At 54.2% G+C, this 57671-nt stretch carries 51 protein-coding genes (2 of these 51 cut by a window edge); 37 read left to right on the top strand and 14 right to left on the bottom strand.

What is annotated here, in order from left to right:
* The 10 genes from accD to hisP form a co-directional block, all read left to right on the top strand.
* On the top strand, window positions 1–448 hold the final stretch of the coding sequence (gene accD, locus AC6I8L_RS13445) for an acetyl-CoA carboxylase, carboxyltransferase subunit beta (protein ID WP_034825118.1). Its footprint begins 461 nt before the window's first position; the window shows 448 of its 909 coding nt (coding positions 462–909); its start codon lies off the left edge, out of view; its stop codon occupies window positions 446–448.
* Between the two features lie 189 nt (window positions 449–637).
* On the top strand, window positions 638–1906 hold the full coding sequence (gene folC / locus AC6I8L_RS13440) for a bifunctional tetrahydrofolate synthase/dihydrofolate synthase (protein WP_058962340.1): 1269 nt from the start codon (window positions 638–640) through the stop codon (window positions 1904–1906).
* Entirely contained in the window at window positions 1896–2651 is a 756-nt protein-coding gene (gene dedD / locus AC6I8L_RS13435) for a cell division protein DedD (RefSeq protein ID WP_058962351.1), read from the top strand. Before folC ends, dedD begins: the two co-directional genes overlap by 11 nt.
* A 251-nt stretch (window positions 2652–2902) precedes the next feature.
* Window positions 2903–3388, top strand: coding sequence for a colicin V production protein (cvpA, locus tag AC6I8L_RS13430; protein ID WP_034825265.1), 486 nt, complete (start codon window positions 2903–2905; stop codon window positions 3386–3388).
* A 36-nt stretch (window positions 3389–3424) separates the two neighbouring features.
* A complete protein-coding gene (purF, locus tag AC6I8L_RS13425; protein ID WP_058962339.1) occupies window positions 3425–4942 on the top strand; it encodes an amidophosphoribosyltransferase in 1518 nt (505 codons plus the stop codon).
* 115 nt (window positions 4943–5057) lie between these two features.
* Window positions 5058–5627, top strand: a complete 570-nt coding sequence (locus tag AC6I8L_RS13420; RefSeq protein ID WP_038645698.1) for a UbiX family flavin prenyltransferase — start codon at window positions 5058–5060, stop codon at window positions 5625–5627.
* A gap of 275 nt (window positions 5628–5902) precedes the next feature.
* Window positions 5903–6685 (top strand): lysine/arginine/ornithine ABC transporter substrate-binding protein ArgT, encoded by a 783-nt coding sequence (argT, locus tag AC6I8L_RS13415; RefSeq protein WP_034825110.1) that lies wholly within the window; start codon window positions 5903–5905, stop codon window positions 6683–6685.
* Between the two features lie 192 nt (window positions 6686–6877).
* On the top strand, window positions 6878–7564 hold the full coding sequence (locus AC6I8L_RS13410) for a histidine ABC transporter permease HisQ (RefSeq protein ID WP_038645701.1): 687 nt from the start codon (window positions 6878–6880) through the stop codon (window positions 7562–7564).
* The gene (locus AC6I8L_RS13405) at window positions 7561–8277 is read left to right on the top strand and encodes an ABC transporter permease (protein ID WP_034825106.1); all 717 of its coding nucleotides are present in this window, start codon (window positions 7561–7563) and stop codon (window positions 8275–8277) included. The genes AC6I8L_RS13410 and AC6I8L_RS13405 overlap by 4 nt, the downstream gene beginning before the upstream one ends.
* An 8-nt stretch (window positions 8278–8285) precedes the next feature.
* Window positions 8286–9059 (top strand): histidine ABC transporter ATP-binding protein HisP, encoded by a 774-nt coding sequence (gene hisP, locus AC6I8L_RS13400; protein ID WP_038645703.1) that lies wholly within the window; start codon window positions 8286–8288, stop codon window positions 9057–9059.
* Window positions 9060–9200: 141 nt separating this feature from the next.
* Here the strand turns inward: hisP and AC6I8L_RS13395 are convergent, their stop codons facing one another.
* The gene (locus tag AC6I8L_RS13395) at window positions 9201–10148 is read right to left on the bottom strand and encodes a sugar-binding transcriptional regulator (protein ID WP_058961288.1); all 948 of its coding nucleotides are present in this window, start codon (window positions 10146–10148) and stop codon (window positions 9201–9203) included.
* 194 nt (window positions 10149–10342) lie between these two features.
* Here AC6I8L_RS13395 and dalD point away from each other — a divergent pair, with 194 nt between their 5' ends.
* From dalD to AC6I8L_RS13380, 3 genes are read left to right on the top strand one after another with little or no spacing between them, the layout of a single operon-like run.
* Window positions 10343–11731 carry a D-arabinitol 4-dehydrogenase gene (gene dalD / locus AC6I8L_RS13390; RefSeq protein ID WP_058961289.1) on the top strand — a complete coding sequence of 463 codons (1389 nt, stop codon included), beginning with the start codon at window positions 10343–10345 and terminating at the stop codon, window positions 11729–11731.
* A gap of 2 nt (window positions 11732–11733) precedes the next feature.
* Window positions 11734–13203, top strand: coding sequence for a xylulokinase (gene xylB / locus AC6I8L_RS13385; protein ID WP_058961290.1), 1470 nt, complete (start codon window positions 11734–11736; stop codon window positions 13201–13203).
* Between the two features lie 27 nt (window positions 13204–13230).
* Window positions 13231–14511, top strand: coding sequence for an MFS transporter (locus AC6I8L_RS13380; RefSeq protein WP_058961291.1), 1281 nt, complete (start codon window positions 13231–13233; stop codon window positions 14509–14511).
* A 35-nt stretch (window positions 14512–14546) separates the two neighbouring features.
* Here AC6I8L_RS13380 and AC6I8L_RS13375 read toward each other — a convergent pair whose 3' ends face one another.
* Window positions 14547–15440 carry a TIGR01777 family oxidoreductase gene (locus tag AC6I8L_RS13375; RefSeq protein WP_058961292.1) on the bottom strand — a complete coding sequence of 298 codons (894 nt, stop codon included), beginning with the start codon at window positions 15438–15440 and terminating at the stop codon, window positions 14547–14549.
* Between the two features lie 202 nt (window positions 15441–15642).
* Here AC6I8L_RS13375 and yfcF point away from each other — a divergent pair, with 202 nt between their 5' ends.
* Together yfcF and yfcD are read left to right on the top strand one after the other, a co-directional pair.
* The gene (gene yfcF / locus AC6I8L_RS13370; protein ID WP_038645717.1) at window positions 15643–16284 is read left to right on the top strand and encodes a glutathione transferase; all 642 of its coding nucleotides are present in this window, start codon (window positions 15643–15645) and stop codon (window positions 16282–16284) included.
* 111 nt (window positions 16285–16395) lie between these two features.
* Window positions 16396–16941 (top strand): NUDIX hydrolase YfcD, encoded by a 546-nt coding sequence (gene yfcD / locus AC6I8L_RS13365; protein WP_034825091.1) that lies wholly within the window; start codon window positions 16396–16398, stop codon window positions 16939–16941.
* A gap of 46 nt (window positions 16942–16987) precedes the next feature.
* Here yfcD and AC6I8L_RS13360 read toward each other — a convergent pair whose 3' ends face one another.
* The 3 genes from AC6I8L_RS13360 to ackA all read right to left on the bottom strand — a co-directional run bounded on the left by AC6I8L_RS13360 (window position 16988) and on the right by ackA (window position 22189).
* Window positions 16988–18247, bottom strand: a complete 1260-nt coding sequence (locus AC6I8L_RS13360; protein WP_058961293.1) for a 4-aminobutyrate--2-oxoglutarate transaminase — start codon at window positions 18245–18247, stop codon at window positions 16988–16990.
* Window positions 18248–18768: 521 nt separating this feature from the next.
* Window positions 18769–20913: a phosphate acetyltransferase gene (pta, locus tag AC6I8L_RS13355; protein WP_182058733.1), complete on the bottom strand. Its 2145-nt coding sequence runs from the start codon at window positions 20911–20913 to the stop codon at window positions 18769–18771.
* Window positions 20914–20986: 73 nt separating this feature from the next.
* Window positions 20987–22189 carry an acetate kinase gene (gene ackA / locus AC6I8L_RS13350; protein ID WP_034825086.1) on the bottom strand — a complete coding sequence of 401 codons (1203 nt, stop codon included), beginning with the start codon at window positions 22187–22189 and terminating at the stop codon, window positions 20987–20989.
* 340 nt (window positions 22190–22529) lie between these two features.
* On the opposite strand from ackA, the gene yfbV reads away from it, so the two are divergent.
* From yfbV to AC6I8L_RS13335, 3 genes are all read left to right on the top strand, one after another.
* Complete coding sequence (yfbV, locus tag AC6I8L_RS13345) at window positions 22530–22982, top strand: terminus macrodomain insulation protein YfbV (RefSeq protein WP_034825085.1); 453 nt, start codon at window positions 22530–22532, stop codon at window positions 22980–22982.
* Window positions 22983–23133: 151 nt separating this feature from the next.
* Entirely contained in the window at window positions 23134–23628 is a 495-nt protein-coding gene (locus AC6I8L_RS13340) for a YfbU family protein (protein WP_058961294.1), read from the top strand.
* A 14-nt stretch (window positions 23629–23642) separates the two neighbouring features.
* A complete protein-coding gene (locus AC6I8L_RS13335; protein WP_058961295.1) occupies window positions 23643–24302 on the top strand; it encodes a sugar phosphatase in 660 nt (219 codons plus the stop codon).
* A gap of 26 nt (window positions 24303–24328) precedes the next feature.
* Here AC6I8L_RS13335 and yfbR read toward each other — a convergent pair whose 3' ends face one another.
* The 3 genes from yfbR to AC6I8L_RS13320 form a co-directional block, all read right to left on the bottom strand.
* Window positions 24329–24928, bottom strand: coding sequence for a 5'-deoxynucleotidase (gene yfbR, locus AC6I8L_RS13330; RefSeq protein ID WP_479399087.1), 600 nt, complete (start codon window positions 24926–24928; stop codon window positions 24329–24331).
* A gap of 190 nt (window positions 24929–25118) precedes the next feature.
* Window positions 25119–26336: a pyridoxal phosphate-dependent aminotransferase gene (locus AC6I8L_RS13325; protein WP_034825078.1), complete on the bottom strand. Its 1218-nt coding sequence runs from the start codon at window positions 26334–26336 to the stop codon at window positions 25119–25121.
* Window positions 26337–26363: 27 nt separating this feature from the next.
* Window positions 26364–26597: a hypothetical protein gene (locus AC6I8L_RS13320; RefSeq protein WP_153012312.1), complete on the bottom strand. Its 234-nt coding sequence runs from the start codon at window positions 26595–26597 to the stop codon at window positions 26364–26366.
* A 704-nt stretch (window positions 26598–27301) separates the two neighbouring features.
* On the opposite strand from AC6I8L_RS13320, the gene lrhA reads away from it, so the two are divergent.
* From lrhA to AC6I8L_RS13245, 15 genes are all read left to right on the top strand, one after another.
* The gene (gene lrhA, locus AC6I8L_RS13315; RefSeq protein WP_058961296.1) at window positions 27302–28225 is read left to right on the top strand and encodes a transcriptional regulator LrhA; all 924 of its coding nucleotides are present in this window, start codon (window positions 27302–27304) and stop codon (window positions 28223–28225) included.
* A gap of 660 nt (window positions 28226–28885) precedes the next feature.
* Window positions 28886–29329 carry an NADH-quinone oxidoreductase subunit A gene (locus AC6I8L_RS13310; RefSeq protein WP_034825074.1) on the top strand — a complete coding sequence of 148 codons (444 nt, stop codon included), beginning with the start codon at window positions 28886–28888 and terminating at the stop codon, window positions 29327–29329.
* A 15-nt stretch (window positions 29330–29344) separates the two neighbouring features.
* A complete protein-coding gene (locus AC6I8L_RS13305; RefSeq protein WP_007889318.1) occupies window positions 29345–30025 on the top strand; it encodes a NuoB/complex I 20 kDa subunit family protein in 681 nt (226 codons plus the stop codon).
* A gap of 115 nt (window positions 30026–30140) precedes the next feature.
* The gene (nuoC, locus tag AC6I8L_RS13300) at window positions 30141–31940 is read left to right on the top strand and encodes an NADH-quinone oxidoreductase subunit C/D (RefSeq protein WP_058961297.1); all 1800 of its coding nucleotides are present in this window, start codon (window positions 30141–30143) and stop codon (window positions 31938–31940) included.
* A 2-nt stretch (window positions 31941–31942) separates the two neighbouring features.
* The gene (gene nuoE, locus AC6I8L_RS13295; RefSeq protein ID WP_058961298.1) at window positions 31943–32458 is read left to right on the top strand and encodes an NADH-quinone oxidoreductase subunit NuoE; all 516 of its coding nucleotides are present in this window, start codon (window positions 31943–31945) and stop codon (window positions 32456–32458) included.
* 2 nt (window positions 32459–32460) lie between these two features.
* Window positions 32461–33801, top strand: a complete 1341-nt coding sequence (gene nuoF / locus AC6I8L_RS13290) for an NADH-quinone oxidoreductase subunit NuoF (RefSeq protein ID WP_176505727.1) — start codon at window positions 32461–32463, stop codon at window positions 33799–33801.
* 104 nt (window positions 33802–33905) lie between these two features.
* Window positions 33906–36629: an NADH-quinone oxidoreductase subunit NuoG gene (nuoG, locus tag AC6I8L_RS13285; RefSeq protein WP_034825065.1), complete on the top strand. Its 2724-nt coding sequence runs from the start codon at window positions 33906–33908 to the stop codon at window positions 36627–36629.
* Window positions 36626–37603, top strand: a complete 978-nt coding sequence (gene nuoH, locus AC6I8L_RS13280) for an NADH-quinone oxidoreductase subunit NuoH (RefSeq protein ID WP_045813644.1) — start codon at window positions 36626–36628, stop codon at window positions 37601–37603. Before nuoG ends, nuoH begins: the two co-directional genes overlap by 4 nt.
* A gap of 11 nt (window positions 37604–37614) precedes the next feature.
* Window positions 37615–38157, top strand: a complete 543-nt coding sequence (nuoI, locus tag AC6I8L_RS13275) for an NADH-quinone oxidoreductase subunit NuoI (protein ID WP_034825061.1) — start codon at window positions 37615–37617, stop codon at window positions 38155–38157.
* Window positions 38158–38167: 10 nt separating this feature from the next.
* Window positions 38168–38719 (top strand): NADH-quinone oxidoreductase subunit J, encoded by a 552-nt coding sequence (nuoJ, locus tag AC6I8L_RS13270; RefSeq protein ID WP_034825059.1) that lies wholly within the window; start codon window positions 38168–38170, stop codon window positions 38717–38719.
* Window positions 38716–39018, top strand: a complete 303-nt coding sequence (gene nuoK, locus AC6I8L_RS13265) for an NADH-quinone oxidoreductase subunit NuoK (protein ID WP_034825057.1) — start codon at window positions 38716–38718, stop codon at window positions 39016–39018. Before nuoJ ends, nuoK begins: the two co-directional genes overlap by 4 nt.
* Complete coding sequence (gene nuoL / locus AC6I8L_RS13260) at window positions 39015–40850, top strand: NADH-quinone oxidoreductase subunit L (RefSeq protein ID WP_058961299.1); 1836 nt, start codon at window positions 39015–39017, stop codon at window positions 40848–40850. Before nuoK ends, nuoL begins: the two co-directional genes overlap by 4 nt.
* Before the next feature lie 220 nt (window positions 40851–41070).
* Entirely contained in the window at window positions 41071–42591 is a 1521-nt protein-coding gene (nuoM, locus tag AC6I8L_RS13255; RefSeq protein WP_058961300.1) for an NADH-quinone oxidoreductase subunit M, read from the top strand.
* 6 nt (window positions 42592–42597) lie between these two features.
* Window positions 42598–44061: an NADH-quinone oxidoreductase subunit NuoN gene (gene nuoN / locus AC6I8L_RS13250; protein ID WP_034825051.1), complete on the top strand. Its 1464-nt coding sequence runs from the start codon at window positions 42598–42600 to the stop codon at window positions 44059–44061.
* Between the two features lie 165 nt (window positions 44062–44226).
* Window positions 44227–44679 carry a GNAT family N-acetyltransferase gene (locus AC6I8L_RS13245; RefSeq protein WP_058961301.1) on the top strand — a complete coding sequence of 151 codons (453 nt, stop codon included), beginning with the start codon at window positions 44227–44229 and terminating at the stop codon, window positions 44677–44679.
* Window positions 44680–44827: 148 nt separating this feature from the next.
* Here AC6I8L_RS13245 and AC6I8L_RS13240 read toward each other — a convergent pair whose 3' ends face one another.
* Window positions 44828–46486, bottom strand: a complete 1659-nt coding sequence (locus AC6I8L_RS13240; RefSeq protein ID WP_045813641.1) for a glucan biosynthesis protein D — start codon at window positions 46484–46486, stop codon at window positions 44828–44830.
* 291 nt (window positions 46487–46777) lie between these two features.
* Between AC6I8L_RS13240 and elaB the strand changes: the two genes are divergently transcribed.
* Window positions 46778–47086, top strand: coding sequence for a stress response protein ElaB (gene elaB / locus AC6I8L_RS13235; RefSeq protein WP_034825045.1), 309 nt, complete (start codon window positions 46778–46780; stop codon window positions 47084–47086).
* A 152-nt stretch (window positions 47087–47238) separates the two neighbouring features.
* A complete protein-coding gene (locus tag AC6I8L_RS13230) occupies window positions 47239–48435 on the top strand; it encodes a nicotinamide mononucleotide deamidase-related protein YfaY (RefSeq protein ID WP_058961302.1) in 1197 nt (398 codons plus the stop codon).
* 59 nt (window positions 48436–48494) lie between these two features.
* Here the strand turns inward: AC6I8L_RS13230 and yfaE are convergent, their stop codons facing one another.
* From yfaE to lsrK, 4 genes are all read right to left on the bottom strand, one after another.
* Window positions 48495–48755, bottom strand: coding sequence for a class I ribonucleotide reductase maintenance protein YfaE (gene yfaE, locus AC6I8L_RS13225; RefSeq protein ID WP_058961303.1), 261 nt, complete (start codon window positions 48753–48755; stop codon window positions 48495–48497).
* 2 nt (window positions 48756–48757) lie between these two features.
* Window positions 48758–49888, bottom strand: coding sequence for a class Ia ribonucleoside-diphosphate reductase subunit beta (gene nrdB / locus AC6I8L_RS13220; protein ID WP_034825039.1), 1131 nt, complete (start codon window positions 49886–49888; stop codon window positions 48758–48760).
* Window positions 49889–49953: 65 nt separating this feature from the next.
* Window positions 49954–52239 carry a class 1a ribonucleoside-diphosphate reductase subunit alpha gene (nrdA, locus tag AC6I8L_RS13215; RefSeq protein WP_058961304.1) on the bottom strand — a complete coding sequence of 762 codons (2286 nt, stop codon included), beginning with the start codon at window positions 52237–52239 and terminating at the stop codon, window positions 49954–49956.
* Between the two features lie 465 nt (window positions 52240–52704).
* On the bottom strand, window positions 52705–54276 hold the full coding sequence (gene lsrK, locus AC6I8L_RS13210; protein ID WP_058961305.1) for an autoinducer-2 kinase: 1572 nt from the start codon (window positions 54274–54276) through the stop codon (window positions 52705–52707).
* A gap of 208 nt (window positions 54277–54484) precedes the next feature.
* Here lsrK and lsrG point away from each other — a divergent pair, with 208 nt between their 5' ends.
* The gene (gene lsrG / locus AC6I8L_RS13205; protein WP_058961306.1) at window positions 54485–54778 is read left to right on the top strand and encodes a (4S)-4-hydroxy-5-phosphonooxypentane-2,3-dione isomerase; all 294 of its coding nucleotides are present in this window, start codon (window positions 54485–54487) and stop codon (window positions 54776–54778) included.
* Window positions 54779–55263: 485 nt separating this feature from the next.
* On the opposite strand, the gene ubiG is transcribed toward lsrG, so the two are convergent.
* On the bottom strand, window positions 55264–55989 hold the full coding sequence (gene ubiG / locus AC6I8L_RS13200) for a bifunctional 2-polyprenyl-6-hydroxyphenol methylase/3-demethylubiquinol 3-O-methyltransferase UbiG (protein ID WP_058961307.1): 726 nt from the start codon (window positions 55987–55989) through the stop codon (window positions 55264–55266).
* A 177-nt stretch (window positions 55990–56166) separates the two neighbouring features.
* Between ubiG and gyrA the strand changes: the two genes are divergently transcribed.
* On the top strand, window positions 56167–57671 hold the 5' portion of the coding sequence (gene gyrA / locus AC6I8L_RS13195) for a DNA topoisomerase (ATP-hydrolyzing) subunit A (RefSeq protein WP_058961308.1). 1135 nt of this gene lie beyond the right edge of the window; 1505 of the gene's 2640 nt are visible here — the first part of the coding sequence; its start codon is at window positions 56167–56169; its stop codon lies beyond the right edge, outside the window.

The raw sequence follows: 57671 nt of genomic DNA, 5'->3' as shown, positions 1-57671 counted from the left end.
TAACTGCCCGCTGATCTGCTTCTCTGCCAGTGGCGGTGCCCGTATGCAGGAAGCGTTACAGTCGCTGATGCAGATGGCAAAAACCAGCGCAGCGCTGGCGAAAATGCAGGAGCGCGGCTTGCCGTACATCTCCGTGCTGACTGACCCAACCATGGGCGGTGTGTCTGCCAGCTTCGCGATGCTGGGCGATTTGAACGTCGCTGAACCGAAAGCGCTGATCGGCTTTGCCGGTCCACGCGTTATCGAACAGACCGTGCGTGAAAAACTGCCACCGGGCTTCCAGCGCAGTGAATTCCTGATCGAAAAAGGCGCGATCGACATGATCATCCGTCGTCCGGAAATGCGCTTTAAGCTGGCCAGCCTGCTGGCGAAAATGATGAACCTGCCAGCGCCGCTGCAGGATGGTGATCAGCCTTCTACGGCTGTGCCAGAGAGCAACGAGGCCTGACAGGCAACGAAAAGCGGTGGTTAAACGCTTTTCACCAATGAACCGTAAACACCCAGTCATTCGAGTTGCAGCAAGGCGGCAAACGAATGAATCCCCGGCAGCTTACCCACTAAGGGATCGGGGGTGATTGAGTGCAGCCCACGCCGCTGCGGCTTGAATGACGATGTGTAAGATGAGTAAACGGGACACATGGACACTCTGCAGCTTCCTCAAGCCACGTCGCCTTTGGCCACGTGGCTTCATTATCTTGAACACCTGCATTCTCAGGCCATCGAATTGGGTCTGGATCGTATTCAAGGCGTCGCCGCACGCCTTGATCTGCTAAAACCCGCTCCGTTTATCTTCACCGTTGCCGGTACCAATGGCAAAGGCACCACCTGCCGCACGCTGGAAACGCTGTTGATGGCCGCAGGCTATCGCGTGGGCGTGTATAGCTCGCCGCATCTGGTGCGCTACACCGAACGCGTGCGCGTGCAGGGCTCCGAGCTGGATGAAGCGCTGCACAGCGCCAGTTTCGCCAGTATTGAAGCTGGACGCGGTGACATTTCACTCACCTACTTTGAATTCGGCACCCTCTCTGCACTGAATCTGTTCCGTGAGGCCAATCTTGATGTGGTGATCCTCGAAGTGGGTCTTGGCGGACGTCTTGATGCCACCAACATCGTGGATGCGGATGTGGCGGTGATCACCAGCATCGCGCTCGATCACACCGATTGGCTGGGGCCGGATCGCGAAAGCATTGGTCGGGAAAAAGCCGGCGTGTTCCGTGGTGGCAAACCTGCAGTCGTCGGTGAAGCCGATATGCCGCACACCATCGCTGAGGTAGCGGCGGAGAAGGGCGCTCAGCTGCTGCAAATCAACCGTGACTGGCAGTGGCAGAAGCAGGAAAACAGCTGGACGTTGCAGGATGCACACGGTGAACTGTGCGACCTGCCGTTGCCGCAGGTGCCGTTGCCAAATGCGGCGACCGCCCTCACTGCGCTGCGCGCATCAGGACTCAACGTCAGCGAAGCGGTGATCCGCGAACACCTGCCTCTGGCGATTCTGCCCGGGCGCTTCCAGACGGTGAGTGAAAGCCCGCGCGTGATTCTCGATGTGGCACATAATCCGCATGCGGCGCATTATCTGTGCTCACGTCTGGTGGAGTTGCCGAAAAGCGGTAAAGTGCATGCAGTGGTCGGCATGTTGCATGACAAGGACATCGCGGGGACGCTGGCCGCGCTGGCACCGCAGGTGGATCGCTGGTTCTGTGCACCGCTTGACGGTCCGCGTGGCGCCACCGCCGATGAGCTGATCGCCCACCTTGAAGGTGGCAATGCGTATGATAACGTCGATGCAGCATGGCAGGCCGCGCGTCAGCAAGCTGCGCCTGAGGATGTGATTCTGGTGTGTGGTTCTTTCCACACCGTTGCACAGGTTATGGAATCGATGTCAGCGGAGAATGGCAGTGGCAAGTAAGTTTCAAAATCGCTTAGTCGGTACAGTCATTTTGGTGGCGATTGGCGTCATCGTGCTGCCGGGGCTGCTCGACGGCAAGAAAAAGCATTACAAAGAAGAGTTCGCGGCGATTCCGCTGGTGCCAAAGCCGGACGATCAGCAGGATAGCGAAATGGTGCCGCCGGTGACGCAACCGCTCCCGGCGCAGCCGCCGGAAGGGGCGAGCACGGCGCAAACCCCGGATAACGGTAAAGCCAGCAGCTCGGCCAGCAATGGCAATGCGCAACCGGTGCAGAACAGCGAGCCTACGCTGGTGACACCGCCGCCGGTGCATCAGCAGACGAAGCCGGTTGAGCAGCCGAAGCCAAAAGTGGTCGAGCAGCCCAAACCTAAGCCGGTTGAACAGCCGAAGCCAAAACCGGTCGAACAATCGAAGCCCAAAGTGGTAGAACAACCGAAACCGGTTGAGCAGCCAAAAGCGGTCGAAACACCGAAACAGAGTGAACCGGAAGCGGCTCCTGCGGGGCAGGCGTTTGTGGTTCAGCTGGGTGCGCTAAAGAACGCGGCCAAGGTCAGTGAGATTGTGGCGCAACTGCGTCTGTCAGGATATCGTGCCTTTACCGTGCCATCCACGCCGGTGCAGGGACAAATCACGCGCATTTATGTGGGGCCGGATGCCTCAAAAGCGAAGCTGCAGAGTTCGCTGAGTGAGTTACAAAGCATCTCCGGGCTCGGTGGCGTGGTGAAACCGTACGGCACGCGTTAATGCTGTGATAAGCCGCGCCGATAGCAGTAAAAGGCGCGGTATAGCACAAGCGGTTAAGCGAAAATGTTGTGGAAAAGTTGTTTTATATCAGTTAGTTAAATTGCTGATTTTACTCAGGGCGAGGAAAGTTTTTTTCATCGCCCTTTTTATGGATACAGAACCTGAAAACCCTACGCAAACGTTTTCTTTTTCTGTTAGAATGCGCCCCGAACTGGATGCAGGGGTGCATAAGCACTGGGTTGGAAGCGTTCATGATCTGGATTGATTACGTCATTATTGCGGTAGTTGGTTTTTCGGCTCTGGTCAGCCTGATTCGTGGGTTTGTCCGGGAAGCCTTATCTCTCGTTACCTGGGGATGCGCGTTTTTTGTCGCCAGTCATTACTACACCTACCTTGCAGTCTGGTTTACAGGTTTTGACGACGAACTGGTTCGCAACGGCATCGCGATAGCGGTGTTATTCGTTGCCACTCTGATTGTGGGTGCCATCGTGAACTATGTGATCGGCTCGCTGGTGGAAAAAACCGGCTTGTCGGGAACCGACAGGGTGTTGGGGGTCTGTTTCGGGGCGTTGCGTGGCGTGCTGATTGTTTCCGCTATGCTCTTCTTCCTCGATACATTCACCGGCTTTTCCAAAAGCCCGGACTGGCAACAGTCGCAACTCATTCCCCAGTTCAGTTACATCATCAGGTGGTTTTTCGATTACCTGAAAAGCACGTCCAGTTTTATACCCCGGTAACGCCACCGGGAGTGCGGCCAATGAGGAAATGACAACATGTGCGGTATTGTTGGTATCACCGGTTTTATGCCAGTAAACCAGTCGATCTATGACGCGTTAACGGTGCTACAGCACCGCGGGCAAGATGCCGCCGGCATTTGTACCATCGATGCGCTTAACTGCTTCCGTCTGCGTAAAGCGAATGGCCTGGTGAGCGATGTCTTCGAAGCACGCCACATGCAGCGTTTGCAGGGTAATATCGGGATTGGCCATGTTCGCTATCCAACCGCGGGCAGTTCCAGCGCTTCTGAAGCGCAGCCTTTCTACGTAAACTCCCCGTATGGCATCACGCTGGCGCACAACGGCAACCTGACCAACGCGCACGAACTGCGTAAGCATCTGTTCGAAGTGGGTCGCCGTCACGTTAACACCACCTCTGATTCTGAAATCCTGCTGAACATCTTTGCGCAGGAGCTCGACCGTTTCCAGCATGACCCGCTGGAAGCTGACAACATTTTTGCTGCGGTAGCGGCAGTGCACCAACAGGTGCGCGGCGCTTACGCAGTGGTTTCGATGATTATTGGCCATGGTTTAGTTGCGTTCCGCGATCCAAACGGGATTCGCCCATTAGTGCTGGGTAAACGCGTGATTGCTGATGGTCGCACCGAATATATGGTGGCGTCAGAAAGCGTGGCACTGGATACTTTAGGCTTCGAGTTCATCCGCGATGTGGCGCCTGGTGAAGCGGTGTACATCACCGAGCAGGGACAACTCTCCACGCGCCAGTGTGCTGAGAATCCCAAAACCAACCCTTGCCTGTTCGAATACGTCTACTTTGCGCGTCCAGACTCCTTCCTTGATAAGGTGTCGGTCTACAGCGCACGTGTGCGTATGGGCACCAAACTCGGTCAGAAAATTGCCCGCGAATGGGAAGACCTGGATATCGATGTGGTGATTCCTATCCCGGAAACCTCCACTGATGCCGCGCTGGAAATCGCCCGTATTCTCGACAAGCCATATCGTCAGGGCTTCGTGAAAAACCGCTATGTGGGCCGCACCTTTATCATGCCAGGCCAGCATATGCGTCGTAGCGCGATTCGCCGCAAACTGAACGCCAACCGTGCTGAGTTCCGCGGTAAGAACGTGCTGCTGGTTGACGACTCCATCGTGCGTGGCACCACGTCTGAGCAGATCATTGAAATGGCGCGCGAAGCCGGTGCAAAACGTGTTTACCTGGCGTCTGCCGCGCCGGAAATTCGTTTCCCGAACGTCTACGGTATCGATATGCCAAGCGCTACCGAACTGATCGCGCATGGTCGTGAAGTGGAAGAGATTCGTCAGCTGATCAAAGCCGACGCGCTGATCTTCCAGGACCTCGATGATCTGATCGAAGCAGTACGTGAAGAGAACCCGGATATCGCACAGTTTGAGTGCTCGGTATTCAACGGCGTTTACGTCACCAAAGATGTCGACCAGCAGTACCTCGAGTATTTGCAGTCACTGCGTAATGACGATGCGAAAGCGATTCAGCGTCAGAACGAAGTGGAAGGTCTGGAGCTGCATAACGAAGGCTAACCGCCTCGTGGTGCTCATCTTTAACAGGGCGGGGGAGACTCCGCCCTGTTTGTTTTTGTATTTTTGCTCAGTGAGCGGCTATCATTGCCGCAATCTGAACGGGCAGGGCTGAATAATGAAACGACTGATCATTGGTATTTCCGGCGCCAGTGGCGCGATATACGGCGTGCGATTGTTGCAAGTGCTGCAACCTTTGGCCGATGTGGAAACCCATTTGGTGATCAGTCCGGCTGCGCGTCAGACGTTATCGCTGGAAACGGATTACAGCCTGCGTGATGTGCAAGCACTGGCTGATGTGGTGCATGACGTACGTGATATCGCTGCCAGCATCTCATCAGGTTCCTTCAAGACACTTGGCATGGTGATTTTACCCTGTTCAATGAAAACCCTTTCCGGCATCGTGCACAGCTACAGTGATAGTTTGCTGACGCGCGCCGCCGATGTGGTGCTTAAGGAGCAGCGTAAACTGGTCCTGTGCGTGCGCGAAACGCCGCTGCATCTTGGGCATTTACGCATGATGACCACGGCCGCGGAATTGGGCGCACTGATCATGCCGCCGGTGCCCGCTTTTTATCACCGCCCACAAAAAATTGAAGATCTGGTCGATCAAACCGTTAATCGCGTCATTGATCAATTCGATATTGAGCTGCCGCAAGACCTGTTTACCCGTTGGCATGGCGCATAATGGTGCAATTTTGCACTAACTGTGTGCAATTTCGAGTGCCTGATCACTCTTCGTGCATCTTGTGCACCAAAAGTTAACAATGTCGCTTTTTCTTCCTCACGCCGCTGTTATATTTCCCTCACAAACTAAGTGCTTGCGCCCCTGAAGGGCGCGGTATTTAGTGCGCCTGAGCACGCTTTCGCCGTTTTGCATAACTGGCATGAAACCTGCAAATCATTCAGCGCAAACACATATCACGACCATATAACAATAAGCACTTCACTTGAGGGTTACCTATGAAAAAGCGAGTTCTGGCTCTTTCCCTGATGCTGGCCATGTCCAGCGCTGCGAGCGTGTTCGCTGCGGTACCAAAAACGCTGCGCATCGGGACAGACCCGACCTACCCGCCGTTTGAATCCAAGAATGCACAAGGCCAGTTAGTCGGCTTTGACATCGATCTGGCGAACGAAATCTGTAAGCGTATCGAGACCAAATGTACTTATGTGGAAAGTGATTTTGATGCACTGATCCCGTCGCTGAAAGCGAAGAAGATCGACGCTATCATCTCTTCTCTCTCCATCACCGAGAAACGTCAGGAAGAGATCGCCTTCTCTGAAAAACTTTACGCCGCCAATGCGCGTTTAGTGGCGAAGAAAGGTTCCAGCCTGCAACCGACCATCGAATCGCTGAAAGGTAAAAACATTGGTTTGCTGCAGGGTACCACTCAGGAAACCTACGCGAACGAAAACTGGCGTCCTAAGGGTGTCACTGTAACGCCATACGCCAACCAGGATCTGGTGTATCAGGATCTGGATGCGGGTCGTATCGATGCGGCTTTCCAGGATGAAGTGCAGGCGAGTGAAGGTTTCCTGAAACAGCCGGTTGGCAAAAACTATGCGTTTGCCGGTCCAGCGGTTAAAGATGACAAAATCTTTGGTGTCGGTACCGGTATGGGCTTACGCAAAGATGATGCCGACCTGAAAGCGGCCATCGATAAAGCGTTTGATGCCATGCGTAAAGATGGCACTTACGACAAGATTGCGAAGAAGTACTTTGATTTCAACGTATACGGCGATTAATTGTCCTGTTTTCTGACCTTGATGATTGATTTGCAGCAGGGTTGGTCATAACTATTCACTCCGGGCGCTTACTTATGTAAACTCCCGGGGTTCATACGCTTGCCGCCATCTACCCTGTGATTCAAATCCTGGTCAGGACTGTCCGTTAGTTGGGCAGCGTTTGTTATTTTCCCTCACGACAGGATCGAACCCATGCTGTATGGCTATTCTGAAGTAATCCTAAAAGGCACCCTGGTGACCCTTGAGCTGGCACTCAGCTCCGTGGTGCTTGCCTTAGTGCTTGGCTTAATGGGCGCTGGCGCCAAACTCTCTCGCAGTCGCCTGCTGGTGATGATTGCTGAAGGCTACACCACCTTAATCCGCGGTGTACCTGATCTGGTTTTGATGTTGCTGATCTTCTACGGTCTGCAAATCGCTCTCAATACGGTCACTGATGCGCTGGGCATGGCGCAGTTTGATATCGATCCGATGGTGGCCGGTATCATCACGCTTGGCTTCATCTATGGTGCCTATTTCACCGAAACCTTCCGGGGTGCTTTCCTCGCTGTGCCAAAAGGGCAGATTGAAGCGGCTACCGCTTTCGGTTTTACCGGTTCGCAAACTTTCCGTCGTATTTTGTTCCCGGCGATGATGCGTTTTGCGTTACCAGGTATTGGCAATAACTGGCAGGTGATCCTCAAAGCCACAGCGCTGGTGTCGCTGCTGGGGCTGGAAGACGTGGTGAAAGCCACGCAGCTGGCGGGTAAAAGTACCTGGCAGCCGTTCTACTTCGCGATCGTCGCGGGGGTGATTTATCTGGTGTTTACCACGCTGTCGAACGGCGTGCTGTGGTGGCTTGAACGCCGCTACACGGTGGGTGTGAAAAGGGCAGAGCTATGATCGATATTATTCAGGAGTATTGGAAACAGCTGCTCTGGACCGATGGTTACCGTTTTACCGGCGTCGCCATTACGTTGTGGTTGTTGATTCTTTCCGTGGTGATCGGTGGTTGTATGGCGGTGTTGCTGGCGATTGCGCGTGTATCGCCAAATCGTTATATCTCAACGCCCGTCTGGCTGTTCACCTATGTCTTCCGTGGTACGCCGCTGTATGTCCAGCTGCTGGTATTCTATTCCGGCATGTATACGCTGGAAGTGGTGAAAGGATCGGAGCTGCTGAATGCCTTCTTCCGTAGCGGCCTCAACTGTACGCTGCTGGCCTTTACGCTGAACACCTGCGCTTACACCACCGAAATTTTTGCCGGGGCCATTCGCGCGGTTCCCCATGGCGAAATTGAAGCGGCACGCGCTTACGGTTTCTCCCCGTTTAAAATGTATCGCTGCATCATACTACCGTCGGCGCTGCGTACCGCGCTGCCAGCCTACAGTAATGAAGTGATCCTAATGCTGCACTCCACCGCGCTGGCATTTACTGCCACGGTGCCAGATCTGTTGAAAATCGCGCGTGATATTAACTCGGCGACCTACCAGCCGTTTACCGCGTTTGGCATCGCTGCGGTGCTGTATCTGATTATCTCTTACGTGCTGATTAGCCTGTTCCGCAAGGCGGAACGCCGCTTCCTGGCGCACGTGAAACCTTCTTCATCGCATTGAGTATCACTATGGCTGACAACAAATTAAGCGTTACCGAACTGCACAAGCGTTACGGTGAACATGAAGTTTTGAAAGGCGTATCACTGCAGGCGAACGCCGGCGATGTGATCAGCATTATTGGCTCGTCCGGTTCCGGGAAAAGTACCTTCTTACGCTGCATTAACTTCCTCGAAAAGCCGAGCGAAGGCACCATTTCGGTCAACAACGAGCAAATCAATCTGGTGCGTGATACCGATGGGCAGCTGAAAGTGTCCAACAAAGAGCAGCTGCGTTCACTGCGCACCCGTCTGACCATGGTGTTCCAGCACTTTAACTTGTGGAGCCATATGACGGTGCTGGATAACGTCACCGAAGCGCCAATCCAGGTGCTGGGGCTGAGCAAAGCCGAAGCGCGTGAGCGTGCGATTAAATATCTGGATAAAGTCGGCATTGATGAGCGTGCGCGTGCTAAATATCCGGTGCATCTTTCGGGCGGTCAGCAGCAGCGTGTGTCCATTGCCCGCGCCCTGGCGATGGAGCCGGAAGTGCTGTTATTTGATGAACCGACTTCTGCACTCGATCCCGAGTTAGTCGGCGAAGTGCTACGCATCATGCAGAAACTGGCTGAAGAGGGTAAAACCATGGTGGTGGTGACGCATGAGATGGAGTTTGCTCGTCATGTTTCCAATCACGTGATTTTCCTGCATCAGGGCAAGATTGAAGAGCAGGGCTCGCCAGATGAGCTTTTCGGCAACCCGAAAAGCCCACGTTTGCAGCAGTTCCTGTCGGGATCGCTGAAGTAAATTTTGCACGATGGTTGAGGCGATGGAAGCGGGGGCAGAGGAGTAACGCATCCCGCGCCAGGGATGGCGCGGGCTGAGGCCCAGGGATGGTTTATGCCGTCTTTACGATCTGCCCCCGCTTCCTGAGCAGGCGCTGAAAACTCACTCTCGCAGTAACCTCAGCGCCGTATCTTCATCGGTTACCAGTCCCGACACCCAGCCGCCCTGCAAGGCAGCCCGAATCGCCGGATACTTCCGCTCGCTGCCTGAAAAACCAATAATCTTGCGCTGTGTCTGGCTCTCCAGCAATACGCTGGTCAGTAGCTCATCGGTTTCGCCCCACACGCGCTCACCTTGCTGATTGAAAAAGTGACCGAGCATTTCGCCTACCACGCCGCGTGCATTCAGTGCCTCAACCTGTGCATCGGTGATAAATCCTTCGGCATTTAACGGACAACCCGGCATCACTTCCCCAATACCAACAAAGGCCACGTCCGCCTGCAATGCGCGATCGGTGACGCGCTGATAAACCTGATGCTGCACCCACATCGCTTTATCCTGTGGTGTGTCGGCATACAGCGGCGCAGGAATGAAGAAATACTTGCCCTGCATCTTCTCCGCCATCTTCAACGGCACGTCATAGCGTGTGCCCGAATCATCTCGCGCGATGGCGCCAATCATCGAAACGCACTGATGCTGCGGGCGATCCACCCATGGCAATGCATCGATCATTGAGCGGAGAGTCTTGCCCGAACCAATGCCAAACACCTGCGGGGCTTCCTCATTGATGAACTGTGACATCACCGCCGCGCCTTCCACCGCCAGCATCTGTTGAATGGCGTCATCATTCAGATTGGCCGACGGCACCACGCGGCACAGATCCAAAGCAAACTTCTCCTGCACCTCACGTGCCAGTTGCAGACAGCGCGTCACAGGATGATCAATCTTCACGCTCACCATGCCCATTTCACGTGCGCTGGAGACCAGGCGCTGCGCTACCTGACGTGATAATCCCAATGCCTGCGCAATCTCCTGCTGCGTTACGCCTGCGACGTAATACATCCACGCGGCACGCGCGGCCAGCTCCTGTTTTTTCTCTTCTCTGCTCATCACGCTGTTCCGTCTAAATCGATGCGTCATCTTATCGCGTGTTTTACGAAAAGCACTAACTGAGCAAAAGCCCTAAAAAAGAGCAAAAGTATTATTTGTGATAAAGCTCGCAGAATAATCCTCGCCTCGAGCACTATGCTAAACGTCATCGGGCAAATGCCCTGTAATGTGGCAAATGTTTAATTGAGGCGATTATGACCAATCAATCAGTGTGGATGCACATCGGCGCGGGATCATTTCATCGGGCACATCAGGCGTGGTATCTGCATAAACTGCGCGAGCAGGGAGACGAAAACTGGGGCATCGCACTCGGCAATATTCGCAATGACGCGGTGCCGCTGCTCAATCAGTTAGCGGCACAGAACGGCGAATATGTGCTGGAAACCGTGACGCCTGAAGGTGAGCGCGACTATGAAACTATCACCTCAGTGCGCAAAATTTTGCCTTGGGATAGCGAAATCAGCGCGCTAGTCGAGCAGGGAGCCAATGCCGACACTCGCGTGATTGGCTTTACCGTAACCGAGGCGGGTTACTACTTAACGCCGGAATTCACCCTGGATCTTAACCAGGCAGACGTGAAGGCCGACCTGAGCGGCGATATCCGCACTATCTATGGCGCACTCAGCCGTATCCTGACGAAGCGTGTTGTGCAGGGCGGCGCGCCAGTCACACTGCTGAACTGTGACAACCTGCGCCACAACGGCGAGCGTTTCCGTGAGGGTTTCCTCGCCTTCCTTGCGGCCAAAGGCGATACCGCGCTGGCAGATTGGGTGCGCACGCAGACCACTTCACCGAATACCATGGTGGATCGCATCACGCCACGTCCTACACCAGATGTGGCGGAGCGCGTGCAAGCCGCAACCGGCAAACAGGATAGCGCAGCGGTGATGGCGGAATCCTTTATTCAGTGGGTGATTGAGGATGACTTTATTGCCGGACGCCCGGCGCTGGAAAAGGTCGGTGTTGAGCTGGTGGAATCGGTGCTGCCGTGGGAAGAGGCGAAAATCCGCATCCTCAACGCGACGCATGCTGCGATTGCCTGGGCGGGCACGCTGATTGGCTTGAACTATATCGATGACAGCACCCGTCATCCGGCGATTTATCAACTGGCGCACGACTACGTCACTCAGGATGTTATTCCCTCCCTGTCGCCCAGCCCGCTTGATTTAGCCGAATACCGCGACGTAGTGCTGGCCCGCTTCAGCAACCCTTACATCAAAGACACCAATCAGCGCGTAGGCGCTGACGGCTTGTCTAAAATTCCCGGCATGGTGACGCCAACCCTGCAACAGTGCTACCAGCGCGGTGCGCAGCCCAGTGCAACGGCGGTGATTCCGGCGCTGTTCTTCCTGTTTATGCAGCGCTGGGCCAATGACGATCTGCCGTATTCCTATCAGGATGGTGCGCTACAGGCCGATGCGCTGCGTAACCAGTTCGCCAGTGCCGATCCGCTGAAGGCCTTCCTGAGTGATAACGCGCTGTTTGCGGAACTGGCCAACGATAAGGCGTTTCATGCCCTGGTGACGCGTCGTGTTGAGAGTTTGCAGCAGTGGCTGAAACAGCCAGAACTGGCGGCGGTGTAATCATGTATCTCGGCATCGATATTGGCACCTCAGAACTTAAAGCGCTGATCGTTAATACAGACGGCGAGATTGTGGCGTCGCAGCACGCCACGCTGGCTGTGCAGCGTCCGCATCCCCATTGGGCAGAACAGGATCCCGAACGCTGGTGGCAAGCCTGCGCCGAGGTGCTGGCGGCATTGCGTCATCAATCTCCTGATGCGTGGGCCGAGATTCGCGCCATCGGCTTGTCCGGTCAGATGCACGGTGCTGTGCTGCTGGATGCGGATGGCAAGGTACTGCGTCCGTGCATCTTGTGGAACGACACACGCAGTGCGCCGCAGTGTGAGGTGCTAAGGAAGTGCTATCCGCAGATGATGGCGATCAGCGGCAACATGATCATGCCTGGCTTCACCGCGCCGAAGCTGCGCTGGGTGGCAGAGCATGAGCCGGAGATCTTCAGCCGCATCGATAAGGTTTTGCTGCCCAAAGATTACCTGCGCTGGCGTCTTACCGGGCGCTTTGTCAGTGAACCTTCCGATGCTGCCGGCACGTTGTGGCTGGATGTGGCGCAGCGTGATTGGTCCGATGAACTGCTGGGCATCACCGGGCTGACGCGCGCCCAGATGCCCGAACTGGTGGAAGGCAGTGCAGTGAGTGGCCGTTTGCAGCCAGCACTGGCGAGCGAGTGGGGCTTATCCACTTCGGTGACGGTGGCGGGTGGTGGCGGTGACAATGCCGCTTCAGCGGTTGGCGTGGGTGCAGTGAATCCGGGCGATGCCTTTATTTCACTGGGCACGTCCGGCGTGATCTTCGTGGTGAACGATCGCTTACAGGCCGATCCGCAATCTGGGGTGCATGCCTTCTGCCATGCGCTACCGGGCCGCTGGCATCAGATGAGTGTGATGCTCAGCGCCGCCAGTTGTCTGCGCTGGCTGTGCAATCTGCTGTCGGTGAGCGAAAGCCAACTGATGGAGGAGATGGCACAACTCAGCGATGAACAACTGCGCCGCGCACCGGTTTTCCTGCCTTATCTGTCAGGTGAGCGCACACCGCATAACGATCCTGACGCCTCAGGTTCTTTCTTCAATCTACGCCACGAAACGCCGCGTGCCTTGCTGGGCTATGCGGTGATTGAAGGTGTGGCATTTGGGCTGGCGGATGGGTTAGCCGTGCTCGGTGACGCTCAGCATCACATTCAACAATGCAGCCTGACCGGCGGCGGTGCGCGTAGCACGCTGTGGGCACAGCTGATTGCCGATGTGCTGCAACTGCCCATCGTCACCCATCCGGCCAGCGCATCGGGGGCACTGGGCGCCGCGCGTTTAGCCTGGCTGGCCGATGGTGGCAATGAGCATGAGGTTTGCCTGAAACCTGCGGTACAGGCGCGCTATCAACCGGACGTGACGCGAGGTGCCGTGCTGCAACAGCGGCTGCGTCTGTTCCGCGAACTCTACATCCAACAACAACAGGTGCGCAGCTTGCTGCCTGCATAACGGCTTACCGAACAGAAGGTGATTGTGATGCAATCGAACGAATACTGGTTTGGCTTACCGAAAAAGATGTTCTGGGGCTTCCTCGCTATCGCGATTTTTATGGCGGGTGATGGCTTTGAAATGGCGTTTCTGTCACGCCATATCACGGATATGGGCTTTACGCCTGCGCAATCTGCGGTGGTGTTTACTTTCTATGGTTTAGCGGCGGCGCTGGCGGCTTGGGCGTCTGGCGTGGTGGCAGAGCTGATCACCCCGCAGCGCGCGATGATGATTGGCTTTGTGCTGTGGATCGTGATGCATGCGCTGTTTATGTCGCTGGGACTTGGCCTGCGCAACTACCCGCTGATGGTGCTGTTCTACGGCATCCGTGGATTGGCTTATCCGCTGTTTATCTACTCGTTCATGATGATGCTGGTGCAGGTCTTGCCACGTGAGAAACTGGCAGCAGCAACCGGCTGGTTCTGGGCAATGTATTCCGTCGGCATCGGCGTGGTCGGCAGCTACCTGCCAAGTCTGACCATCCCGATGTTGGGGGAAACCGGGACGCTGTGGCTGGCAATCATCTGGGTGGCCTGTGGTGGGATTCTGGCGTACTTTAGCCTGCGCAACGTGCCGGTGGATCGCTCACGTGTGAATTTGCCGATGCGTGACAAAATGACCGAGATGTCGCGGGCCGTGACCATCCTGTTCACCAATCAGCACGTGTTTTATGCCTGCCTGATTCGCATCATCAACACGCTGTCGCTGTTTGGTTTTGCCATCATCATGCCACTGCTGTTTGTCGATCGTCTCGGCTTCACTATCTCTGAATGGCTGCAGATCTGGGCGGTGTTCTTCTTTGTCACCATTTTCACCAACATCTTCTGGGGCATCACCGGTGAGAAGCTAGGCTGGATCCGTCAGGTGCGCTGGTTCGGTTGCCTCGGAATGGCGATTTCCAGCCTGATGTTTTATTACCTGCCACTGTATGCCGGTCATAACTTCTGGGTGGCACTGATTCCGGCGGTAATGCTGGGGATCTTTGTGGCGGCATTTGTACCGATGACGGCGGTATTTCCAACGCTGGAACCGCATCATAAAGGTGCCGCCGTCTCGATCTACAACCTGTCGGCGGGCCTGAGCAATTTCGTGGCTCCGGCTATCGCCTCAGTGATGCTGCCGTTCTTTGATATTGTCGGGGTGGTATGGGCTTATACCGCGTTGTATGTGTTTGCGGGGGTGCTGACCTTTATCATTCGCGTGCCGCAGCCGGGACACACGCGTGAAGCGAGGGCGGTGAAATCGCGAGTAGCGGAACAACGCAGCTAAGTGAAAAACGGCGGCTCAGGGCCGCCGTCTGTTTATCAGACCACATCCTGCAGCGCTTCCTGCAAATCATACCAGCGGAAGCCAAAACCCGACTCCTCCAGCCGTTTCGGCAAAACATGCTGCCCACCCAGCACCAGCACGGCAGATTCTCCCATCATCAACTTAATCGCGCTGGCTGGGGTGCGCATAAACGCCGGTCGATGCATTACGTGGCCGAGTGTGGCGGCGAACTGCTCATTGCGCACCGCATAAGGCGCAACCATATTGAACGGTCCGCTCAGGTCGTTATTGTCGATCAGCCAGATGATCGCGTTAACCAGATCGTCAATGTGAATCCACGGCAGATACTGCTTCCCACTGCCAATCGGACCGCCGACGCCAAGTTTGAACGGCAGCTTCATTTTTGCCAGCGCGCCGCCTTCCTCTGCCAGCACTACGCCAGTGCGTAATAAACAAACCCGGGTGCGATCGCTCTGTGCATTAAGTGCCAGCTGTTCCCAACGTGCACACAGGGCATGAGTGAACTCATCGTGACCGGGATCGTCTTCCGTTAATACCAGATCGCCGGTATCGCCATAAAAACCGGTCGCGGATCCGGAAATTAAAAAATGCGGTGGGTTGCTGCTGGCGTGTATCAGCGAAACGATTTGCTCGGTGATCTGCCAGCGACTTTCACACAGCCGCTGTTTCTGTTGTTCGGTCCAGCGTTTATCGGCGATCGGCTCGCCCGCCAGATTAATCACGCCATCAATACCGTCGAGATCGTTTTGCTGATTGATACCGGACCATAGCGAAACGCGAGGATCCAGTTTGTCCCGTGCCGCCGCGACATCTCGGGTGACGACGTTCACCTGATGTCCGAGCAACAGCAGACGCGGTATCAAATGGCGGCCTATCAAACCTGTGCCACCGGTAATAAGCAGGTGCATGCTGAGCCTCCTTGTAATTTATTTTCTGCTCAGACTGATCATAGAAGAGAAGCGCACGGATAGCGTGACAGCGCTTACGCTAATGAAGAAAAAGGGAAAGTTTGTGTTGGTCTTAAGGTCAAAGATCCGACCAGCACACCATTGCCTAAACAAATAAAAATCGGTAAATAGAAAGCACACCTGATGCTTATTGAGGCAGCCGATGAACTATCCATCCATCACCTTGTGGTCCGATGCATCCTTTTTCAGCCCTTACGCTATGTCTGTCTACGTTGCACTCACCGAGAAAGGCATTCCTTTCACCCTAAAGCGCGTGGACCTGGCGCAAAACGCCCAGCTTGATGATGACTACCGCGCGCTGTCGCTGACCTGTCGCGTACCTACGCTGCAGATTGATGATCTGGTGCTCAATGAATCTTCAGCGATTGCTGAGTACCTTGAAGAGCGTTTCCCGGCCCCTGAATTCGAGCGTCTCTATCCACGCGATCGTGAAAAGCGTGCGCACGCGCGTGAAGTGCAGGCGTGGTTGCGCAGTGATTTAATGGCGCTGCGTGCTGAGCGTCCGACGGAAGTGCTGTTTGCCGGCGAGCGCTTTGCGCCATTAACTCCGGCTGGTGAGCAGGCGGCAAGCAAGTTGATTGCGGCGGTTCAGCGCCTGCTACCGGATGGACAACAAAACCTGTTTGGTGAATGGTCGATTGCCGACACCGATTTGGCGGTGATGATTAACCGGCTGGCACTGCATGGCGACACGTTACCGGTGAAATTGCAGCATTACGCCGAGTTTCAGTGGCAACGCGCCTCAGTGCAATTGTGGCTGGCCGAATCGGGCAAATCGCGCTAAGCACGAAGAGCCTTGCGGAGGCGAAAAGAACGCTTTACCTTACCGCTCATTCTAATAAGGCATCGCAAACAGGCGCGTGCTGGGCACGCCGAAAACAGAAAAGGGTTACGGATGGTGGATCAAACGGCAGATAGCGGTATCGAGTGGGTTGATATCGTTAGTGAAGAGAACGAAGTCATTGCGCAGGCCAGCCGTGCGCAGATGCGTGCGCAGAATTTGCGTCATCGTGCGACCTACATCGTGGTGCATGATGGTATGGGCAAAATTCTGGTGCAGCGTCGTACTGAAATCAAAGACTTCATGCCGGGTATGCTCGATGCGACCGCCGGTGGCGTGGTGCAGAGTGGTGAAGACATGCTGGAATCTGCACGCCGTGAAGCGGAAGAAGAGTTGGGGATCGCCGCAGTGCCGTTTGCCGAGCATGGTAAATTCTACTTCGAAGATGAGCACTGCCGCGTCTGGGGCGGATTGTTCAGCTGCGTTTCTCATGGTCCGTTTGCCATGCAGGAAGAAGAAGTCGACGAAGTGTTCTGGATGACACCAGAAGAGATCACCGCGCGCTGCGATGAATTCACCGACGACTCGCTCAAAGCCGTATCACTGTGGCTGAGCCGCAACAGCGATGCCGCGCGTCGCAAGCAGAGCAGCGAATCCTGATTTCCGCTACGTTCGAACAAGGCGCCAAACGGCGCCTTTGTTATTTCTAGTGCTCACGTAAAATGTCTTTGAGCAGTTGCAGGGCCTTATCAAACTGCGGCTGTGGAATCGTCAGCGGGTAAAGGAATCGGATCACATTACTGTGTACGCCACAGGTCAGTAAAATCAGCCCTTGCGCCAGCGCCTGTAACTGAATCGCTTTGGTGATTTCTGCTGATGGTCGGCCTGAGTCATCCTGAAACTCTGCCGCAACCATTGAGCCGTACCCACGCACCTCAGCAAGGGATGCGCATCCAGCACTCCGCAAAGTGGCACTGAGCTGTTCGCCCAATTGATTAGCGCGTGCGCACAGCTGTTCTTCATCAATAATATCCAGCACGGCATGCGCGGCGGCTATCGCGGGCGGGCTGCCCGCATAAGTGCCACCTAAACCACCCGGTTCAGGGGCATCCATCACTTCGGCACGCCCAGATACGGCCGATAACGGAAACCCGCCCGCCAGACTTTTTGCCATGGTGATCAAATCTGGCTGCACATCGTAATACTCAGTGGCGAACAGCTTGCCGGTGCGTGCAAAACCGCTCTGAATCTCATCGGCGATTAACAAGATGCCGTGACGATCGCACAGCGCGCGCAACGCAGAGACAAACTCCGGCGGCGCAATATAAAAACCGCCTTCGCCCTGCACCGGTTCAAAGATGATCGCCGCCACCTGCTGTGGACTAATATCGCTGCGGAAAATCGCTTCCAGACTCTCCAATGCCTGATGCACGCTCACATTGTGCAGCGCATTAGGGTAGTGAGCATGAAACACCGAGCCGGCAAACGGACCAAAGCCGGTTTTGTAAGGCACGACTTTGCCCGTCAACGACATGGTCATATTGGTGCGCCCGTGGAATGCGCCAGTGAACGCAATAACGCCGGGACGGCCCGTCGCCGCGCGGGCAATCTTCACCGCGTTCTCCACTGCTTCTGCACCGCTGGAAAAGAAGGTGGTTTTCACCTCGCCGCTCATTGGCACGCGCTGGTTAAGCCGCTCAGCGAGATGAATATAATTCTCGTAAGGGATGACCTGAAACGCGGTATGGGTAAAGCAATCCAGCTGCTGCTGCACGGCTGCCATCACTTTAGGATGACGATGTCCGGTATTCAGCACCGCAATGCCTGCCGCGAAGTCAGTGTATTCACGCCCATTCTGATCCCAAACCGTGGCGTTTTCCGCCTTCACCGCATAGAAATCACACATCACACCCACACCGCGCGGCGTGGCCTTCAATCGACGACGGTGCACATCACTGTTGCTCATCATTCACCTCGCAAGTCACGGGAGCCTGTCATCAGTGTGAGCGGCAGGATGCTTTTTCGCCAGTGAACCACTGCGTGAAAGTCGCCACGTTACATTCGCTCTGAATACGAAGGTGTGCGCCACAAAAGCGATGATGAAGTTTGAAGGGCAGGGAAGAAGAGTATTAACAGAAACGTACGACATAGCCTTTCATGACAAACAGTCAGAATGCTGAGGTGTTTACCACAAAAGCGATGATCAAGTTTGAAAGGCAGGGAAGGCCAGTGCGAAGAGCGAAGCGTCCGCGCCATGGACGGCGCGGCCGATCTGCAGGGATGCGTTAATCCTTCGCGATCGGACTGGCCTTCCCTGTCGTTTACACCGGGCATTCAGCAACAACTGCACCCAGCCCACAGCGACAATCGCACCCAGCCCACAGCAACAACAGCACCCAACCTTCACCACCCACCAATCTTAAAGCAAAAAAAAGAGCACAAGGTCTAACCCTCATGCTCTCCACATTCAGCGGCAAGAAAAAGAAATTAGCCTTCCGCCTGCTGTGACTGAATCGCGGTCAGTGCGATGGTATAAACAATGTCATCCACCAACGCGCCACGTGAAAGATCGTTCACTGGCTTACGCATACCTTGCAACATCGGCCCGATGGAAATCAGATCTGCCGAACGCTGTACCGCTTTATAAGTGGTATTACCGGTGTTCAGATCCGGGAAGATAAACACGGTAGCGCGACCTGCAACCGCTGAGTTTGGCGCTTTTGATTTCGCCACATCTTCCATAATCGCGGCGTCATACTGCAATGGACCATCGATCACCAGGTCAGGACGTTTCTCCTGCGCGATACGCGTCGCCTCGCGTACCTTCTCAACATCGCTACCCGCACCAGAGTTACCGGTTGAGTAAGAAATCATCGCCACGCGTGGATCAATACCAAAGGCCTTAGCAGAGTCCGCAGATTGAATAGCGATCTCTGCCAGCTGTTCTGGATTCGGATCCGGGTTAATCGCGCAGTCACCGTACACCAGCACCTGCTCAGGCAGCAGCATAAAGAACACGGAAGACACCAGTGAACTGTTTGGCGCGGTCTTGATCAACTGCAACGGCGGACGAATGGTATTGGCGGTGGTATGAACAGCACCTGACACCAAACCGTCCACTTCACCGCGCTCCAGCATCATGGTGCCGAGCATCACGTTATCTTCCAGCTGCTCCTGCGCGACCACTTCGGTCATGCCTTTGCTCTTACGCAACTCAACCAAACGCGGCACATAATTCTCGCGCACCACTTCTGGATCGACAATCTCAATGCCCTGGCCCAGCACCACACCCTGAGCGGCAGCCACACGCTGGATCTCGTCAGGGTTACCCAACAGTACACAAGATGCAATGCCACGCTCGGCACAAATCGCCGCCGCTTTCACCGTACGCGGCTCGTCGCCTTCTGGCAGCACAATGCGTTTGCCTGCTTTACGTGCCAGCTCGGTCAGTTGATAACGGAAGGCTGGTGGAGACAGACGACGGCTACGTTCGGAAGTTGCAGTGAGTGACTCCACCCAATCGGCATCGATAAAGCTGGCCACATACTCCTGCACCTTCTCAATGCGCTGGGTATCATCTGCAGGCACTTCCAGATTAAAGCTCTGCAGGCTCAGCGAAGTCTGCCAGGTATTGGTTTTCACCATAAACACCGGCAGGCCCGTCTGGAAGGCGCGTTCACACAGACGCGCAATCGGTGCTTCAATCTGATAACCACCGGTCAGCAACACGGCACCGATCTCAATACCGTTCATGGCGGCGAGACAAGCTGCAACCAGCACGTCTGGACGATCGGCCGATGTCACCAGCAGTGAACCCGGACGGAAGTGCTCCAGCATATGCGGAATGCTACGTGCGCAGAACGTCACCGATTTCACGCGGCGGGTCTGGATCTCACCTTCGTTAATAATCTCTGCATTCAGATGGCGGCACATATCGATGGCACGCGTCGCGATCAGATCGAAACTCCAGGGTACACAGCCCAGAATCGGCAATGGGCTGTTAGCAAACAGCTGCTTAGGATCGATATTGGCAATATTTGCTTTCGTCGAATCATCGAAAATTTCAGACAGGTCAGGGCGCGTACGACCCTGCTCATCCACTGGCGCGTTCAGTTTATTAATGATCACGCCGGTGATGTTTTTGTTCTTACTGCCGCCAAAGCTGCTTTGCGTTAATTCAATGCGCTCTTTCAACTGCGCAGGCGAATCATTGCCCAGCGCCGTCACGAACACGATTTCCGCATTCAGGGTTTTTGCGATTTCATAGTTCAGTGAAGAGGCAAACTGATGCTTGCGGGTTGGCACCAGTCCTTCAACCAACACCACTTCTGCGTCTTGCGCATTAGCGTGGTAGTTAGCAATGATCTCTTCCATCAACACGTCTTGCTGGTTCGAACCCAACAGTGACTCAACGCGTGACATCTGCAGCGGTTCAGCGGCAGGGATCGCGGAGTTCTTACGAATGATGGTGGTGGTCTGATCGGGCGCATCGCCGCCCGCACGTGGCTGGGCAATCGGCTTGAACACGCTCAGGCGAACGCCTTTGCGCTCCATGGCACGAATCACGCCGAGGCTGACGCTGGTCAGGCCGACGCTGGTGCCGGTAGGGATGAGCATGATTGTACGTGACACTATAAAAACCTCTCAGGTGTTGCAGACTAGCCAAAACAACTCCGTCAGCCTGAGCTGACGGAGAGAAGTGTATTTAGGCGGTCAGACGCGCGGCGTCCTGGGCGATAACCAACTCTTCGTTGGTTGGGATCACCACGGCCGGGCGGGTGCCCTCTTTGTTGATAAAGCCAGACTTACCGAAGCGGGCCGCGAGGTTACGCTCGTGATCCACTTCAAAGCCCAGCAGACCCAGTTTCGCCAGCGCCAGCTCACGCACCATCGCCGCGTTCTCACCGATACCACCGGTGAATACCACGGCATCCAGACGACCTTCCATCAGCGCGGTGTAGCTGCCGATGTATTTCGCCAGACGATGGCAGAACACGTCCATCGCACGCTTGGCATCTTCTTTGGTCGCGTAGTTGTCTTCAACATAGCGGCAGTCACTGGTGACTTCGGTCAGACCCAGCAGACCAGACTCTTTGGTCAGCAGTTTATTGATCGCATCCACACTCATACCGAGGGTGTCATGCAGGAAGAACACGATAGCCGGGTCGATATCACCACTGCGGGTGCCCATCACCAGACCTTCCAGCGGCGTCAAACCCATAGAAGTATCGACGCACTGGCCGTTACGGATTGCAGAGACTGAACCGCCGTTGCCGAGGTGGCAAGTAATGATATTCAGTTCATTAACTGGCTTGTTCAGCATTTTGGCGGCTTCCTGAGTCACATAGTAGTGGCTGGTGCCGTGTGCGCCGTAGCGACGAACGCCGTGCTCTTTGTACAGTTTGTACGGCAGGGCATAAAGATATGACTCTTCCGGCATAGTCTGATGGAATGCCGTATCAAAAACCGCCACATTCTTATCTGACAGATGAGGGAAGTTCTTCAGTGCTTCGTCGATACCGATCAGATGCGCCGGGTTGTGCAGCGGAGCAAAAGAGGAAGCATCTTTAATGCCCTGAATCACCGATTCATCGATGATGACTGATTTTGTCAGCTGCTCGCCACCGTGGACGATACGATGGCCGATTGCAGCGATTTGTGCCGAAAGCTCTGGTTTTTGTGCCAGAATAGTTTTAACAATGAAGTTCAGCGCTTCACTGTGCGCTGCACCTGCACCCAGAGGTGCTTCTTGTTTGCTGCCTTCCAGTTTCCATTTGATACGCGCTTCTGGTAAATGGAAACACTCCGCCAGACCTGACAGATATTCGTCACCGGTGGCTGGATTGAGGATGGCAAACTTAAGGGAGGAGCTGCCGCAGTTCAGAACCAGTACTAACTTCGTTGACATGGAAGTACCTATTGATTAAAGAGTGGCTAAAAATAACGCAATCAGACTAACAGCGTAGCCCATGAATGCTGGTAGATTAATGATTAACATCATGCGGTAGTCAAAAAGAGACCGACATGCAAAAAAAATTTCGGTAATTTTACGCAGATTTTTGAAATCTGCTTAGCGAAACATGGCTCTGAACCGCTCTTTTATTGAGCTGAAGCTTCCGGTAATGTTGCTAAAACGGCGTCAGAATACCCACTGTCACCCGCAAAGACAAAATCTTTTGAAGGATGTCACGTAAAGTTGTGTAGTTATCATTTTATTTTAATCGTTGCAGAATTAGTTGAGGTCTATCATGGCGAATGACACAAGCAATCCCGGCTGGTTTGGTTTATTCCAGAACGGTCAGCGTTACATGAAGACCTGGCCAGCCGATAAGCGACTGGCACCCATGTTCCCGGAAAACCGCGTGGTGACGGCAACGCGTTTTGCCATCCGCTTTATGCCCCCGCTGGCGATATTCACCCTGACGTGGCAAATCGCCATGGGCGGACAGTTGGGACCGGCGATTGCCACTGCACTGTTTGCCTGCAGTCTGCCGATGCAGGGATTGTGGTGGCTGGGTAAGCGCTCCATCACGCCATTGCCGCCGACGTTGCTGCACTGGTTCCACGAAGTGCGCGCAAAACTGGAAGAAGCGGGACAAGCGATTGCCCCTGTTGATGGTAAACCGACTTATCAGGCGCTGGCCGATGTGCTGAAGCGCGCCTTCAAACAACTCGACCGTACCTTCCTCGACGATCTTTGATCGATCATCCCCTTTTACTGCCAGAGAATGTGTGCAGTAACCGGGTTTAAATCAAAGAAAAGTGATGCGGGCAAACACGCATCGCTTTACTTGTGTAATCATTTATCCATTGTTTAAATCTTAAGCGGCCGTGATGGCCCGGGAGCGAACCGTGGAAATGACCCATGCACAACGACTGATCCTCTCCAATCAATACAAAATGATGGCGATGCTTGAGCCGGAAAATGCGGAGCGCTATCGCCGCTACCAGACCATCATCGAACGGGGCTACGGCCTGCAACTGCGCGAACTCGACAAAGAGTTTGGCGAGCTAACGGAAGCCACCTGCCGCCAACTCATCGATATTATGGAAATGCACCATGCGCTGCATGTCTCCTGGTCGAACCTGAAAGAAGCCAATAGTATCGAAGAGCGCCGTCTGGCGTTTCTCGGCTTTGATGCGGCCACCGAGGCGCGCTATCTCGGCTATGTGCGCTTTATGGTGAACGTCGAAGGACGCTACACCCATTTTGATTCTGGAACTCACGGCTTCAATGCTCAGACGCCGATGTGGGAAAAATACCAACGTATGCTGGCGGTGTGGCACACTTGTCCGCGTCAGTATCATCTTAGCGCGAACGAAATCGCGCAGATTCTCAATGCCTGAATAAGGAGCAACGCGTGGAGTACAGGGGTTTTCTGTTTGATTTGGACGGTACGTTGGTGGATTCGTTGCCTGCGGTGATCCGCGCATGGTCATTGTGGGGCGAGCGCCAGGGTCTTGCGGCGGAAGAAGTCCTGAACTTCATACACGGTAAGCCAGCGATCAATTCACTGCGCCATTTTATGGCAGGCCAGTCTGAAGAGGCGATTCAGGCGGAGTTTATGTGGCTTGAGCGTTTAGAAGCAGAAGACACGCAGGGCGTGCAAGCGATACCGGGGGCAAAGGCATTGCTCGCCACACTCAACGAACTGCAGATTCCCTGGGCAATAGTGACCTCAGGATCTATCCCGGTGGCTCACGCGCGTCACAAAGCGGCGGGTTTACCCATGCCGGAAGTGTTCATTACCGCAGAAAACATCAAATTGGGTAAACCGAACCCGGAGCCGTATCTGCTGGGTGCTGAACGCCTGGGACTGCCTGCAGCGGAATGCGTTGTGGTTGAAGATGCGCCCGCCGGCATCATTGCCGGGCTGGAGGCGCGCAGTGCAGTGGTTGCGGTTAATGCCCCCACGGATGCCCCGCGCCTGAATGAAGTGACCTGGCAGGTGAAAACACTGGAACCGCTGGTGGTTTCACCTACAGAAAACGGCATGTTTACGCTTTCTGCCAACGTCTGACAGAACGGGCCATAGCGGCCCGTTTTTTATAATGGGGTATCCTGAGAAATTTCATCCAGCGACAGGCTAAAGCTTGGAATGAATATCTCTACAAAGAAATCCATTTCAGGGGAACGACGCTGTGACAGTGTTTTCTCCAGACGTGCCTTAGCCAGCAAAAACTCGTTATTTCCTGCTGACAGCTCTTCCAGACATTTCACGTAGGCGCACAGCGCGTCAGCCTGCTTCACCACCGCTTGTTCACTCTCGCTATGTAAATGCTCGTCAATCAACGGACGGTAGGCATCCTGCAATTCCGGCGGCAACATCTCGATCAACTTCTGCTGAGCGATCTTTTCGATCTTTTTGTACTCATGAGCAATTTGCGCGTTGTAATACTTCACCGGCGTGGGTAAATCACCGGTCAGCACTTCACTGGCATCGTGATACAGCGCCAGCATCGCAATACGCTCTGCATTGAGATTGCCGTTAAATTTTTTGTTTTTGATGATGGCCAACGCATGCGCCACCATCGCCACCTGAAGACTGTGTTCAGAGACATTTTCGGTGCGAACGTTGCGCATCAATGGCCAGCGATTGATCAGTTTAAGACGGGAGAGATGAGCAAAAAAGTGGCTACGGGTCATAGACGGTTCCTGTTCTCACGGCGGGGAAGGAGTGCCTTCCCCGAGATGAAAACAGTATATACCCTTCATACTTCGGGTTGCATGTGCGTTAGCTGCGTTCACTTACCCAAGTCGCTCACGCAGGTAAGCAACCTGAATTCATTCACTTGCTGCCTGCATGCATGCATGCATTGCGGGTCAGTGTGTCAGACTACTGACGATAGCCTTGCAGGAAACGACCAAATTTATTGATCGCCATCTCCAGATCATCAACACGTGGCAAGGTGACGATGCGCACATGATCCGGCCATGGCCAGTTAAAGGCGGTACCCTGAACCAGTAGCACTTTCTCTTGTAACAGGAAATCCAGCACCATTTTTTGATCGTCAAAGATGTTGAATTTCTTGGGATCGATGCGCGGGAACATGTACAAAGCGCCTTGCGGTTTCACGCAGCTGACGCCCGGAATGTCGTTGATCAATTCCCAGGCACGTTGGCGCTGTTCATACAAACGACCACCAGGTGCAATAAACTCGCTGATACTTTGATAGCCACCTAACGCCGTTTGAATCGCATGCTGAGCAGGCACGTTGGCGCACAAACGCATCGACGCCAGCATCTCCAGCCCTTCGATATAGCCCTTAGCGTGTTTCTTCGGACCGTTTAACACCATCCAACCCTGACGGAATCCCGCAACACGGTAGGTTTTAGACAGGCCATTAAAGGTCACGGTCAGCAGATCCGGCGCCAGTGCCGCAATCGAATGGTGCTGTGACTCGTCATACAAAATCTTGTCGTAGATTTCGTCAGCGAAAATGATCAGGTTGTGCTGACGCGCAATCTCCACCACTTCCATCAGCAGTTCTTTGCTGTACACCGCACCCGTTGGGTTGTTCGGGTTAATGATGACGATGCCACGCGTGCGCGGAGTTATCTTACTCCGGATATCGTCCAAATCCGGGAACCAGCCCGCAGACTCATCACACAGATAATGCACAGCTTTACCGCTCGACAGCGACACGGCTGCCGTCCATAAGGGATAATCTGGCGCAGGTACCAGCATCTCATCACCACTGTTCAGCAATGCTTGCATCGCCTGCACAATCAGTTCAGATACACCGTTACCAATGTAGATATCTTCGACGGTAACATCGCGCATATCACGCGCCTGGTAGTGCTGCATAATCGCTTTACGCGCCGAATACAGCCCTTTTGAATCACAATAGCCTTGCGAGCTCGGCAGGTTGCGAATCACATCAACCAGAATTTCATCAGGGGCTTCAAAACCAAACGGGGCAGGGTTGCCGATGTTGAGTTTGAGAACTTTATTACCTTCTTCTTCCAGACGCTTAGCTTCTTTCAGTACCGGGCCACGGATGTCATAACAGACATTTTCCAGCTTGCCGGATTTATCAATTTGAAAATTCATCGTTACCGCCTTAACGGGCAGAGTCCTTTAACCTGCCACCAAAATGAAACCTGCCCAATTTACTCCTCTCACTGTCACAAAAGAAGGGCGGCTTAAGGTTTTGGCGCGTTTGCCAATGATTCCTGTCTTGAGTGGCGTAAAACGCAGTTTGCGAAGGTTAATCTGGTTAATAACTCTATTGTTTGATTTTTCTGTAATATAAAATGCTGGTGGTTTGTGCTGGCACTGTAAAGCCGCTAATCCATAGAAAATGGAGGTCATTAAGAAATTTTTTATTTACATCCTGCAAAAAAAACCATTAGCGACCTGATGAAATAGTTAAAGAAATCTTGTTGGATGTCGAAGAACTAAACAGTGCCGTTGCAGCCATCGCTGGTGCCATTAAATGTCATGCATTCTTAATCAGTTTAAGGTGGCAGCATGAAGCGCTGCGAAGTGACCTGTTCTGATAACAGCAGCAGTTTAAATAGCATTTACACTGTAACTTTAACGCAGCTGCAGCAGTTTAAGAACCTGGGGGGTTAAAAAATGAGCGCTGTTGTGGCAGGATGTGGCGGAAAAGGGATTTGGTCAAAAAATGCGATGATTTGATCAAAAACATTTCCCTTTAAAGCGTAAAAATGATTAAGTATAATTTATTATTTGATGCACTTTATCGCTTCGCATCAGCATAACATGATGTTATCTCTTTTTGACCCGCAGGCCGTTTTCGCGGGAAACTAGACAACTACGCAGCTTCCAGCACCTGTGCGACATACGTCTTCGGACCCGAAGTTGTTCTGTCTTATTAGACGGCACTCCTCTGAATACAGAGTGACGTATCCGTCGGCATCCGCCTGACACGATTTTTCCATGACAGCTCCACACAGGGCTGTCATTAAGCACCATTACCTCTTATCTATTTGATAAGTAGGGTAATACACCAGGGTAGTAGTTTTAAAAAATCTTATAAGTGAAGAAAAAACATGACTAATGCAAATCGTCCGATACTGAATCTCGACCTCGATCTGCTGCGTACTTTTGTTGCTGTCGCTGACTTGAATACTTTTGCGGCGGCGGCTGCAGCAGTGTGCAGAACGCAATCCGCAGTAAGTCAGCAGATGCAACGTCTGGAACAATTGGTAGGTAAAGAGCTGTTTGCCAGACATGGACGTAATAAACTGTTGACGGAGCATGGCATTCAGTTGCTAGGCTACGCCAGAAAGATCCTTCGTTTCAATGACGAAGCGTGCACCTCTTTAATGTACAGCAACATCCAGGGCGTACTGACTATCGGCGCCTCCGATGACACTTCCGATACCATTCTGCCGTTCCTGCTTAACCGCGTAACGTCGGTCTATCCGAAGCTGGCCATTGATGTGCGCGTCAAACGCAACCCGTTCATGATGGAAATGCTGAATCAGGGTGAGGTTGATCTGGTTGTCACCACGTCCAGTCCTGGTAATTTCACCCATCAGGTCCTGCGTACTTCTCCGACGCTTTGGTACTGTGCTGCGGATTACATCTTCCAGCGCGGCGAAGCCATTCCACTGGTGCTGCTGGATGAACCAAGTCCGTACCGTGACATGGCGATCGATCACCTGAATGAAGCGGGCATCCCATGGCGCATTTCGTATGTTGCATCAACGCTGGCAGCAGTGCGTGCGGCAGTGAAAGCGGGTCTGGGTGTCACAGCACGCCCGGTTGAGATGATGAGCCCAGAGCTGCGTGTAATGGGTGCAGCTGAAGGGCTGCCGGTATTGCCCGATACTCAGTACCTGCTGTGCCGTAACCCAGACAGTGATAACGAGTTGGCGCTGGCGATCTTCAACGCGATGCAGTCCACCAACGATCCTTACAATCTGACGGCAAATGCAGATGGCACCCTGCTGCTGGATGACGAAGAGTAAGGTCAACAATAGCGGGTTATTCCTTCACGTTGGAATACCGGTTAATTGTTAAAACTTATTAAAATGAGCCTTAGACTGATAAACATCAGCTAAGGCTTTTTTTATGCATTTTAATTCACGCTTTCTAACGCGATTCACCACCAATAATTTTCCTCTCTTCCTGAAAAATGGAAATTGTTCCATTTTTGCTCAAAGTGGAACTTCTTTATCATTCCGTGCCATCTTTCCCAGGGCATTTGCCTGTACCGATCGCCGATTTTTACAGCAAAAAACACCATTATGTGTTCTGGATCAAAAAAATACCCCCTATAAGGGGGGGGAAATCCCTGTAAGACCTGTCAAAATATGATTGTTAAATGCACGATCCATGCATGTGAATACCCGCTACACTGAAATTAACCTCACAAACTGAAGCGATTTAGCTGGTATGATGGGGTTCGTTTGTTAATAATATGCTACTGGTGTTAATTAATGTTTGGATGCTTTTGTCAAAGTTGACAAAAGGTTATAGAAAGGAGTAAAAAACCCCATAAAATTGCTGCTTATTTGATAATGACAGCATAGTTTACAAGGTTTTTTATCCTTCCCTTGAATTCATGTGGTGTGTTTGCTGCAACAGTGCAGGATGCCAGCGCCACTTTTGATGAGTAAGCAAAGAGTATGTCGACAACCACAGAAGTGATCGCTCATCACTGGGCGTTTATTGTTTTTATTGTTATTGCATTTGGCCTGTGTGCCTTCATGTTGACCGGCGGTTGGTTGTTAGGTGGTCGTGCGCGGGCACGCCATAAAGACACCCCGTTTGAATCGGGTATCGAATCCGTCGGTGATACCCATATTCGCCTCTCCGCTAAATTCTATCTGGTTGCGATGTTCTTCGTTATTTTCGACGTCGAAGCCCTCTATTTATACGCCTGGTCGACTTCAATCCGTGAGAGCGGATGGGTCGGCTTTGTCGAAGCCGCAATTTTCATTTTGGTGCTATTGGCAGGCCTGGTTTATCTGGTGCGCATCGGTGCACTGGATTGGGCTCCTGCGCGTCGTCGCGTAGTGGTCAAATCAATTCCGGTCAGTCACAACCACACCAACCCTCATAAGCAGTAAAAGCGAGGCAATAAGATGGACTACACGCTGACACGCGTAGACCCGAACGGCGGCGGTGATAACGATCGCTATCCGCTGCAGAAACAGGAGATTGTTACCGATCCTCTGGAGCAGCACGTTCATCGCAGCGTCTATATGGGCAAGCTCGAGCATGCCCTGCATGACATGGTGAACTGGGGTCGTAAAAACTCTCTGTGGCCGTACAACTTCGGTCTTTCCTGTTGCTACGTGGAAATGACCACGTCATTCACTGCGGTGCATGACGTGGCGCGTTTTGGTGCGGAAGTCATGCGCGCCTCCCCACGTCAGGCTGACTTTATGGTGATCGCCGGTACGCCGTTTACCAAAATGGCGCCGGTTATTCAGCGTTTGTATGACCAGATGCTGGAACCGAAATGGGTGATCTCCATGGGTGCTTGTGCAAACTCGGGCGGCATGTACGACATCTACTCTGTGGTGCAAGGCGTGGATAAATTCCTGCCGGTTGACGTGTACATTCCGGGCTGCCCACCGCGTCCTGAAGCTTACATGCAAGCGCTGCTGCTGCTGCGTGAGTCGATTGGTAAAGAGCGCCGTCCACTGTCGTGGGTGGTGGGTGATCAGGGCGTTTATCGCGCCAATATGCAGCCAGAGCGTGAAAGAAAACGCGGCGAGCGTATTGCCGTCACTAACCTGAGAACGCCAGACGAAGTCTAAGCTTCCCGTACACGGATGGCACAACGGCCGCAGCAGAACATCACAATTTAATGTGCGCCGCCATCCTGACGCCTTCTTTTAGCGCCTGATTACAGGCCGGAATGGTGAGTAACGTATGACAGATTTAACCACGCAAGATCTCGCTCAGCCTGCATGGCAAACCCGCGACCATCTGGATGATCCAGTGGTCGGCGAGCTGCGTAACCGTTTTGGGCCGGATGCCTTTACCGTTCAGGCCACCCGCACCGGTATTCCGGTCGTCTGGGTGAAACGTGAACAGTTACTGGAAATTGTCGAATTCCTGCGTAAGCTGCCAAAGCCGTACGTCATGCTGTATGACTTGCACGGTTTCGATGAGCGTTTACGTACCCACCGCGACGGTTTACCCGCCGCGGATTTTTCCGTTTTCTATCACCTGCTTTCGATTGAACGCAACCGCGACATCATGCTCAAGGTGGCGCTGTCTGAAAACGATCTGAATGTGCCAACCATCACCAAAATCTTCGCCAATGCCAACTGGTATGAGCGCGAAACCTGGGAGATGTTTGGTATCACCTTTAATGGTCACCCGCACCTGACGCGCATCATGATGCCGCAGACCTGGGAAGGCCATCCGCTGCGTAAAGATTACCCGGCGCGAGCCACTGAGTTCGACCCGTTCGAACTGACCAAACAGAAAGAAGATCTGGAAATGGAGGCGCTGACCTTCAAGCCTGAAGACTGGGGCATGAAGCGTAGCACCACCAATGAGGACTTCATGTTCCTCAACCTGGGTCCTAACCACCCGTCCGCGCACGGTGCCTTCCGTATCATCCTTCAGTTGGATGGCGAAGAGATAGTCGACTGCGTGCCGGATGTCGGCTACCACCATCGTGGTGCTGAGAAGATGGGCGAGCGCCAATCCTGGCACAGCTATATTCCGTACACCGACCGTATCGAATATCTCGGCGGCTGCGTGAACGAGATGCCTTACGTGCTGGCGGTGGAAAAATTAGCCGGCATCACCGTGCCGGATCGCGTCAACGTGATCCGCGTGATGCTGTCAGAGCTGTTCCGTATCAACAGTCACTTGCTGTACATCTCCACCTTTATCCAGGACGTGGGTGCCATGACGCCGGTGTTCTTCGCTTTCACCGACCGTCAGAAAATTTATGACGTGGTTGAAGCGATTACCGGTTTCCGTATGCACCCAGCCTGGTTCCGCATCGGCGGTGTGGCACACGATCTGCCGAAAGGGTGGGAGCGTCTGCTGCGTGAGTTCCTCGACTGGATGCCGAAGCGTCTGAAAGAGTATGACAAAGCCGCACTGCGCAATACCGTGTTGATGGGCCGTTCGCAGGGCGTTGCGGCCTATAACATGGACGAAGCGCTGGCGTGGGGCACCACTGGTGCTGGCTTACGTGCCACCGGTCTCGACTTTGACGTGCGTAAATGGCGTCCGTATTCAGGCTATGAAAACTTCGATTTTGAGATCCCTGTTGGCGCAGGTATTAGTGATGCCTACACCCGCGTTCAACTGAAAATGGAAGAGATGTGGCAGTCACTGCGCATTCTGGAACAGTGCCTGAAAAACATGCCGGAAGGCCCGTTCAAAGCGGATCACCCGCTGACCACGCCGCCACCAAAAGAGCGCACGCTGCAACACATCGAAACCCTGATCACGCACTTCCTGCAAGTTTCGTGGGGCCCGGTCATGCCGGCCAACGAATCCTTCCAGATGATTGAAGCGACTAAAGGGATCAACAGCTACTACCTGACCAGCGATGGCAGCACCATGAGCTACCGCACCCGTGTGCGTACGCCAAGCTTCCCGCACCTGCAGCAGATCCCATCGGTGATCCGCGGCAGCCTGGTATCCGACTTGATCGTATACCTCGGTAGTATCGATTTTGTTATGTCAGACGTGGACCGCTAATTATGCACGATCAAAAAATTGCCATTCACACTATCGACCCTGATGAGGTCTTTGTGCTGAGCGAGACCGAGCACCACGCTATTGAGCACGAAAAACACCATTACGAGGATGCACGCGCCGCCTCAATTGAAGCGTTGAAGATCGTGCAGAAGCAGCGTGGATGGGTGCCAGATGGCGCCATCAATGCCATTGCTGAAGTGTTGGGCATTCCAGCCAGTGACGTAGAAGGTGTGGCGACGTTTTACAGCCAGATCTACCGCACGCCGGTTGGCCGTCACGTCATTCGTTATTGCGACAGCGTGGTGTGCCACATCACCGGTTTCCAGGGCATTCAGGCTGCGCTTGAGCAGAATCTGAATATCAAGCCGGGCCAGACCACAGCCGATGGCCGCTTTACCCTGCTGCCAACCTGCTGCCTGGGCAACTGTGACAAAGGCCCAACCATGATGGTGGATGAAGATACCCATGTTCATCTGACGCCGGAAGGCATCGCCAACCTGCTGGAGCAGTATCAATGACCATTAAACAGATCATTCGTACTGCGGAAACGCATCCACTCACCTGGCGTCTGCGCGACGACAAGCAGCCGGTGTGGATCGATGAATATCGCAGTAAAAACGGTTATGTCGGCGCTGATAAAGCACTGAAAGGCATGAGCCAGGACGAAATCGTTGCGGCAGTGAAAGACTCCGGTCTAAAAGGTCGCGGTGGCGCAGGATTTAACACCGGCCTGAAGTGGAGCCTGATGCCGAAAGACGAATCCATGAACATCCGTTACCTGCTGTGTAACGCCGATGAAATGGAGCCGGGCACCTATAAAGACCGCCTGCTGATGGAGCAAATGCCGCACCAGTTGGTGGAAGGTATGCTGATCAGTGCGTTCGCTTTGAAAGCCTATCGTGGCTACATCTTCTTACGTGGCGAGTACATCGAAGCGGCCGTGCATCTGCGCCGTGCGATTGCCGAGGCCACCGAAGCGGGATACCTCGGTAAAAACATCCTCGGTACCGGTTTCGATTTTGAACTGATCGTGCACACCGGCGCGGGACGTTACATCTGTGGTGAAGAGACCGCGCTGATCAACTCACTGGAAGGTCGTCGTGCGAACCCGCGTTCTAAGCCACCGTTCCCGGCGAGTGCGGGCGTGTGGGGCAAGCCAACCTGCGTCAACAACGTGGAAACCTTGTCCAACGTCCCAGCCATCTTCCTCAACGGCGTTGACTGGTACAAGAACATCTCTACCAGCGAAGACACCGGTACCAAAATGATGGGCTTCTCTGGCCGCGTGAAAAATCCAGGCGTGTGGGAACTGCCGTTTGGCACCACCGCGCGTGAGATTCTGGAAGATTATGCCGGTGGCATGCGCGATGGCCTGAAATTTAAAGCCTGGCAGCCAGGCGGTGCGGGTACGGATTTCCTGACCGATCAACACCTTGATCTGCCAATGGAATTTGCCAGCATCGGTAAAGCCGGCAGCCGTTTAGGCACGGCATTGGCGATGGCGGTCGATCATGAAATCGGCATGGTTTCGCTGGTGCGTAATCTGGAAGAATTCTTTGCGCGCGAGTCCTGTGGCTGGTGTACGCCGTGCCGTGATGGTTTGCCATGGAGCGTGAAGATCCTGCGTGCGCTGGAGCAGAAAAAAGGCCAGCCGGGTGACATCGAAACCCTGCTGCAACTCTGTCGCCAACTTGGCCCAGGGAAAACCTTCTGTGCCCACGCACCGGGTGCCGTTGAGCCATTGCAGAGCGCGATTAAATATTTCCGTGAAGAGTTTGAAGCCGGCATTGCGCCGCAGGTGTTTGGCAATACCCGATCGATCGGTGGTATTCAGCCCAACCTGCTGAAAGCGCGCTGGTAATCAGCCGCCGTACACGGAATTCACCCTGCGCCGACACGGCGCGGGGGACAGAATTAGATGTTTAACGCTCGTCTTAGGGCGAGCCTTACGGAAGCATGTTCACTATGGCTACAATCCATGTAGACGGTAAAGAATATGATGTGAACGGAGCGGACAACCTGTTGCAGGCGTGTCTCTCTCTGGGCCTTGATATTCCTTATTTTTGCTGGCATCCGGCGCTGGGAAGCGTGGGAGCCTGCCGCCAGTGTGCGGTGAAGCAATTCCAGAATGCCGAAGATACCCGTGGTCGTCTTGTTATGTCATGCATGACACCGGCGTCGGACGGCACCTTTATTTCCATCGACGATGGCGAAGCGAAAGAGTTTCGTGAAAGCGTGGTGGAATGGCTGATGACCAACCATCCGCACGACTGTCCAGTGTGCGAAGAGGGCGGTAACTGCCATCTGCAAGATATGACGGTCATGACGGGCCACAGCTTCCGTCGTTACCGCTTCACCAAACGTACGCACCAGAATCAGGATCTCGGCCCGTTCATCTCCCATGAAATGAACCGCTGTATCGCCTGCTATCGCTGCGTGCGTTACTACAAAGATTACGCAGACGGCAAAGATCTCGGCGTTTACGGTGCCCACGATAACGTTTACTTCGGTCGCCCGGAAGATGGCACGCTGGAGAGCGAGTTCTCCGGTAACCTGGTCGAGATCTGCCCGACCGGCGTATTCACCGATAAAACGCACTCTGAACGCTACAACCGTAAATGGGATATGCAGTTCGCACCGAGCATCTGCCAGCAGTGCAGCGTGGGTTGTAACACCAGCCCAGGCGAGCGTTATGGTGAACTGCGTCGTATCGAAAACCGTTACAACGGTACCGTAAACCACTACTTCCTGTGTGACCGTGGTCGTTTCGGTTATGGCTATGTGAACCGCAAAGATCGTCCACGTCATCCAGTACAGAAGCGCGGCAACGATTGGGTCAGTCTGAATGCCGAACAAGCGGTGAATGCCGCGGCTGACGTACTGCGTCAGGCGAAGCGTGTGATTGGGATTGGATCACCGCGTGCCAGCATTGAAAGCAACTTTGCGCTGCGTGAACTTGTCGGTGCGGAAAACTTCTCCACCGGTATGCCTGCCGCTGAGCAGGCACGCGTTGAGTTGATGCTGAAAGTATTGCAGGAAGGCGGTATTTACACGCCATCACTGCGCGAAATCGAAAGCTACGATGCGGTGCTGGTGCTGGGTGAAGATCTGACTCAGGTCGGTGCGCGTGTCGCACTTTCTGTGCGTCAGGCGGTGAAAGGTAAAGCACGTGAAATGGCAGCAGCCCAGAAAGTGGCTGACTGGCAGATCGCGGCGATCCTTAACATCGGTCAGCACGCCAAACATCCGCTATTTGTCACCAATGTTGATGAAACCCGTCTTGATGATATCGCGGCGTGGAGCTATCGCGCACCGGTGGAAGATCAGGCTCGTCTCGGCTTCGCTATTGCCAATGCGCTCGATGAAGCCGCTCCAGCAGTCAGTGGCTTTGACAGCAAGCTGAATGGCAAGCTGGATGTGGTGGTACAGGCGTTAGCTGGTGCCAAAAAACCACTGATTATTTCTGGTACTCACTCTGGCAGCACCGCGATGATTGAAGCGGCCGCCAACGTGGCAAAAGCACTGAAAGGTCGCGGCGCCGATGTCGGTATCACTTTCCTTGCCGGTGCAGCTAACAGCTTTGGTCTCGGCCTGATGGGTGGTCAATCGCTGGATAGCGCGCTGGAGCAGCTGGATAAAGGTGAAGCAGAAGCGCTGGTGGTGCTGGAAAACGATCTCTATCGTCACGCACCAAAGGCCACCGTTGATGCGGCACTGCACAACACCGCACACGTGATCGTGGTTGATCACCAACGCACCGCCACGCTGGAAAAAGCCGGTCTGGTGCTCTCGACGGCGAGCTTCGCCGAGAGCGATGGCACCTCGATCAACCAGGAAGGCCGCGCACAGCGTTTCTTCCAGGTTTACGATCCGGCTTACTACGATAACAGCATTGTGATGCTGGAGAGCTGGCGCTGGCTGCACTCGCTGCACAGCACTGTTGAAAGCCGTCAGATTGACTGGACGCTGCTTGATCACGTGATCGATGCCACCGTTGCAGCATTGCCACAGTTGAAAGGTATTAAAGACGCGGCGCCGGATGCAAGCTTCCGTATTCGCGGTCAGAAACTGGCGCGTTCACCGCACCGTAACAGTGGCCGTACCGCGATGCGTGCCAATATTAGCGTGCACGAACCGCGTCAGCCGCAAGACAAAGACACCATGTTTGCCTTCTCAATGGAAGGTAACAACCAACCAGGCGCACCACGTTCGCAGATTCCATTCGCCTGGGCTCCAGGCTGGAACTCCCCGCAAGCATGGAACAAGTTCCAGGCTGAAGTCGGTGGCAAACTGCGTCATGGCGATCCGGGTGTGCGTCTGTTTGAAGCGAGCGAAGGATCACTGCCGTGGTTCACCGCCGTGCCAGAAAGCTTTGTTGAAGGCAGCCAATATCGCGTTGCACCTTACTATCAGCTGTTTGGTAGTGAAGAGATGACTCAGCGTTCACCGACCTTCCAGAAGCGTATGTCGCCAGCTACGCTGGTGATTAACCCGGCTGATGCGGAGAAACTGGGCGTCAATAACGGCTCTGCGGTTGAACTGGTTTGTGCCGGTGAAACGCTGCGTCTGCCAGTACGCTTCTCCACTTCCCTGCAAGCAGGGCAGGTGGGTCTGCCGCTGGGTATGCCAGGTGTGCCGCCGTTCCTCTCAGGTGCGCAAGTTGACAAACTGCAGGAGGCTGCACAATGAGCTGGCTGACACCGGACGCTATCGACATCCTCATCCAGATCCTGAAAACCATTGTGATTCTGCTGGTGGTGGTGGGTTGTGGTGCCTTTATGAGTTTCGCCGAGCGTCGTCTGCTCGGCTTATGGCAGAACCGTTATGGACCGAACCGTGTTGGCTGGGGCGGCTCACTGCAGCTGGCGGCGGACATGATCAAAATGTTCTTCAAAGAGGACTGGGTTCCGCCGTTTACCGACCGCTTCATCTTTACTCTGGCACCGGTTATTGCCTTTGTATCGCTGCTGCTGGCGTTTGCCATCGTGCCGGTTTCACCGACCTGGATGGTGACAGACCTGAATATCGGTCTGCTGTTCTTCCTGATGATGGCCGGTCTGGCGGTTTACGCCGTGCTGTTCGCCGGTTGGTCGAGTAACAACAAATACTCACTGCTGGGTGCAATGCGTGCTTCCGCGCAGACGCTGAGCTACGAAGTGTTCCTTGGCCTGTCGCTGATGGGTGTGGTGGCGCAAGCCGGTTCATTCAACATGAACGCCATCGTCGAGAGCCAGACGCACTTGTGGAACATCATTCCGCAGTTCTTCGGCTTCGTGACCTTCTGTATCGCGGGCGTCGCGGTTTGTCACCGTCATCCGTTTGACCAGCCAGAAGCGGAACAGGAACTGGCCGATGGTTACCACATCGAATATGCCGGTATGAAGTTCGGTCTGTTCTTCGTCGGTGAATATGTGGCGATCACCACGGTTTCAGCGCTGATTGTCACGCTGTTCTTCGGTGGCTGGCATGGTCCATTCCTGCCGCCATTCATCTGGTTCGCCCTGAAAACGGCGTTCTTTATGGTGATGTTTATCCTGATTCGTGCTGCGCTGCCGCGTCCACGTTATGACCAGGTGCTGTCGTTCGGCTGGAAAGTGTGTCTGCCGTTGACGTTATTGAACCTGCTGGCGACCGCCGCAGTGATTCTGTACAGCGCGCAGTAAGGGGTTTTGAGATGACTTTAAAAGATATTGTCGTTGGCTTCGGCACGACAGTGCGCAGTATCTGGATGATAGGCATGCATGCCTTCGCCAAGCGCGAAACCCAGATGTATCCAGAAGAACCGGTTTACCTGCCGCCGCGCTACCGTGGCCGTATCGTGCTGACGCGCGATCCGGACGGCGAAGAGCGCTGTGTTGCCTGTAACCTGTGTGCGGTAGCCTGTCCAGTGGGTTGTATCTCACTGCAGAAAGCGGAAACGGTTGATGGTCGCTGGTATCCGGAGTTCTTCCGCATCAACTTCTCGCGCTGCATCTTCTGCGGTCTGTGCGAAGAAGCCTGCCCGACCACGGCGATTCAGCTGACCCCCGATTTTGAGTTGGGTGAGTTCAAGCGTCAGGATCTGGTGTACGAGAAGCAGGACCTGCTGATTTCCGGTCCGGGTAAATATCCGGAATACAACTTCTATCGCATGGCGGGTATGGCGATCGACGGGAAAGAGAAGGGCGAAGCGGAAAACGAAGCCAAGCCAATCGACGTCAAAAGCTTGTTACCTTAAGGAGCCAGGTATGGAATTTGCGTTTTATCTTTGCGGACTGGTGGCGGTGCTAACGACATTGCGCGTTATCACTCACACCAATCCGGTACATGCGCTGCTGTACCTGATTGTTTCGCTGCTTTCGATTGCGGGCGTGTTCTTCTCAATGGGCGCTTACTTTGCCGGTGCGCTGGAGATCATCGTTTACGCCGGTGCCATTATGGTGCTTTTCGTGTTCGTGGTGATGATGCTGAACCTGGGCAAAACCCAGCAGGACCAGGAGCGCGAGTGGCTGAAGCCTTCGCTGTGGATTGGGCCTGGCATCGTCTCCCTGTTGCTGCTGGTGGTGATGATTTACGCCATTAGTACCGCGCACGATCAGGGCATTGATGGCACCGTCATCGATGCCAAAGCGGTGGGTATCAGTCTGTTTGGTCCTTACGTACTGGCGGTTGAGCTGGCGTCAATGCTGCTGCTGGCCGGTCTGGTGGTGGCCTTCCATATCGGACGTGAAGAGCGTCAGGGCGAAGTGCTGAGCAATCGCCATGCTGATGCACATGCGAATAAGGAGGATCACGCATGATCCCGTTACAACACGGCCTGATGTTGGCTGCTGTGCTGTTTGTTCTCGGCCTGACCTCGCTGGTACTGCGCCGCAATTTGCTATTTATGCTGATTGGTCTGGAGATCATGATCAACGCCGCGGCACTGGCGCTGGTGGTAGCAGGGAGCTACTGGGGACAAGCTGACGGCCAGGTGATGTACATTCTGGCGATCAGCCTCGCGGCGGCGGAAGCCAGCATCGGCCTGGCCCTGCTGCTCCAGCTCTATCGTCGTCGTCAGACGCTGAACATTGACACAGTGAGCGAGATGCGCGGATGAATCTTCTCTATTTAACCGTATTATTTCCGCTGATTGGCTTTCTGCTATTGGCGTTTTCCCGTGGTCGCTGGTCGGAGAATCTGTCGGCAGCGGTGGGAATGGGATCGGTCGGTCTGGCGGCGTTGACCACCGTTTTCGTTGGTATGGATTTCTTCAGTAACGGTCAACAGCCTTTTACTCAGGCGTTGTGGACATGGATTCAGGTCGGCCACTTTGATATCAAAGTCAACCTGGTACTGGACGGCTTGTCACTGACCATGCTGTCAGTGGTCACGGGTGTCGGCTTCTTCATCCACATGTTTGCTTCCTGGTACATGCGCGGTGAAGAGGGCTATTCACGCTTCTTCGCTTACACCAACCTGTTCATCGCGAGCATGGTGGTGTTGGTGCTGGCCGACAACCTGATGCTGATGTATCTCGGTTGGGAAGGCGTGGGCCTCTGCTCTTATCTGCTGATTGGCTTCTACTACAGCAACCCAGAGAACGGCAAAGCGGCGATGAAAGCCTTTATCATCACCCGTGTCGGTGACGTGTTCCTGGCATTCGCTCTGTTCATTCTCTACAACGAACTGGGTACGCTGAACTTCCGCGAGCTGGTGGAACTGGCGCCGGCGCACTTCGCCGCTGACAACCACATGCTGCAGTGGGCAACCCTGATGCTGTTGGGTGGTGCGGTCGGTAAATCTGCTCAGTTGCCACTGCAAACGTGGCTGGCTGATGCGATGGCGGGTCCTACGCCGGTATCAGCTCTGATCCACGCCGCCACCATGGTAACCGCGGGTGTTTACCTGATTGCGCGTACCCATGGCTTGTTCCTGCTGACGCCGGAAGTGCTGCATCTGGTGGGTATTGTGGGGGCGATTACGTTGGTGCTGGCAGGCTTTGCCGCGCTGGTGCAAACCGACATCAAGCGCGTGCTGGCTTACTCTACCATGAGTCAAATCGGCTACATGTTCCTCGCGCTGGGCGTGCAGGCATGGGACGCGGCCATTTTCCACTTGATGACGCACGCCTTCTTCAAAGCACTGCTGTTCCTTTCTTCTGGTTCGGTCATTCTGGCCTGCCACCACGAGCAGAACATCTTCAAAATGGGCGGCCTCCGTAAGAGCATCCCACTGGTGTACACCTGCTTCCTGGTCGGCGGCGCTGCGCTGGCGGCGCTGCCGCTGATTACCGCAGGTTTCTACAGTAAAGATGAAATCCTGTTTGGTGCGCTGGCGAATGGTCACATCAATCTGATGGTGGCGGGTCTGGTCGGTGCATTCCTGACCTCAATCTACACCTTCCGCATGATCTTTATCGTGTTCCACGGCGAAGAGAAAATTCATGCGCATGCGGGCAAAGGCATTACTCACCATCTGCCACTGATTGTGCTGTTAGTGCTCTCCACCTTCGTTGGCGCCATGATTACGCCACCGCTGGCGGGTGTACTGCCGCAGAATGAATTCGGTGAAGGCGGCAAAGTGGCGCTGGAAATCACCTCAGGCGTGGTCGCGATTGTCGGCATCCTGATTGCTGCTGCCCTATGGCTCGGCAAACGCCAGCTGGTCACCAGTGTCGCCAACAGCGCGCCGGGTCGTTTCTTCGGCACCTGGTGGTTTGCGGCATGGGGCTTCGACTGGCTGTATGACAAGGTGTTTGTGAAACCTTATCTGGGCATTGCCTGGCTGCTGAAGCGCGATCCGCTGAACTCACTGATGAACCTGCCTGCGCTGCTGTCGCGCATTGGTAATAAAGGCCTGGTGGTGAGCGAGAACGGTTACGTGCGCTGGTATGTGGCTTCCATGAGTGTCGGTGCCGTGGTGGTACTGGCGCTGATGCTGGTGATTTAAAGATTGATGAGCGGGGGCGAGAGGATCAAGGATTCTCTCATCCCAGAAGCGAATGTGAAAAATTGCCTGAATGACGAAGCGTTATTGATGTAGCCCGTTTCGTTGCCGTCAGTGTGTAGCAACCCAAGCGTATTTTGTTCGTGAGGGTGGCGAGCGCTGACGGTGATGAACGTGGCAAGCAAGATAGCTCGAAATCAGGTTGAAAAAAGGGAAGTATGCCGTGCTATTACCTTGGCTAATAATCATACCTTTTGTTGGGGGTCTGCTTTGCTGGTTAGCAGAGCGCCTCGGCGCAAAAGTGCCGCGCTGGATCGCCATGATCACCATGGGACTGACGCTGGCACTCGGTCTGCAGTTGTGGCTGCAGGGAGGCTATTCACTCACCCAGGCTGCAGGAATGCCGCAGTGGCAGTCGACTTTCTCGGTGCCATGGATTCCGCGCTTCGGCATTAACTTCCATCTGGCTATCGACGGTTTGTCACTGCTGATGGTGGTGCTGACCGGTCTGCTCGGGTTGATGGCGGTGCTCTGTTCCTGGAATGAAATCGAGAAGTATCAGGGCTTTTTCCACCTCAACCTGATGTGGATCCTCGGTGGTGTGATTGGCGTGTTCCTCTCCATCGACATGTTCCTGTTCTTCTTCTTCTGGGAAATGATGCTGGTGCCGATGTACTTCCTCATCGCGCTCTGGGGTCACAAAGCCTCTGACGGTAAAACGCGTATCAGTGCCGCAACCAAATTCTTCATCTATACCCAGGCTTCGGGGCTGGTGATGTTGATTGCGATTTTGGCGCTGGTATTTGTGCACTACAACGCCACGGGCGTCTGGACCTTCAGCTACGAAGAACTGCTGAAAACGCCAATGTCGCACACCGTTGAATATCTGCTGATGCTCGGCTTCTTTATCGCTTTCGCAGTGAAAATGCCAGTGGTGCCCCTGCACGGCTGGTTGCCGGATGCGCACAGTCAGGCACCGACAGCCGGTTCGGTTGACCTCGCAGGAATCTTGCTGAAAACGGCGGCGTATGGTCTGCTGCGTTTCAGCCTGCCACTGTTCCCGAATGCTTCCGCAGAGTTTGCGCCGATTGCTATGTGGCTCGGTGTACTGGGTATCTTCTACGGTGCCTGGATGGCGTTCTCGCAGACGGATATCAAACGTCTGATTGCTTACACCTCCGTTTCGCACATGGGCTTCGTGCTGATTGCTATCTACACTGGCAGCCAGCTGGCGTTCCAGGGCGCGGTGATTCAGATGATTGCTCACGGCCTGTCCGCCGCAGCACTGTTCATCTTGTGTGGGCAGCTTTATGAGCGTCTGCATACCCGTGACCTGCGTCAGATGGGTGGTTTGTGGTCACGCATTAAATGGATTCCAGGCCTGTCGCTGTTCTTCGCGGTGGCCAACCTCGGTATGCCAGGCACCGGTAACTTTGTCGGCGAATTTATGATTCTGACCGGCAGTTTCCAGGTGGTGCCGGTGATTATCGTGATTGCCACCTTTGGTCTGGTGTTTGCCTCGGTGTATTCGCTGGTGATGATGCAGCGCGCTTACTACGGCGAAGCGAAATCGAAAGCTCCGCTGCCGGGCATGTCACCGCGTGAATTCATGACGATCGGCGTGCTGGTGGTGCTGCTGGTTCTGCTGGGTGTTTATCCACAGCCGATCCTTGATACCTCTCACGCTGCGATGAGCAATATTCAGCAGTGGTTTACCGCTTCAATTTCAACTACAAGGCCGTAATTCGCCATGACAATAACTCCTCAACATCTGATTGCGTTACTGCCGCTGTTGATCGTCGGATTGACGGTGGTGGTGGTGATGCTGTCCATTGCGTGGCGACGCAACCACTTTGTTAATGCCACGCTGACGGTCATTGGCCTGAACGTAGCGCTGTTTTCACTGTGGTTTGTCGGTCATGTCGGTGCCATGGATGTCACGCCGCTGCTGCGCGTTGACGGTTACTCAATGTTCTACACCGCGCTGGTGCTGCTGGCCAGCCTCGCAACCTGCACCTTTGCTTATCCGTGGCTGGCCGGTTTCCCGGACAACAAAGATGAGTTCTATCTGCTGGTGCTGATTGCGGCGCTCGGTGGCATCGTGCTGGCGAGTGCCAACCATCTGGCGGCGCTGTTCATCGGTATTGAACTGCTGTCACTGCCGCTGTTTGGTCTTATCGGTTACGCATTCCGTCAGAAACGTTCGCTGGAAGCGGCACTGAAGTACATGATCCTGTCCGCTGCAGCGTCCTCGTTCCTGATCTTTGGTATCGCGTTGATTTATGCCGATTCTGGCAGCCTGAGCTTTGTGCAACTGGGTAAAAGCCTGAATGACAGCATGATCCAACAGCCGCTGCTGCTGGTCGGTTTGGGCATGATGATTATCGGCCTCGGCTTTAAGCTGTCACTGGTTCCGTTCCACCTGTGGACACCAGACGTTTATCAGGGTGCGCCTGCGCCGGTTTCAACCTTCCTGGCCACCGCCAGCAAAATCGCCATCTTTGGTGTGGTGATGCGCTTGTTCCTGTACGCGCCAGTAACCGACAGCGAAGCCGTGCGCACCGTGCTCGGTGTTATCGCCTTTGTGTCGATTCTGTTCGGTAACCTGATGGCGATTTCGCAGAGCAATATCAAACGTCTGCTCGGTTACTCATCGATCGCGCATCTTGGCTATTTGCTGGTGTCACTGATTGCGGTGAAAACCCATCAGCTGTCACTGGAAACGGCGGGTGTGTACCTGGCGGGTTACCTGTTCAGCAGCCTCGGCGCGTTCGGTGTGGTCAGCCTGATGTCCAGCCCGTACCGTGGCCCGGATGCGGATACGCTTTACTCTTACCGTGGTCTGTTCTGGCATCGTCCAATTCTGTCAGCGGTCATGACCGTTATGATGCTGTCTCTGGCCGGTATCCCGATGACGCTGGGCTTCATTGGTAAGTTCTATGTCATTGCTTCCGGTGTGAACGCGCATCTGTGGTGGTTAACCGCGGCAGTCGTTGCCGGCAGTGCGATCGGTCTTTACTACTATCTGCGTGTGACGGTGAGCCTGTACCTCAGCCCACCAGAAATGCACACGCGCGATCGTGACACGCCAGCCAACTGGGCCTTCACCGCTGGTGGTGTGGTGGTGCTGATTTCTGCGATTCTGGTGCTGCTGCTGGGTGTCTATCCTCAGCCACTGATTTCGCTGGTGCAGATGGCTCAGCCGCTGATGTAAATGCGCTTTGACCCCATGAATCAGGCCTCAGGGCCTGATTTTTTTTGCCTGTAATCTGAGAATACGATCACGGCAAGGCAATGCGGCAACCCTGTATGGCTGCTCAATCCCGCGCGCTGTGATACTCTCAGGAGATCACTTTTTTCGCTCAGACAAGGAAGCATCATGGAAATGCAATGGCTTGATTGCCACCACAGTGAACTGAGTGCACAGCAGTTATATACCGTGCTGGCACTGCGCAATCACGTATTCATTGTGGAGCAGAACTGCCCCTATCAAGACGTAGATGGTCAGGATTTGCGAGCAGAGAATCGCCACATCATGGGCTTCCTTGACGGCAAATTATTGGCCTACGCTCGTGTGCTTACGCCCTCACTGGACAGCGCCCCGGTGATGATTGGTCGCGTGATCGTGTCCGAAGAAGCGCGTGGCCTGAAGTTGGGCTATCGACTGATGGAGAAAGCGCTGGAGAGTTGCGATACCCATTGGCCGCTACGCACTATTTATTTATCGGCGCAGGCCCATCTGGAAGGGTTTTACGGTCGTCTTGGCTTCAAAGCGGTGGGGGACGTTTACATGGAAGATAACATTCCACACATCGGTATGCAGAAAGCGTAATGGCGAGGAATACTCCTCGCCATTTATACCCGTCATACTTCAAATTTCCGGTGAGTTGGCTGCCTGGCTCACCCAAATTACTAACTTGAGTCAGCTCATCGGGCTCTCTTGTTTACCGCCTTCCTGAAATTCGAACTTTTAGGGGATATCAGCCCGGCGTCATCTGTCGGTCATCGGTGTATTTACGCTGATCCGGCGGCGGTGGGAAATACTGATACAGCCAGGTTTCACTTAAGGTCTCATCTTTGGTGCGCAGGAACAGGCGCATATCCACCGGCTTAGTGGAGTCACTGTTCGGGTACCAGTCAAACAAGATGCGGTAGCCGTTGAGGGGTTCAACATACAGGATCTCAACCTGCTTGATGGTACCGGCATTGACGGTGATCACCGGCTCAATACCTTTCGGCGCTGCGGCTTTCAGATCGCCACCGACGAAATCAATCGCAAAGCGACGGCACCACTGATCAGGGAAGTGTTCGCCCGGCGCCCAACCTTCTGGGAAGCCACCAATACCGGTACGTGTCGCATCCACGCGCGCCAGACCGCTGCGCACAGGTGGCAGCTGGCTCCAGTAGAGTTTGTACTGGAAGTTGAATTCGCTGCCTGCTTTGACCGGCTCGGTTGGCTGCCAGAAGCACACCACGTTATCCAATGTTTCACCAGTGGTCGGGATCTCCATCAGATTGATGGCGCCTTTACCCCATTTGCCAATTGGTTCGACCCACAGGCTAGGACGTTTGTCATACCAGCCAATGACATCCTGATAATCTTTGAAGTCGTGATTGAGCTGCAACAGGCCGAAACCACGTGGGTTTTCATCTTCATAGGCATTGAACTGCAAGCGCTGCGGGTTGTTCAGCGGGCGCGCAATCCACTCGCCTTTACCGGTCCACATTGCCAGACGATCGGAGTCATGGATTTGTGGATGATAGGTATTACACATACGACGCTCGTTGGTGCCGCAGCTAAACATACTGGTCATCGGCGAGATGCCGAGCTGACGAATGTCGTTACGAGCAAACAGGTGGTTTTCCACCTCCATCACCACGCGTTTCTCTTCGCAGTGGATAGTGAACTTGTACGCACCAGTGACGCTGGCGCCGTCCAGCAGCGCATAAACCACAAAGGTGGTATCGTCGGCTTTCGGTGTTTCAAACCAGAAGGCGGTAAAGTCAGGGAACTCCTCGTGGCCGTTGCTGAAGGTATTTACCGCCACGCCGCGCGCTGACAAGCCGTACTGGAAGGTTTCATCAACCGCACGGAAGTAGCTCGCGCCGAGGAACGAGACGATATCGCGACGCGCCAGTTCTGGTTTTTTAAACGCGCGGAAACCGGCGAAGCCCAAATCGGTTTTGCCGACCAGCTGCTGGGTATCGACGTTAGCGTTATGATAGTTAAACAGTTCAGGGCGGAAGTGGATTTCGCGCGCTTCGCGACTATCGGCATCCACGGAGAACATGCGGATACGGCGTTTAAAGCCCATCCCCACGTGGAAGAACTGCACATCTAATTCGCGATCGGGAATGTTGTTCCACAGCGAATGGTTGGCATCGTACTGAATTTCGTTGTAAGCCTGCGGTGTCAGATTGGCCAGGGTGTCAGGAAGCGGGCCGGGTGCGCCGCCCCAGGGCTGTTTCGCCAGCGCGGAAGCTTTCTTTTTCAGTGAGTCGAAATCGAAGCGCACTGCGGTGCCGTCGGCGATGCCATCATCGGCCCAGGCGGACTGCGCAAACAGCGAGGAGAGCCCGGTCATGCCGCTTGCGGCAGAGAGGGCCATGGACGCTTTCATAAATTTTCTACGATTCATGCCGGAAATCTAATCCTTAGCTGCTCTGGTGTGTTGTGACTGTCGTAAGACGCATTGCGTCTGGCTACAAGGGGATACGACAGTCGCGGAATTAAAAAATTCAGTCTGACAAAAATTTATCAGATTAATCAAATAAGCGAAGCAGAATTCACGCGGCAACAGCGCGGATTACGCAACTTTGCATTGAGTCGAGCAAAAACCAGCGCAATCCGAATCCCTTGCGCGCAGCAAATACCGAATTTATGACTATAGTTAAACGACGATAAGTGACGAGCATGGAGGAAGTATAACGTGTCATCTTCAGATCAATTTGAAACTCGCCTTGATGACGACCTGGCGCTACTGACAGAAACTTTGGAAGAAGTACTGAAATCGTCGGGTGATCCGGCCGATCAAAAGTACATCGAATTGAAACTTAAAGCGGAACAAGCGCTGGAAGACGTGAAGAATCGCGTTAGCCAGGCTTCTGACAGCTATTATTACCGTGCCAAAAAAGCGGCCTATCGTGCCGACGATTATGTGCATGAAAAACCGTGGCAGGGGATCGGCATTGGCGCCGCCGCTGGCCTGTTTGTCGGTTTACTGTTGGCCCGCCGCTAAATTGTCGGGGCGTAACGCCGGTTACGCCCGATTCCTCTTTTTTACCGCGTTATCCCTCTCATTTGTCTCGAATCCTTGTTTCGCATCAACGGCGATTGTGTTTCGCGTGCGCGCTTTCTACAGTAAAGCGACAGGGATAAGGAGAAAGTAACGTGATACGTGTTGAAATGCTCTCAACGGGCGATGAAGTGTTGCATGGGCAGATTGTCGATACTAATGCCGCATGGCTGGCGGATGTGCTGTTCCAGCACGGTTTGCCAATGACCAGCCGCAGTACCGTTGGCGATGCGATGTCCTCGCTGGTGGAGGCGCTGCAGAGTCGCAGCCAGATTGCCGATGTGCTGATTGTGAACGGTGGCCTTGGCCCAACCAGCGACGATCTCAGTGCGCTGGCCGCTGCCACCGCGTGTGGCACCGAATTGGTGATCCAGCAGGAATGGCTGGAGAAGATGGAAGCCTGGTTTGCCAGCCGTGGACGCATCATGGCGCCGAGCAACCGCAAGCAGGCGGAAATTCCGGCGAATGCCGAGCTGATTGATAATCCGGTGGGGACCGCGTGTGGCTTTGCACTTCAGCTCAATCGCTGCTGGATATTCTTCACGCCGGGGGTGCCGTCCGAATTCAAAGTGATGGTCGAGCAGGAGATCATTCCGCGTTTGAAAGCGCGTTTTGATTTACCTGAGCCGCCGCTGTGTTTGCGTCTGACCACCTTTGGTCGCGGCGAGAGTGACATTGCTGCCGAACTGGAGCCGTTACCGTTGCCGGAAGGTGTGGTAATGGGCTATCGCTCATCAATGCCAATCATTGAAATCAAACTCACCGGACCGGCCAGCCAGCGTGTGGCGATGGAGCAGGCGTGGCAGCAGGTTAAGCTGCTGCTGGCGGAATGCACTATCTTCGAAGGCACTGAAGGTTTGCCTGCTATGTTAGCGCGTGAGTTGCAACAGCGTGGTTTCCGGTTGGCGCTAAGCGAGCAATATACGGCGGGATTACTCAACTGGCAGCTGGCGTCAGCGGACGTGCCGCTCAGCGCAGCAGAGATTCTGCCTCCTCATGATGAACCGCTGGAATCCCAGGTCGAGCGCACGCGCAATCTGGCCGCACACCACGGCACGGTGTTGGCGCTGTCGGTGGGCAATCTGGAAGAGGGCGAAGTGGCGATTGCGCTGCATACGCCGGAAGCCAGCTGGGGCCAGCGCGTGAAGTTCACCCATGGGCGTCACAATGTTGAAACCCGGCAGAAAGTTGTGGCGATGATGGCGATGAACATGCTACGTCGCTGGCTGCACGGCAGTGAAGTCAGTACCGGGCATGGCTGGATTGATGTGCTGGAAGCCGTGAAACAGTAACTGCGTGGGCAGGCTTTGCCATGAATTTCACCGGATCGCCATTGATGGCGACCCGGTGTTTAAATCTCGATCTCAATCTCCCCTTTGGCGCGGCAGCAGCAGGGCAAAATCTCGCCCTTCTGGATAAACGCCAACGGGGTTTCTGCGTAAGCCACTTCGCCTTTCAATAGACGCATGCGACATGAACCGCAGTAGCCTTCACGGCACTGAAACTCTACGCAGACATTGTGCGCTTCCAGTGCCGTCAGCAGATTGGGATGATCTTCTGCGCACTCCAGCCGGGAGCCGGAACTGCGCAGAATAACAACAGAACGACTCATGCTTACAGCTGGAAGTCGTTGAAGTCGTCTTCGCCGACTTCGGCATCAATCTGACCCACCAGGTAAGAACTGACTTCCACTTCCTGCGGTGCCACCTGCACGTTATCTGATACCAACCAGGAGTTGATCCATGGAATCGGGTTAGAACGCGTCTGGAACGGCAGATCGAGGCCAACCGCTTGCATGCGGATGTTGGTGATGTACTCAATGTACTGGCACAGAATGTCTTTATTCAGACCGATCATCGAGCCACCGCTGAACAGATAATCTGCCCACTCTTTCTCTTGCTCGGCGGCTTTCTTGAACAGGTCGAAACACTCATCACGGCACTCGGCGGCGATCTCTTTCATTTCAGGATCATCTTCACCGGTGCGCAGCAGGTTCAGCATGTGCTGAGTGCCGGTCAGGTGCAGAGCTTCATCGCGCGCAATCAGTTTGATGATTTTGGCGTTACCTTCCATCAGCTCGCGCTCGGCGAAGGCGAATGAACAGGCGAAGCTGACGTAGAAGCGAATCGCTTCCAGTGCGTTAACGCTCATCAGGCAGATATACAGCTGCTTTTTCAGCGCACGCAGATTCACGGTCACGGTTTTACCCGCCACTTCGTGCGTGCCTTCTCCCAGCAGATGCCAGTAGCTGGTCATCTCGATCAGATCGTCGTAATACTTCGAGATGTCCTGTGCACGCGCCAGAATCTGCTCGTTAGTGACGATGTCGTCAAACACCAGTGAAGGATCATTCACGATGTTACGGATGATATGGGTATAAGAGCGCGAGTGGATGGTTTCAGAGAACGCCCAGGTTTCAATCCAGGTTTCAAGTTCTGGAATCGAAATCAACGGCAGCAGGGCCACGTTAGGGCTGCGACCCTGAATAGAATCCAGCAGCGTCTGGTATTTCAGGTTGCTGATAAAGATGTGTTTTTCGTGATCTGGCAGCGCCTGATAATCGATACGATCGCGTGAGACGTCCACTTCTTCCGGACGCCAGAAGAAGGAGAGCTGTTTTTCGATCAGCTTTTCAAAAATGTCATATTTCTGCTGGTCGAAACGGGCAACGTTCACTGACTGGCCGAAGAACATCGGTTCTAACAGCTGGTCGTTTTTGTTCTGCGAAAATGTGGTGTAAGCCATGGCTAAGTCCAAAAGTGATGAGGGCCGACCATTGCCGGCCCTGACAAGATAGGGCGTCTGACTAATTAAATCTTACAAGCGCCGCTTTCGCAGCCGTCATCCTGAATGGAAGGAGCCAGGTCGTCCTGCGCATCTTCCGCACCGTCACGGGTGTTTTGGTAGTACAGGGTTTTCACGCCAAATTTATACGCGGTCAGCAGATCTTTCAGCAGCTGTTTCATCGGCACTTTGCCATTGGCAAAACGGCTTGGATCATAGTTGGTGTTCGACGAAATCGCCTGATCGATAAATTTCTGCATCACACCAACCAACTGTAAGTAACCGTCGTTAGAGGGCATTTCCCACAGCAGTTCGTACTGATCTTTCAGACGCTCATACTCTGGCACCACCTGACGCAGAATACCGTCTTTGGATGCTTTGATGCTGATGTGACCGCGCGGTGGCTCAATACCGTTGGTGGCGTTTGAAATCTGTGAGGAGGTTTCAGACGGCATCAGGGCAGAGAGCGTGGAGTTACGCAGACCGTGCGCAACGATCGACTCACGCAGACCTTCCCAATCCAGGTGCAACGGCTCGCTGCAAACGGCGTCGAGATCCTTTTTATAGGTGTCGATCGGCAGAATGCCCTGTGAGTAGGTGGTCTCTTTGAACCACGTACAGGCACCTTGCTCTTTCGCCAGCTCGTTCGAAGCTTTCAGCAGGTAGTACTGGATCGCTTCAAAGGTTTTATGCGTCAGGTTGTTGGCGCTGCCATCAGAATAACGCACGCCGTTTTTCGCCAGATAATAAGCGTAGTTAATCACGCCAATACCCAGAGTACGACGACCCATTGCGCCGCGTTTTGCCGCCGGGATGGGGTAATCCTGGTAATCCAGCAGTGCATCCAGTGCACGTACCGCGAGGGTCGCCAGCTCTTCCAGATCGTCGAGGCTGTCAATCGCACCGAGGTTAAAGGCAGACAGCGTACACAACGCGATTTCACCGCTTTCGTCATTCACATCGTTCAGCGGTTTGGTCGGCAGCGCGATTTCCAGGCACAGGTTAGACTGGCGGACGGGCGCGATAGCCGGATCAAACGGGCTATGGGTGTTGCAGTGATCGACGTTTTGGATGTAGATACGGCCAGTAGAAGCACGTTCCTGCATCATCAGTGAGAACAGTTCAACTGCTTTCACGCGCTGTTTGCGGATGCTGTCGTCTTTCTCGTATTTGGTGTACAGACGCTCAAACTCGTCCTGATCGGCGAAGAACGCATCGTACAGACCTGGCACGTCAGACGGGCTGAACAGGGTGATCTCTTCACCTTTCAACAGACGGGTATACATCAGCTTGTTGATCTGTACGCCGTAGTCCATGTGACGTACGCGGTTGCCTTCAACGCCACGGTTGTTTTTCAGCACCAGCAGGCTTTCCACTTCCAGATGCCACATTGGGTAGAACAGGGTGGCTGCACCGCCACGTACGCCGCCTTGTGAGCACGACTTCACTGCCGTCTGGAAATGTTTATAGAACGGGATGCAACCGGTATGGAAGGCTTCGCCGCCACGGATTGGGCTACCCAGCGCACGAATGCGACCAGCGTTGATACCGATACCCGCACGCTGCGACACGTATTTTACGATAGCGCTGGAGGTGGCATTGATGGAATCAAGGCTGTCACCGCATTCGATCAAGACGCAAGAGCTGAACTGACGCGTTGGGGTACGCACGCCAGACATGATTGGCGTCGGCAGTGAGATTTTGAAGGTGGACACAGCATCATAGAAGCGACGCACGTAATCCATACGCGTCTCACGCGAATAACCGGAGAACAGGCATGCAGCAACCAGAATATACAGGAACTGGGCACTCTCGTAGATTTCACCGCTCACACGGTTCTGCGCCAGGTATTTCCCTTCCAGCTGCTTCACCGCAGCGTAAGAGAAGTTCATGTCGCGCCAGTGGTCGATGAAGCCGTCCATCTGCTCGAACTCTTCTACGCTGTAATCTTCCAGCAGGTGACGGTCGTATTTGCCCATCTCAACCATTTTCACGACCTGATCGTACAGCTTCGGCGGCTCAAACTGGCCGTACGCTTTTTTACGCAGGTGGAAGATGGCGAGGCGAGCAGCCAGGTACTGGTAATCCGGCGCATCACGGGAGATCAGGTCTGCAGCGGCCTTGATGATGGTCTCATGGATATCAGAAGTACGAATTCCATCGTAGAACTGAATGTGGGAGCGCAACTCAACCTGAGACACGGAGACGTTATTCAGCCCTTCAGCGGCCCAATCCAGTACCCGGTGAATCTTATCGAGATCAATGCGCTCCTGGCGGCCATCGCGTTTAGTAACGAGCAGACTTTGGTTCATGTCGCGTGTTTACCTGTCCATGAAAGAGTGAGTTATCCCCCATCTATTCACAAGGTCTATGCACAAGCCGCTCGTTGTGAGTAAGCCTGTGGATAAACACTATATATAGGGGGTGCGGGAAGTTTGAACAACAATATGGTGAGTATTCTAGTCAGCATTCTGATCATCACAAGAGTTGATTTTCGCGAAAAAATCCGTCCAGGGGGGTAGCGAAATTCCTGGATCCCCATTCCGTAAGGCCTGCCAATGGTGTCAACTGCCAGCGACTTTTTTTTCACTTTTTGATCGAGCGCGTGTTTATTGCTCAAAGGTTCTCATCACGGATATTTCTGAAGTCAAAAAAGCCCTGACAAGGCCGCCAGTAGCGAACTTATCTAAAATTGCTTATGAATTTTTTGTGACCAATCCAGCCTACAAAAATGCGTGGCATGCGTCTAAAAGGAAATTGATCTGGAAAGCAGTGAGTTACAAACCTGGCGCTTTCCACATCGAGGTGGTTAACCCACTGTCCACCAGGGTGAGTTGGTCGGCATAGACTTTCTGCCAGTTGGCTTTTTGCTGTTGATAGAGTTGGTGGTGTTCTGCGTTGGGGTGAAATTCGCGCTCCCAGCGTACTAATGCTTGCCCGGTTTCCTGCAAACTGCGGTAAACCCCTGCGGCGACGCCGGCCGCAATCGCGCAGCCCAGGGCAGTGGCTTCTTTCACTTGCGGCACTTTGACCGTCAGCCCCGTGACATCGCTCAAAATCTGGCTCCACAATTTGCCCTTCGCACCGCCTCCGGCAAACACTATCTGTGAGGTTTGGACACCGGAAAAGGCGGCCACCTGATCCAGATTGCAGGCCGAAACAATCGCGGCATTCTCTTCCAGCGCACGGAAGAGCGTCTGTTTATTGCAGCGTTCGGGGTCGATGGAAAGATTAATAAAGGAAGGCGCAGCGTGATACCACTTGTTGAAGTGCATTGCATCTGAGAACACCGGCATCACGCCCCAGGATCCGGCGGGGACGCGTGCCGCCATCTCTTCCAGCAGGCTGTAGCAATCCACACCCAGCCGCTCCGCCAGCAGTTTCTCTTCACCGCAAAAGGCATCACGGAACCAGCGCATCGTTAGGCCGGTAAAGAAACTGATCGCTTCCGCCTGCGCCATACCGGGGATCACATGCGGATTCACGCGAATGTTCATTTGAGGATCAATCTGCGGCTGCGGCAGATTCACCACCTGCTGCCAGAAAGTGCCGCCGAGCACAGCAGTTTCCCCCGCCTTCACCACGCCTAACCCCAGTGTCCCCAACTGCACATCACCGCCGCCCATGCCAACCACTGTGCCTTGCGCCAGCCCACACTGCTGAGCGGCTTCGGCTGTCACAGTTCCCAGTTGCGTACCGGTTTCGGCCACGGGTGACAATATATCGCCGCGCAACCCCGCCATCTCCAGCAAATCAGGCCGCCAGTTTCGGGTGCGTAAATCCAGCAGGCCGGTGGTGCCCGCGTTGGAGGGATCCACTGCCAGTTCGCCACTCAGGCATTTTGCCAGCCAGTCGCTGATCATCGACAGCGTTGCCGCCTGACGATAAATATCGGGTCGATGATGCGCCAGCCATAACAGGCGTGGCATTGCCCCGAGTGCCAGGGTTTGCCCTGAGCACTGATAGATTTCACGCTCAAACTCGCCGTGATGAATCTCTTTCAGCTCACTCACTTCGCGGCTGGCGCGGGCATCCACGTTGGCGCAGGCCCAAATTGCTTCGCCGGCTTTGTTATAGAGCACGATCCCTTCGCGCATGGAGCAGCAGGCCACGCTGCGAATCGCGCTGGCTGGCAACTGCGACTGTTGCAGCACCTGCTGAATACACTGACAGGCGAGTGGCCAATTGTGGCTCAGATCAAACTCCATCGATCCCGGCACATCGGGCAGGGCAAGGTGCCGCCATTCAGCCTGCGCCACAGCGATCTGCTCGCCCTGAAGATTGAAAATCACGGCGCGAATGCTGCCAGTACCGGCGTCGAGCGCCATCAGATGCGGGGCGTGTGACATCGCAAAACTCCTGTTGAAACGGAAAAGTGCTCCACGCCGACGGCCCAACGGGTGTTACTGCAAAGATAGCTGTGCGCGAGGGTTTTCACCTCCAGATGAACGGTTTAGCCCACCGCTGAAAGTTTGAACTGTGATCGCTGCGAGAGTTTTATTAAACAAGCTTTACCAGGATTGCCACTTTGCCAATCGCGATAAAAAGGACAAGCCGATGGAAGTCACGCTGGTCGAGATCAACGTCAAACCCGACTGTATCGACGAGTTTTTGCGGGTGTTTGAGCTGAATCATGTGGGAGCGTTGGGGGAACCTGGGAATTTGCGCTTTGATGTTTTACAGGATAGCCACGTGCCGACGCGCTTCTTTATTTATGAAGCTTACACCGATGAGGCCGCCGTGCTGGCGCACAAGAAAACGGCACACTACCTGACGTGCGTTGAGGCGTTGGAAGCGTTAATGAGCGAACCAAGAAAGAAAACCGCGTTTAAGGGGATATTTCCGCAGTGACGCCAAGTCATTCTCCGTACAAGGGCGAAGCACCATCATTCGAGGTTTTTAAAGGAGTATTGAAACAACCGAAAGCGCAATGATATGTACTGCAACCGTATAATGTTCAATATGGAGGCGACGCAGAATTCTTCGCACAATCCCAGCATGATTAGGTGTTAGTAGAGGTGGGTTTAAGCGACGGATAGCTCAATAATTTGCGCAGCAGTCGCTGCATTATGATATCGAAAGCGGCTGCGTGGACAACTTAATGAACCCCATCCACAACGCAGCGTGACTCAAAGCAATGACCAACGTTCAGGGCCAGTAAAGCCCCGCCCGAAGAGCAAAGCGTCCGCCGCAGGGATGCGGCGGACGATCTGCATGGATGCGTGTTTCCTTTGCGATCGGGCGGGGCTTTACTGGCCGACGCACCGTCCCCGCAGCAACCATGCACAAGTCCCTACAGCAACCATGCATCGTCCCCGCAGCCACCACGCAAACACTCAATCCTGACGATGCGTATGCACCATATAATTCACATCCACGCCACGTCCCAACCGGAACTGATTGGTCAGCGGATTGTAGTGCAGGCCGATCATACCCATCTCACGCAGCGGCGTCTCATCAACCCAATTCAGCAACTCCGCCGGACGGATAAACTTCTTCACGTCATGCGTACCGCGCGGCACCATGCGCATTACATATTCGGCACCAAACACCGCCAGCAACCACGCCTTGGGATTACGGTTAATGGTCGAGAAGAACACTTCGCCGCCCGGTTTAACCAACTGCGCACATGCCAGCACCACAGAACGCGGATCCGGTACGTGCTCCAGCATCTCCATGCAAGTCACCACGTCATAGGCCCCCGCATGGCTGATCGCATGATCTTCCACGGTCTGCTGCACATAGTTCACGCTCACAGCGCTCTCCAGCGCATGCAACCGTGCCACTTCCAGCGGCTCCGCACCCATATCCAACCCGGTCACGTTGGCTCCTTCACGCGCCATGCTCTCCGCTAAAATACCGCCGCCGCAGCCGACATCCAGCACCTTCTTACCAAACAAACCATTGCTGTGCTGGGCAATCCAGCCAAGACGCAGGGGATTGATGCGGTGTAACGGCTTAAACTCACCCTCTAAATCCCACCAGCGCGATGCGACCGCTTCAAACTTGGCAATCTCAGTATGGTCGACGTTTTGGCGGCTTTCCTGCGGTTGTTCACTCATTGAATCACGACTCCTGACAAAATATTCCCTCAGTATAAACGCTTAACTCTTGCTAGCGCATCTCTCACCTGCAAGGAAAAGCGGCATTAAACCCTGCTTTACGTTCACCGAGGGCAACCACTGTGATATACTTTCGCACCATTAAAAACCGGCATTATGTAGAGGGATAGCGGCTCCATGAGCGACCTTGCGAGAGAAATTACACCGGTCAATATCGAAGAAGAGTTAAAAAACTCCTACCTCGATTACGCCATGTCGGTCATCGTTGGCCGAGCTTTACCCGATGTGCGTGATGGCTTGAAGCCGGTGCACCGCCGTGTGCTTTTTGCCATGAGCGAACTGGGTAACGACTGGAACAAAGCTTATAAGAAATCGGCCCGTGTGGTCGGTGACGTGATCGGTAAATATCACCCACACGGTGATTCCGCGGTATACGAAAGTATCGTTCGTATGGCCCAGCCGTTCTCCCTGCGCTACATGCTGGTAGATGGTCAGGGTAACTTCGGTTCCGTTGATGGCGACTCCGCCGCAGCGATGCGTTATACCGAAGTGCGTATGGCGAAGATCTCTTCTGAACTGCTGGCGGACCTCGAAAAAGAGACCGTCGATTTTGTGCCGAACTACGATGGCACCGAGCAGATTCCTGAAGTGCTGCCGACCAAAATTCCTAACCTGCTGGTGAACGGCTCGTCCGGTATCGCCGTAGGTATGGCGACCAACATTCCACCGCATAACCTGACGGAAGTGATCAACGGCTGCCTCGCCTTTATCGAAGACGAAGACATCACTGTTGAAGGCTTGATGGAACACATCACCGGCCCTGACTTCCCGACTGCGGCGTTCATCAACGGTCGTCGTGGTATCGAAGAAGCCTATCGCACCGGTCGCGGTAAGATTTATATCCGCGCACGCGGTGAGATTGAAACCGACGCAAAAACCGGCCGCGAAACCATCATCGTCAATGAAATCCCGTATCAGGTAAACAAAGCGCGCCTGATCGAGAAAATTGCCGAGCTGGTGAAAGAGAAGCGTGTGGAAGGCATTAGCGGCCTGCGTGATGAATCCGATAAAGACGGTATGCGTATCGTTATCGAGATCAAACGCGATGCGGTCGGTGAAGTGGTGCTCAACAACCTCTATTCCCTGACGCAACTGCAAGTCTCCTTCGGCATCAACATGGTGGCACTCCATCAGGGCCAGCCGAAGATCATGACGCTGAAAGGCATCATTGAAGCCTTCGTGCGCCACCGCCGTGAAGTGGTGACGCGCCGTACCATTTTCGAACTGCGCAAAGCGCGTGACCGTGCACACATCCTTGAAGGTCTGGCCATTGCGCTGGCCAACATCGATCCGATTATCGAACTGATTCGTCGCGCACCAACGCCAGCTGAAGCGAAAGCGGGCCTGTTGGCACAGCCATGGGATCTGGGCAACGTAGCCACCATGCTGGAGCGTGCGGGCGATGACGCAGCACGTCCAGAATGGCTGGAAGCGCAGTTCGGTATTCGTGACGGTCAGTACTACCTGACTGAACAGCAAGCTCAGGCAATTCTGGATCTGCGTCTGCAGAAACTGACCGGCCTTGAGCACGAAAAGCTGCTCGACGAATACAAAGAGCTGCTGGACCAGATCGCAGAACTGATCCACATCCTGCAGAGCGCCGAGCGTCTGATGGAAGTCAT

The sequence above is a fragment of the Type-E symbiont of Plautia stali genome (assembly GCF_059731115.1).
This window is presented reverse-complemented; position numbering and strand designations above follow the sequence as displayed.

Bases quoted from the DNA above. Each gene is read 5' to 3' on its own strand.
- folC (WP_058962340.1), top strand. From the start codon at position 638: ATGGACACTCTGCAGCTTCCTCAAGCCACGTCGCCTTTGGCCACGTGG.
- cvpA (WP_034825265.1), top strand. From the start codon at position 2,903: ATGATCTGGATTGATTACGTCATTATTGCGGTAGTTGGTTTTTCGGCT.
- purF (WP_058962339.1), top strand. From the start codon at position 3,425: ATGTGCGGTATTGTTGGTATCACCGGTTTTATGCCAGTAAACCAGTCG.
- AC6I8L_RS13420 (WP_038645698.1), top strand. From the start codon at position 5,058: ATGAAACGACTGATCATTGGTATTTCCGGCGCCAGTGGCGCGATATAC.
- argT (WP_034825110.1), top strand. From the start codon at position 5,903: ATGAAAAAGCGAGTTCTGGCTCTTTCCCTGATGCTGGCCATGTCCAGC.
- AC6I8L_RS13410 (WP_038645701.1), top strand. From the start codon at position 6,878: ATGCTGTATGGCTATTCTGAAGTAATCCTAAAAGGCACCCTGGTGACC.
- AC6I8L_RS13405 (WP_034825106.1), top strand. From the start codon at position 7,561: ATGATCGATATTATTCAGGAGTATTGGAAACAGCTGCTCTGGACCGAT.
- hisP (WP_038645703.1), top strand. From the start codon at position 8,286: ATGGCTGACAACAAATTAAGCGTTACCGAACTGCACAAGCGTTACGGT.
- AC6I8L_RS13395 (WP_058961288.1), bottom strand. From the start codon at position 10,148: ATGAGCAGAGAAGAGAAAAAACAGGAGCTGGCCGCGCGTGCCGCGTGG.
- dalD (WP_058961289.1), top strand. From the start codon at position 10,343: ATGACCAATCAATCAGTGTGGATGCACATCGGCGCGGGATCATTTCAT.
- xylB (WP_058961290.1), top strand. From the start codon at position 11,734: ATGTATCTCGGCATCGATATTGGCACCTCAGAACTTAAAGCGCTGATC.
- AC6I8L_RS13380 (WP_058961291.1), top strand. From the start codon at position 13,231: ATGCAATCGAACGAATACTGGTTTGGCTTACCGAAAAAGATGTTCTGG.
- AC6I8L_RS13375 (WP_058961292.1), bottom strand. From the start codon at position 15,440: ATGCACCTGCTTATTACCGGTGGCACAGGTTTGATAGGCCGCCATTTG.
- yfcF (WP_038645717.1), top strand. From the start codon at position 15,643: ATGAACTATCCATCCATCACCTTGTGGTCCGATGCATCCTTTTTCAGC.
- yfcD (WP_034825091.1), top strand. From the start codon at position 16,396: ATGGTGGATCAAACGGCAGATAGCGGTATCGAGTGGGTTGATATCGTT.
- AC6I8L_RS13360 (WP_058961293.1), bottom strand. From the start codon at position 18,247: ATGAGCAACAGTGATGTGCACCGTCGTCGATTGAAGGCCACGCCGCGC.
- ackA (WP_034825086.1), bottom strand. From the start codon at position 22,189: ATGTCAACGAAGTTAGTACTGGTTCTGAACTGCGGCAGCTCCTCCCTT.
- yfbV (WP_034825085.1), top strand. From the start codon at position 22,530: ATGGCGAATGACACAAGCAATCCCGGCTGGTTTGGTTTATTCCAGAAC.
- yfbR (WP_479399087.1), bottom strand. From the start codon at position 24,928: ATGACCCGTAGCCACTTTTTTGCTCATCTCTCCCGTCTTAAACTGATC.
- AC6I8L_RS13325 (WP_034825078.1), bottom strand. From the start codon at position 26,336: ATGAATTTTCAAATTGATAAATCCGGCAAGCTGGAAAATGTCTGTTAT.
- AC6I8L_RS13320 (WP_153012312.1), bottom strand. From the start codon at position 26,597: ATGACCTCCATTTTCTATGGATTAGCGGCTTTACAGTGCCAGCACAAA.
- lrhA (WP_058961296.1), top strand. From the start codon at position 27,302: ATGACTAATGCAAATCGTCCGATACTGAATCTCGACCTCGATCTGCTG.
- AC6I8L_RS13310 (WP_034825074.1), top strand. From the start codon at position 28,886: ATGTCGACAACCACAGAAGTGATCGCTCATCACTGGGCGTTTATTGTT.
- AC6I8L_RS13305 (WP_007889318.1), top strand. From the start codon at position 29,345: ATGGACTACACGCTGACACGCGTAGACCCGAACGGCGGCGGTGATAAC.
- nuoC (WP_058961297.1), top strand. From the start codon at position 30,141: ATGACAGATTTAACCACGCAAGATCTCGCTCAGCCTGCATGGCAAACC.
- nuoE (WP_058961298.1), top strand. From the start codon at position 31,943: ATGCACGATCAAAAAATTGCCATTCACACTATCGACCCTGATGAGGTC.
- nuoG (WP_034825065.1), top strand. From the start codon at position 33,906: ATGGCTACAATCCATGTAGACGGTAAAGAATATGATGTGAACGGAGCG.
- nuoH (WP_045813644.1), top strand. From the start codon at position 36,626: ATGAGCTGGCTGACACCGGACGCTATCGACATCCTCATCCAGATCCTG.
- nuoI (WP_034825061.1), top strand. From the start codon at position 37,615: ATGACTTTAAAAGATATTGTCGTTGGCTTCGGCACGACAGTGCGCAGT.
- nuoJ (WP_034825059.1), top strand. From the start codon at position 38,168: ATGGAATTTGCGTTTTATCTTTGCGGACTGGTGGCGGTGCTAACGACA.
- nuoK (WP_034825057.1), top strand. From the start codon at position 38,716: ATGATCCCGTTACAACACGGCCTGATGTTGGCTGCTGTGCTGTTTGTT.
- nuoL (WP_058961299.1), top strand. From the start codon at position 39,015: ATGAATCTTCTCTATTTAACCGTATTATTTCCGCTGATTGGCTTTCTG.
- nuoN (WP_034825051.1), top strand. From the start codon at position 42,598: ATGACAATAACTCCTCAACATCTGATTGCGTTACTGCCGCTGTTGATC.
- AC6I8L_RS13245 (WP_058961301.1), top strand. From the start codon at position 44,227: ATGGAAATGCAATGGCTTGATTGCCACCACAGTGAACTGAGTGCACAG.
- AC6I8L_RS13240 (WP_045813641.1), bottom strand. From the start codon at position 46,486: ATGAATCGTAGAAAATTTATGAAAGCGTCCATGGCCCTCTCTGCCGCA.
- yfaE (WP_058961303.1), bottom strand. From the start codon at position 48,755: ATGAGTCGTTCTGTTGTTATTCTGCGCAGTTCCGGCTCCCGGCTGGAG.
- nrdB (WP_034825039.1), bottom strand. From the start codon at position 49,888: ATGGCTTACACCACATTTTCGCAGAACAAAAACGACCAGCTGTTAGAA.
- nrdA (WP_058961304.1), bottom strand. From the start codon at position 52,239: ATGAACCAAAGTCTGCTCGTTACTAAACGCGATGGCCGCCAGGAGCGC.
- lsrK (WP_058961305.1), bottom strand. From the start codon at position 54,276: ATGTCACACGCCCCGCATCTGATGGCGCTCGACGCCGGTACTGGCAGC.
- lsrG (WP_058961306.1), top strand. From the start codon at position 54,485: ATGGAAGTCACGCTGGTCGAGATCAACGTCAAACCCGACTGTATCGAC.
- ubiG (WP_058961307.1), bottom strand. From the start codon at position 55,989: ATGAGTGAACAACCGCAGGAAAGCCGCCAAAACGTCGACCATACTGAG.